Below are 56357 nucleotides of genomic sequence, written 5' to 3'. Positions count from 1 at the left end.
AGGTCGCACAGCTGGTTGGCGATCCACAGACCGCGTCCGTGCTGCTCCCCCCACGGCGGCAGGCGTCGTCCGATCATCGGGTCGGCGATGTGGCCAGGGCCGCGCACCTCGCAGACCAGGGCCTCGTCCTCCTCCCAGATGCGCAGCTCGCTCGCACCATGGCCGTACAAGGCACTGTTGAGGGCGACTTCGTGCACAGCGAGGGCAAGGTCGTCGATGCGCTCGTCGGTCAGGCCCACCGAGGAGGCACACGCCCGGACGTCGGCGCGGACCGCAGCGAGGTCATCGCTACCGAAGACTCGGTGGGAAACCGCGACCTCGACGGCTCGGAGGTCGGTCTCGAACATCGTCACGACGTGGTGGGCTCCGCCGTAGGTGGTGCTCCCACGATGCGTCTCGATGTCGACGACGACCGGGTGGGAGCGGTGAGCCTCTGCCAGCACCTCATCCGGAAGCGTGCCCATGTCATAGGGGCACATCAGCCACAACGGGGTGTCCGTGTCGACGGCCATGTTGAGCAGCGCCTCGTGCATCTGACACTCGGCGAGCTCGGCGAGCCGGCGGCCGTGCCAGATCGGCTCACCGATGCCCCGCACCGGTTGCCCCGGGTGCGCGTCGGTGAAGCGCTGCCACGCCGGAATGATGCGCGCCGGGTTCGCCCCGAGCTGAACCATGTCGTAGAACTCGACCTGGTCCGCCTGGACACCGAGGGCGTCGCGCAGAAGCTCGATGTGAGAGCGGACGACCGCGACCATGACCGGCTGGCACGCGTCGATGCCCTGCGTGACGAAGGGGACCGTCCCAGCCAGGAACTGGTCGTCACCCGACCAGAAGAACGCCTCGTGCCGGTACCCGTTGTGGGTCCGACGCAAGCCATCCGCGCTGCGTTCAGCACCCGCACCCTCGACCGGGGTGTCGACTTGGTCTGTTCCCTGCGGCGACGTAGCCGCTCCCTTCGAAAGGGCCCGCCGCTGATCGCAGCAGACAAGCGTATGCAACGTCTCACCTGAGGTTACGCCCGAATCACCTGCTGGGACCCAGCCCGAGCAGCCCATTCGTCGTCGGGTGCGCTGCAGCGCTGGTTCCGGCCACAAGCGGGCCATGGCGACACCCCGGTAGTCACCGCATGATGAGGGTCCAATGGGGTCATTGACGGTCGGCCGGCCCGGGAGGACCCTCAGAGCTGAGGGCCGATCGGGGGCACCGTCATGATCAAGGTGTTGCGTCTGTCAAGGGTCGGGGGCGTGTGCGCCCTCGCGCTGGTGGCCTGCTTCCTCGTGGGCGGCGTCTCCATGGCCTCCAGCGGGGTCGAGGTCCTGATTCCCGAGACCGGAGAGCCTGGCCTCCAGTGGATCGCGGACGTCGACGCGGCCGGCGGACTCTTCTACGTCGGAGCCTGGCTCATCATCCTCATGGGCTTCCTCGGCATCGTTGCCTGGGTGGGGTTCTACGACGTCCTGCGGGACGCCGGCAGGGTCATGCTGCTCGGACCCGTCCTCGGAGCCGTTGGGCTGACGTTGGTCACCGTGTCGCACCTTCTGCCCATCTCGATGGCGTACGAGCTGGTTCCGGCCTACTCCGACGCCGACGCGGCGTCGCAGGCAACGCTGGCAGCCACTTTCGACACCTTCGCGGCGACCGCCCTCGTCACCAACAGCGCAGGAAACTTCCTGGGCTGGGGAGTGGTGGTGCCACTGTTCTCCGCGGCGATCCTGACGACGCGCGCCCTGCCCCGATGGATCGGATGGCTGGGCATCCTGGTCGGGGTGCTCGCCGGATGGCTGGGGCTCCTCGCGCCCGTGTCGAGCGTCTTCGAAGGCATCTCCAGCATCGGATTCATCGCATTCTTCGTGTTCATGGCCAGCATGGGCGTCGCCATCCTGCGTCAGCGCACCACCATCACGTCGACCGCCTCCAGCTGAGCGCAGCGACAGGACAGACTCGTGGCCCCCTGGCTCGGGGGCCACGACGACACCTGTCAGCTCAGCACACCACCGACGGCCATCACCCCGGCTGGGTCGTAGGACCGGATCGCCCTTCGCAGCCGCGCGATCGTCACCTCGTCGTAGGCGTCGGCGTACTCCTCAGGGGTGAAGGTGAAGTTCGGCAGCCGGTAGCCGCCGGTCCACGGACGCATCGCCGCCAGGATCGCCGCCGCGTGGTCCTGCACTCCGGGGATCTCAGCGATCCCGACGATCAGGAGCGAGTAGGCAACCTCACGCGACGCGAAGGCACTGGGGTGCTCGCCACCCCGGGCGATCGCACCGCCCATCTGGCGCACCTCGACGAGCACCTGCGGCGACGCCGCACCAGGTCCCGTCAGTTCAAGCAGAGCATCGACGGCATCCTGAGGGAAGTCCGTGAGGACGGCCGCCGCCTCGTACGCCGGTGTGGGGTCCAGTGGGTCCGTGTGCACGGAGTCGATTGCGGTGTATGGCTTGTGGGCCACATCGTCGAGGATCACCGGAGCCGCATCACGCATCGCAGCGAAGCGGCGCTCTCCCTCCTCGGCATCGCCGGTCCACACGTAGCGCACCGACAACGAGAGGCGGTCGGCGAGCTGCGGGGGGACGCCCGGCATGTCCGGCAGCTGGAACAACGCGAAGGAGGTGGTGCCCAGCTCAGGGAGGCCGTCAGACCAGTCCCGCCACCGCTCGATCACTGACGGAGCATCCCCGCCGTCGAACCACAGCGAGCCGCCGTAGAACATCGGCTGGTGCACGAGGTCGAACTCGATCGCCGTGACGATGCCTAGCATCCCCTTGCCGCCTCGAAGGGCAAAGAACAGCTCAGGGTGGTCCGTGGGCGTGACCCGACGCAGGACGCCGTCGCCAGTCACGACCTCGATGGCGCGAACCTTGTCGATCGCCAGCCCGTAGGTCCGCGCCATCGGCCCGAGGCCACCGCCCGTGGTGTAGCCGACGATCCCCACGTCGGTGATGGATCCGGACAGCGGCGCAAGTCCATGGGGCGCGGCGGCTTCGACGACGCGGAGCCACTTCACGCCGGCGCCGACCCGCGCCCAGCCCTCGGGGTGGACGACGACCTCGTCCAGTCGCTTGGTCGTGACGAGCAGCTCGGTGACGAGCTCGGCCATCGGGCCGTGTCCGGTGGCCTGTGGTGTCACGCGCAGGCCGTTGCGTGCCGCGAAGCGGACCGCCTCGACGACGTCCTGGTCGGTCTCCGCGGCCAGGACGGCTGCTGGCCTGACAGGGACCGCCACGTTCCACGGCGAGACGAGCGCGTCGTACTCCTCGTCTCCGGGAACGGCGACGGTTCCCTGCGTCCGTGCGCTCAGCTCTGCGAAGGGCACAGGGCGTTCGAGCGCGGCGGGCGATTCGGCGATGGTCATGATTCCTCCGGGTCTTTCGGTGTGGTGGTGGAGCACCACCGTGAACCCGGTGCCTTGAGACGAACTTGGCGTCCGCTTGAGGCGGCGTCCCTCAGCCGGGCTGGGATCCTGGGCGAGGCGAGACGAACAGCCCCTCGGGGTCCGCCGCCCCCCTGATGTCGACGAGTCGCTGCCACGAGTTGGCCGGCCAGCCGCGCTGTTCGTCGACGTCCGCGTCAGCCATCAGCAGGTATGCCGAGCCCGTCGCCCACGGCTGAAGGGCCTCCGTCACGCGGCTCGCGTCCTCGCGCACCGCCGCCCACCCCGCTCCCTGGTCGAGGCCGACACAAAGGACCAGGACCGAGCCGTCCATGCGGTCCAGCGCCCCCGCACGCGACGCCGTCCGACCCACCGCTCCCCCGAGCTGGCGCAGCTCCACGAAGAGCAGGTCCGACCCCGACCCCTGGCCCGCCGTCGCAACCAGCGCCTCGACGGCTCGCTCGGGCAGCGCGTCGAGAAGGACGCTGTTGGCGTAGATGGCAGTCGGCGCAAGCGGATCGAGCTGGAGCTGTGCCACCGAGGCTGCTGGACACTCGCTGAAGGTGTCGATCTCCGCGCCGAGGGCGCGCAGCGGCGCGAGCACCTGCGTGGCCGCTTCGCGCCCCTCAAGGACGACGGCGTCGATCATCACGAGCGTGCGTCCGCGGACGTCGGCGGGAAGCCACGGCAGATCGGGCGCCTGGAACAGCCGCGCGACACTGGTCACCGTGTCCGGCGCCTCCGCGGCCCACGAGCCCCACGCCGTGAGCACTCGCTGGGCGTGGGTCCAGTCCCAGGCGAGCAGGCCGGCATACACCGTGCTCACGGGCAGCAGGTCGAACTCGAGCGCGGTGACGACACCGAAGCCGCCACCTCCCCCGCGTGCCGCCCACAGGAGGTCACTGTCGACCTCGTCCGTCGCTCGCACGAACGTGCCGTCTGCCGTCACCAGCTCGACAGCTGTGATCGCGCTGCACTGGAGCCCGTGCTGGCGGGCGTACCAGCTCAGGCCACCCCCGAGCGACGACCCGACGACACCGACGCCGGGGCTCGACGTGTGCAGTGCGGCGAGGTCTACGCGGCCGGCTCGCTCCACGACGTCGCCCCAGAGCACGCCGGCACCGACCCGCGCGGTGCGTCGGCCGGCGTCGACGCGGAGCTCGGTCATGGCGGTGGTTCGCAAGAGGACGGCGTCACCGAGGTGGCCGGCGAGCGGAGGTGCGCCATGGCCGGTGCCCTGGGGTGCGACCTTGAGGCCTGCCGACGCGGCCGCGCGCAGCACTGTTGCCACCTCTTGGGGAAACGCCGGATAGGCCACGGCAGCAGGGTGGGAGTCAGCCTGGAGGTTCCACGGCATACGTGCCTCGTCGTATGCCGCGTCCCCGGGCAGGTGCACCGCGCCACCGCACAGACCTCGCAGGAGCTCCGCTCCGGACGGAGAGCGGGACGGTGCGGGGGACGCGGACTCGGGCACCACGGGATTCCTCACGATCGGGGCGTACCAGCATGACAAGGACGACTTGAGGGCAACTTGAGCCGGGACCCTGAGGCTCTTCGACGGATCATCGCCGGGCTCCCTGCACTGACTCGAGCACGGCTCGCACCGTCCCGGGTGTCAGGAACAGCCGCTGGGCGACCTCGTTGACGTCGAGCCCCGACGCGACCAGGTCCGTGACACGCCGCTGGCGGCTCGTGATCCCCACGGGGACGTCATCCACCTCGGCGGCGCTCTCTCCCCTCTCGACGAGAGCCGAGACAGCGTCATGGACAACCCGTGCGGCCCCACAGGCGCGGGCAGTTGCGAGTGCGGCCTTCAGGAGGGGCACCGCCTCCTCGTGGGCGACCGCCTGACATCGTCCGAGAGCGAGCTGTGCGCGAGCCTCTTCCAAGACCGAGGAGGTCCCCGACAGCACCTCAACTGCCTCTCGGAGGTGCTCGGCGCCGTCAGCCCCTCGCAGCTCACCCAGGAGCCGCAGGGACGGGCCGAGGGCTGTCGGCGCACCCCAGCGGCGCAGGAGGTCGACCTCCTCCTGAGCCAGGACCATCGCCTCGTCGCTGCGCCCGAGGGCATGGAGGGCCCGTGCCGCGAGCCCACGCCACGGACCCCAGGCCGGGTTGGCGACCGGAGGGCTGTCGGCCGAGGTGGCCAGCTCGCCGAGGGCATCGGATGGTCGGCCCTGCTCGAGGAGCAGTCGAGCCGCGGCTTCTCGCATCAGCCTTCCGCCCTCACCTACCCAGGGGAGTCGGCGTGCGTCTTCCAGGCTCGACGCGGCCGCGTCCAGGTCGCCGAGGTCGGTCAGGACCCCCAGGGTGAAGGCCGCGGCATACGTCGACGTGGCCTCGGAGATCCCCCAGACGCGCTGCTGCTCGACGGCATCGGTCAGCGACTGCACCGCGTCGTCGAGCTGGCCGCGACGCCACTGGGCGAAGCCTCGCCACAGGTTCACCGAGAGTGCGGCGAACAGTCCGCCCGTCGCGTGAGCTCGGGCGAGGGCACGGTCCCAGAAGTCCCCCAGCTCGTCGTCCGCCAGCATCAGGACGTTGGCGGCCACGATCCAGAGCAGTCCGTTGTCCACCGCCAGGAGGCGGTCCTCCTCGAGGGCGAAGCGGGCCAGCCGGACCGCACCCGCCCTGTCCTCGCCCTCACGCAGCAGCTCGTACGACAGGGTCGCGGCAAGCATCCGGGCACCGTCGCCCTCCCCTGACACCTCAGGGACGGGACCTGCTCGGTAGGCGTCAGCGGGGAGCCCGTGCATGAAGCCGGTGATGCGCTGCAGCGCGAGCAGTCCCTGCCGCTCGTCGTCGAGCCGGTCAGGAAGGGCTGCGCTCGCTGCGCGCGCGAACGAGGTGGCGACCCCGGGTGGGGAGACGAACACGTGGGTACGGGCGATGTCCATTGCCAGGAGGGCGCGCTCGTGCGGCTCGTCCAGGGCGGCGTACGCATCGCACAGGTGCGACACACCGGCGGGACCGTCGACCTGGGTTTCGACGCGTCCGAGCTCGACGAGCACGGCGGCACGATCGGGTCCGGACACCGGCTCCTCCAGCGCCCGCCTGAGCAGCCCGACAGCTGCATCGGCGGCACCCCGCGAGATCGCCGTGCCGGCCGCGCTCCGCAACAGCTGCACGGTGGCGACGCTGCCTCGATGCGGTGCCCGCAGCAGGTGGACCGCCACCTGCTCGGGTGTCGCGCCCAGCGTCCGGAGGACTTGCGCGGCACGGTCGTGGTGCAACGCACGCTCGCCGGCTGGGAGGTCGTCGTAGATCGCGTCACGCACCAACGGATGGACGAAGGTCAGGTGCCCGTCATCGGTGAGGATCTCGCTCCGGCTCAGGGTGTCCAGGGCAGCCGCTACCTCGTCCTCGGGCAGCTGGGCCAACGCGGCCACGGTCGGCAGGCCAGCGGCCTCGCCCAGCACGGCAACGGCACGCGCAGAGGCCGTCACCGTGGGAGGCATCCTGCGCAGCCGCAAGGTCACCAGAGCGGAGACCGCACGAGAGCCGACTGCCCGGACCGTGTCGACGTGGGAGACATCGGGCCGGACCCCCTCGTCCGCCAGGGCGCGCAGCAGCTGGCGCAGCAGCAGTGGGTTGCCCGAGGTCATGCGGTGGCATGCCTCGACGAAGGGGTCGGCGCCTTCGCCCAGCCGCGCCTGGACGAGGGTGGCAGCCGCTTCCGGCGAAAGCGGTGCGGGCCGGAGCACGGTGACCGACGAGTCCAGGGCGAGGTCCGCCAAGAGCGCGTCGTCAGGATGCTGTTCGCCCGTGCGCATGGCCAGGACGACGAGGACAGGGAGCCCTTCGAGCCGCTTGACGAGGTACGCGAGGTAGCGGAGCGAAGCGCTGTCGCACCACTGGATGTCATCGACGCAGATCACCACCGGCCCTTCGTTGGCAAGGTTCACGGTGAGCCAGTAGAGGCCGTGGAGTACGGCGAAGCTGCCGTTGTTCGCGGTCTCGTCTCCTGCCACCTCGTCGAAGACCGGCTTCGCAACCGAGGCGGCGCCGGCGAGCAGCCGGTCGCGTGCCCCGGGGTCGCCGGTGCAGGGATCGAACAGCTGGCGCACCGCACCGAAGCCAAAGGATCGCTCGAGCTGGCTGCCCCGGGCCGAGAGCACGCGGAGGCCCGCCGACGTCGCGAGACGCACTGCCTCGACGAGGAGCCGTGACTTGCCGATGCCGGCCGGGCCCTCGACGAGCACGCAACCGGGTCTGGCGTCGGCCACCTCGTCCACCATCCGCCGCAAGGACGCGAGCTCCCGTGCTCTGTCGACGAGGTCGGACGTTGAACCCGTGTCAGGGGACGTCTCCCGCACGCCCAGCTCCCCCGCGGGCTGCTCTCTGACACTCCGGTCCCCCGGGCGCTGCTCCTCTGGGGGCTGCTCCCTCCCATCGAGCTCGACCCCGATCCTCGGCACCGGTCCGTCAAGGGCCGGAGACTGGGCGAGCACCTCGGCCTCGAGCGCTCGAAGCGCGGGCCCCGGGTCCACGCCCAGCTCCTCGGCCAGGGTCTGGCGTGCCCTGCGCAACGCCGCCAAGGCCCCCGCCTGCCGCTGGGCGCGGTAGAGCGCAAGCGCCAGGAGTCGCCAGCGCTCCTCCCTGAGCGGGTCCTCGGCGACCAGTGCCTCGAGCTCACCAATGACGACGGCGGCGTCTCCCAGCTGCAGTCTGGTCTCGAGCCGCCGCTCGCGCGCCACGGCATACAACTCGGTGAGGCGCAGGGCTTCGGCTTCGACCCAGGGCTCGCCCAGGTACTCGGCATACGCCGGACCGCGCCACAGCCGGAGGGCGTCGTCCAGCGAGCGCATCGCCTCGGCCGGCGCGAGCCCTGCCGCGGAGTCCAGGGCTCGTTCGAAGCACCACGCGTCGACGGAGCCGGGCGCGAGCCGCAGGACGTAGCCGGCCGCTTCACTGGCGATGACGCCGTCGCGCTGCCGGGCCACGGCCTCGGGCTGGAGGCAGCGCCGGAGGTGACTGACGTAGGACTGGAGTGCTCCAGCCGGGTTCGAAGGTGGGTTGTCCCCCCAGACGCAACGCGTGAGTCGCTCGGCTGAGACGACCTGGTCTCGCCAGATCACCAGCGCGGCGAGGACGGCGCGCTGGCGCCGCCCACCGAGGTCCACGACCACGCCGTCGCGCGTGGCCGCGAGCTCGCCGAGCACTCGGAGTCGCACCGTCGTCCCGCGCTCCACCCCGCTCCCCAGTCTGCTCCGTCACGCAGGCGGCGACCGCCCGAAAGGGCGAGGTCCAGCGCACCCTTCAAGCCACCTCAGGACCGGCTCAAGGGTCCCGCGGGAGGATGGTCTCGGCAACCCCCATCTGCCCAGACCCCGACCAGACCCCGACACCAAGCCCCAACACCAGGCCCCGGCAACAAGCCCCGACGACGCACTGGGCGGCACGGTGGAGCTCCAGGTCCACGGAGACGAGGGCGAGAAGGTGACCATCCTGGACGTTGGCCGAGCCACCCTGGAGATCTCCAACCCCCGGCAGGTGGACATGATCGACCTGCAGGTCACCGTGTTCGAGGAACGGGGCGGTCAGTCGGTCAATTCGAGCCAGGCGTCGTTCGGTGCGTAGTCCCACTCCGTGACCAGCCTGTTCTCGGTCACGGACGCGTACGCGTAGAAACCCGTTGCGTTGGGAAAGACACAGGCTTTGTCTGCACCTGTCAAGAAGAAGATGCTCACGTCTCGCCGGGACTCGTTCGCCGGCTCGCTGGGATGGAAGAAGTCGAACGGAAAGCCGTAGGGCCCGCCGACCCGCTCGTCGGTGACGCCGGTCGTCAGGTTCTTGACCCACACTCGCAGCTGCCCGGGTTTCGGGGCGTCGGTATTGATACCGATCTGGCAGTCAGCGGCTCCATCACGATCGGTGTCGAAGACGAAGCCGTGTTCGATCACGCGGCTCGCGGGGTCAAGGGTTGACGCCAAGGGCGGTGTCTCCCGGAGCTTGATCCCCCAGGACAATGAATGCGAAGGGTCTCCCGAGTTGACCTCGCGGATGTCAATCCCACCATAGGTGGAATCTGCTTCATCGATCTGGGACTGCCTCGCAGTGACCCGCCTCGAGGTGTCCGGGCGAAGCGGGGTCCAGTGCTTCGCCAGCGCATCCCCGGTGGGCCGGGGGATCGGGTCCTTGGCCGGCTGCGGAGCGGTGCGATCGAGCCCGCCCACGAAAGACGTTCCGAGCATGGCCAGGACGAGGAGCGCGCAGGCAGCGGCAGCGGAGATCACGGTGCGGGTCCGGTGTCGCTGGGCCCCGCGCTGCTCGATGGCCGAGAAGTCGGGCGGCTGTGCAGCCTGGGCCGCAGCGCGGGACATGTCAGAGCGCAGGAGCCGGTCGAGGTCAGGCATGGGGCGCCTCCTCCTGACGGGGGTCGGGAAGGTCGGCGAGCAGCAGGGCGAGTGCAGCGCGTCCCCGGCGCAGCCGGGTCTTCACGGTGCTGACGGGGACGCCGGTGGCCTCGGCGACCGCCTGGACAGGGAGGTCGGCCAGGTAGTGCAGCGCGATGGCCTCCCTCTGGATGGCGGGCAGCGTCCGGAGGGCAGCCATGAGCGCCAACCGGTCGTCCTCCATCACTGGGTGTCGCGCGACCTGCGCTCGCTCGCGGTCGCCGAGCAGCCTGCGTCGGTGCGCACGGGTGCGGCTGACGTTGACGGCGACCGTGCGCAGCCACGCCTCCGGGTTGTCCAGACGGGCGAAGGTGCGTCGGTGCTGCACCGCGCGTGCAAAGGCCTCGGCGACGACTTCCTCCGCCTCGGTGAGGTCGCGGCACACGCCATACAGCTGACCCACCAGGCGCCGGTACGACGCCTCGAACACCACGCGCACGCGGTCGGACTCACTGTGGACCTCGTGGGCCACGAGTGGTTCTCCAGTCCCCGCACTCATGGTGGATCTACCCCTCGATGCGGATCGAGTCGAGGGCGGCCTTCAGGTCGGCCTGGTCTGTGTCGGACATACCTGGGCCCGTTTCGACCAGGAACACCTGCCGGCTGCCGTGCACCTCGACGACGTGCACGCTCACGCGTTGGCCGGGAAGGAGCACGAAGTACTTGTCCGCACGCCTGCTCTTCCAGACCTGAAGACCCATGACGTCGTCCTGGGCCAAGCGACACTTCGCCAGGTCAAGGCTCTGTGGGATCTCGAGCTCGATCCGCGTGGCGGGGTAGCCCGCCAAGGTGCCGGTCACAGGGCCCTCCTTGGTCGGGCCGGGCTGCTCCATCAGCGCCGTGACGAGGTCCCCGACACCGGAGCCGACGGCCATGGGGACACCTTCGCCCTGACACGGGTCGGTGAAGATCTCGTCGACCACGACGGCATAGAACCCGAACTCGTTGTCCTGGTCGGCGTGCTTGCTGAAGATGTGGCCGTACTGCACCGCCCAGCCGTCCCGGAACGTCACCGTGTAGTCCGCAACCGACCACGGCGAGGCCGGAATTCGGTAGGTGCCTGGCTCGATGGCCAGGTGCGCAACGGAGGACCGGCCGCTCGTCGTGGTGTCGCTGGCCCACGTCGGAATCACGGGCTGCGGGGCCCCGTCAGTGGCATCCCCCGCGCACCCTGCCAAAGCCCCCACCACCATCAGCCCAGCCGCCACGACCCGGTGAGGTGCCGGGACATTCACCCCCCGCTGGATCATGCCTCTCATGACCAAACGACCCACGAGCGGCCGGAAAGGTTTCACACCAGCGACGATCCCACCCCGCTCGCGGACAAAGGAAGTGCTGTCGGGGACATGCGCGGGGTCCCCCTCGCGCGTAGCGTTAGCGGGGCGTGGCGATGCTGAACCCGGGCCGGGTGCCAACCCCGTCTCGTCCGCCGCCGGACAAGATCCATCGGCGATGGAATGGCTCCTGCACTCGCACCTGCCGGCCCGGAGGGGAAAAGGTGACATGACCGGTACGCCGCCGAGAACCTCCACACGTCACGTCCGACGTGCAGCTCTCCTCCTTGCACTGGCGATCTTTCCGTATGTCTTGGCAACAGCCATAGAGCGTGGCTTGGTCCCCGAGTCGCCTATGACCCGCCGGATGTTTGACAGCGACTTCATGCTGCTCGGGATCTGGGTCACACTTGGACTGGCCATCGCCGCCTGGCGCTCTTCGCTCGCCGCCATGAATGCTCGCCCGACCGGAAGCGTCGCTTCTCCGATGTCGTCCCTCGCGTTTCTCCTGTCGGTCCTTGTCACCATCGCCACGGCGCTCCTGGCCGTCGGGTTTCTGGTCATACTGAACTAACGTCATGGCGGCGGCGATGGCCCGGATGCCGACGTCGTCATCCAGTCCACAGCCGTGGCCCAGCGCACGATGACCACGGGCCCTGAGGCTGACGACACCTGCTGAGGGATGGCGAGATGGTGAGAGGCCAACACCATTGCAAGACCCTGAAGCCCAGCGGGAGATGCCATGAAGCAGTTGCCCCGTCTCCATCGGCGTTCGGCGGCAGGCGCATTCGCCACAGCGCTGACGCTCAGTGCCGCAATGGGCGTCGGCGCCACGCCAGCAGATGCCGCGACCAGCGTCCGGGTCCGATCGGTCGTCCGCACACAGGTCGCCGTGTCGCAGGCGTCCGGGGCCATCGTCAGCATCGTCCATGTGTGCCCTCTCGGATCTGACCTCGACCGTCCGATGACGAAGTCGCTGATTGCCAGAACACCTCCTGGCTACCGCCTGTTGAGCCGCGAGCTGTGGCCTCGCGGCATGGTCACGCGGTGGCGCCAGACCGGGCCGATGTCTCAGGTCGACAACCCGCCACTGCCACAGCAGACCGTCGCCTGCGTGCGGAGCGTGCAGGCCGGGGCTGCACGGAGTACTGCCAACATCAGTGTCACCATGCGGCTCTGGGGCCCTGCACCAGCGAAGGCCGAGGTGTCTTCCTGGCACGATCCGTCCGGCACCTGGGGCGGTCGAGCAGCCAAGAGCACCATCACAGTTCGCGATTTCACCTCACGGCGCCTGGTGTACGCCGACGCCGGGAGTGACTTTCCCGACGAGGCGTTCGGTTACGGCTTCATCAACGGCCCCTATCCCGCTGGCAAGTTCGCGGAGCTGAAGCTCTACCTATCGGTTACCACCCGGCGGCCCTGAAGAAGGATCCATCATGTCCTACTCACAGCGGGAGAACCCGCCCGCAGACCAGCGACCACCCGCACCCACCGGGATAGTCGGAGGGTGGTTCAGCTCATGACCAGAAGTGGATTCTCGCTCAGCCCGAGTGTCGCTCGATCGGCGGCGGCAATAGCCGCGATCGCCACGGTTGCCACCATTGCGTTCTGGTCCGTCGCCATCATGGACGTTCACACCGCATTCTCGGAGTGGCTGTTCACCAACCACCTGGGACTGGCGATCGCCCTCACGGTGGGCATGGCGGCAGTGGCCTCCGGCTTGGCACTGATTGCCCTGCAGGTGTCTGATCTCGCGCCGACCTCGAAGGCGCAAGCGAAGTTCGCGCTCCGCTGCGTCGGCCTCGCTGTCCTGATCTCCGCCGGCCTGTTCCTGATCACCCGTGGGCAGGGGGGATGACGTCACAAGCCTCAACCCCGCTCCCAGAGATGGACCACGACCCGGGCGTCGTGCATCCCCTGCGTCCGGGCCGTGGTGTCGCCGACGCCTCGTGGGGCCCCCTGCTGGACCCAGCGCCTCGACCACGGGTACCTACCCAAGCGGTAAAGGGCAGAAACGTGACCGGGTCCCCCATCGCCGCCGGTCAGGGTTGGTCCTGGCCTGGTTGACGGGCTGTCTTACGGGTGTTTGACAGCGAATCCCCCGCCCCAGCTCCACACAGCCACACCCGGCCGTACTGGCGATTCATGCTCAACCATGGGCCCCAACCTTCCCCCTAGGACTTCGCTACTGCTCAATCAACGAGCCGACAGACCGTCGGTTACGTCACGGTCGCGAGAAGGCGCTGCAGGCACGGCGCATGACCGCCCAGGTCGACGCGGCTCGGAAAGGGGCTCAACTCACCGGTGTTCCAGTTGCGGACACCCTTCCCCGGCGGTCTGATGGGAAGGATCTACCCGTCAGGATCCCTCCCTGAGGAGCACCAATGCCCAACTCCGTATCCAGGCGTACCTTCCTCGGCGGTTCCGCCGCGACGCTCGGCTTCGCATTTGCCGGCGCTGGCAGCCTCGACCCCTTCCTCAGCTCGGCCGCGGCAGCCACCCGCACCAGCGCCGGCTACGGCCCCCTGTACCCGGCAGGCCCCCTGCTCTCCCTCCCCAAGGGCTTCTCCTACAAGGTGATCGGGCAGTCTGGTGTCGCCGGCGCCAGCGGGTTCGTCCACCCCGGAGATCCTGACGCCATGGGCTGTTTCGCCCGCCCGGATGGCGGCTCGGTAGTCGTGTCGAACCACGAACTGGCCGGCTCGGACCGGCACGCGGTCCCACACGTCGACGGCCTCGTCTACGACGACGGTGGCATCGGTGGAACCTCCACGATCGTGCTCGACGCCGACAACAACGTGATCGAGCAGTACACATCCGTGTCCGGCACCTGGAACAACTGTGCTGGCGGCGTCACACCGTGGGGCACCTGGCTCACCTGCGAGGAGACGGAAGCCAGGACCGGCGGCACCCTCACCAAGGACCACGGCTACGTCTTCGAAGTCGACCCGACCAGCCAAGCCGCCAACATCCACAGGTCCCCGCTCCCCCTGAAGTTCCTCGGCAGGTTCGCCCACGAGGCAGCAGCGGTCGACCCAGCGACAAGCAGCATCTACCTCACGGAGGATGCCGGCGGACCGAACGGACTGTACTTCCGCTGGACCCCACCCACCAGCTTCACGCCAGGGAAGGGCGCCCTTCACGCCCTCGCCGCAGACGGCGCCGTCGAGGTCGGCACGCTCGAGGCAATGAAGTGCTTCGACGAGGACGGCAACCACGTGCCCGACCTGTCGATCGCCACCACGGTCAACACGGTCTACACCGTCACATGGGTGACTGTGCCGGATCGCGACGCCCGGAGCACCTCGGTCCGCAAGCAGTTCACCAACAACCAGATCACCCGGTCGCGCAAGCTCGAGGGCCAGTGGTGGGGCGACGGCGGCGCCTACTTCGTCGCCAGCTTCGCCCGTCACTCGGACGGCTCGACCAACGAGCACGACGGCCAGGTCTGGTTCTACGACCCCGCGAAGTCGCGGATCGTGCTCAAGACGATCTTCGGGGTCAACACGGACCCGGCCACCGGCGACTCCAGCTTTGACGGGCCCGACAACATCACCGTCTCACCACACGGCGGCCTGATCCTCGCCGAGGACGGCGAGGGCCGCTCGCACCTCGTCGGCGTGACGGAACAGGGCAAGGCCTACCCGCTCGCCCTGAACCTCGCGAACGAGAGCGAGTTCGCTGGCCCGGTGTTCAACGCATCTGGCAGCACGCTGTTCGCGAACATCCAGGCGCCGGGCTACACGCTGGCAATCACCGGACCATGGGGCCGGCCTTCAAACGCCAGTTAGGCCCCTCGGGAGGGCCCAACGGGTCAAGGACTTTCGCTCCGTCCGCGCACGTCCCTGAGCGTCATCCTTAGCACGAGCCACTCCCCACCGTCCACGATGTCAGCCTTGGTTCGGCGCCCGCTCAGCGGGCAGAACGGAGCACAGACGCGGGGTTCCTGATCAAGACCGCCGCCCCGGCGATAGGCCTTCCCGCGCATGGTCCGAATTCCTGCTGGCGGGGGAGCATCGCTGGGGATCGGGAAGAGCGCGCCGGACGACGCGCGCTGCCACCAAGAGGTGCGGTGGCGAGGACTACGTTCACCGCACCCCTAGGTCAGCGCGTCGTGAGCGTGCGCATCCCTGAGAGCGTCGTCGATCTCCATTGCTTGTCCCGCGTTATACGCGTTATTCCACTGCTGGTCTGTCAACGCAGCGCGAGCCCTTTCCCACGCACCAGCAATCTCGGCCTGTTGTCGTGGGTCGCGCATTTGCCCGAACCGTTCGTACGTCGCTTCTGCGGCGCCGAAAAGGTGCGCGGCCAGGTGGTGCTGCCCGAGTTCGGCGAGGACGCAGGCGTAGTCCTCGGCCAGGATCATCAGGTTGCTGGCCCAGTTGACATTCAGCGCGTCCGGGACGAGTCGGTACATCTGCTCGTGCGCCTCGCCTACGCGTCCAATTAGGCGCAGGCTGCATGCCATGTTCTGGCGATCGTTGACTGCCGCGTCGGGGGCTTCGAGCTGATGGGCGATGGCTAGTGTCTCGGTCTGCAGATCCAGAGCGGACTGCAGGTCGCCGTCTGACGCTTCGAGCATGGCGAGGACTTGCAGAGCGTCGTGGAGTTCGTTCGTGTTCTGGGATTCTCGGGCGAGCCGAACCGCCTCTTGCAGCAAGGGACGTCCCGCCGTGAACCGTCGCCGTGCGATTTCCACGCCGCCGAGATCGATGAGGCCCTTGAGGATTGCGGTGACGTCTCCGAGTCGCTTGGCCATCTCGACGCTTGCCTGCGCGGCTACGAGCGCAGCTTCTTGCTGACCCGACCGACCAAGGAGCACTGCCCGCGCCCGAAGGCAGGCGGCTATCTCAGAGCTGTCGCCGTCGCCAGCACGCTCAAGAGCTCTCTCAAGGTGTTTTCCTCCATCGGCTGGGCGATATGCCACCAGCCATTCGTTGAGCGCCTTACACAGGCGGAGACCCGAGCGGAGTCGCTCTTGATCAGCTGGGGACGGTTCGGCCTCAGGCAGCGCCCAGCTGAACACCTCGCCGAGGTTGGCGTCCTCGGCTTCGAACCAGGCTCGGGCCGCCCAGTATCCCGAGCCAACGAACTGCGTACTCATTTCCTCGGCAACGTCGACGTAGTGGCGCGCGTGCCGTTCCCTTGCCACGTCGACCTCGCCACTCTCGGTCAGCTTGGCGTGGGCGTAGTCGCGGACGATCTCAAGTAGGCGCACTCGGGGTTCCCCGTCGAGCGCCTCCGTGATGTCTACCAGGCTGGCTTCGACAAGGCCCGCAATCGCGTCAAGCGGGTCCTCGATGCCGGGTTCGCCGGCGGGTGCCACGACGGCTGCGATCGCACGCAGGTCGGCGCCTCCGCGGAACACACTCAACCGGCGGAGGACACCCTGCTGCCGTCGGGTCAACAGGTCATACGACCACGCGATCGTGTCCCGGAGCGTTCGTTGCCGACTCGGGACGCGCCGGCCGGTGGTCTCGAGGTCGAGTGCTGAGTCCAGCCGCCCCAAAACGGCAGCCGGGCTGAGTAGCCTCACTCGAGCCGCGGCCAGTTCCAGCGCTAGCGGCAAACCATCCAGTCGCCTGCAGACCGCCGCAATGTCGGCAGCGTTGTGCTCGGTAAGGACGAAGGTTGGCCGAACCTGACGGGCGCACTGGACGAACAGCTGGACCGCACCGGAACCCGCGGCCTCGTCGATGCTGTCGCCGATTGGCAGCTCCAACGGCGGAACCAGGTACTCGTGCTCCCCCGGCAGATGCAAAGGACGCCTGGACGTGGCGATGAGCCTCACCGCTGGCACACCCGCCAGGAGCGCGGCGACCACAGTGTCTGCTTCACGCAGCTGTTCGAGGTTGTCCAGCACGAGCAGAGCCGACGCACCGACCTGTGCATTGATTGCTGAGGGGGTGCGCGCCTCTGGTGGCGCGTCGAGCGCCTCGGCGATGGAGTTCCACATACCGTTGGCCGTCGTCACCGACGCCAGAGGAACGAAGAACACGCCGTCGGGAAAGTCGTCGACGACGCGACGAGCAAGCTCTGTGGCCAACCGGGTCTTACCAGACCCTCCCGCACCGGTCAGTGTCAGGAGCCGGACGCGCGGCGTCGTCAGGGTGTCGGCCAGCCGATCCAGCTCTCCCGAGCGCCCGACGGTTGGTGTTGGTGGCTCAGGCAGGCGCGATGGCGCACCCAGCGACCGCAGTGGGGGGAACTTTGCCTGCAACCCCACACCCGTCACCTGAAACAGACGTTCGCGTCGACCCAGATCCTTCAGCTGGTGCTCGCCCAGATCGCGCAACAACAGACCCTCGGGCAACTCCTCAGCCACCAGGGCCGCGGTCGCCGCCGACAGCACGAGCTGACCCCCATGCGCGGCAGCGGCTATTCGTGCCGCGCGATGTACGTCCATCCCGACGTACGCGCCATTGTGGACCGTCGGAGCGCCCGTGTGCGCACCCATCCGCACCCTGACCGGCTCCCCGCCTGGCCACGCGGAAACGCCAAGCCGACGCTGGGCCTGAACCAAGGCGCCAACAGCTTGCCGCGCCGTCTCGAAGACCACGAAGAAGCTGTCCCCCTCCGTGCCAAGCTCAACCCCACCGAAGTCGGCCCAAGCGGCGCGCAGGATCCGGCGCATCTCATCCAACGATGCCGCGTAGCCCGAACCCAGACGCGATAGCAGGGCAGTCGAACCCTCGACGTCTGTGAACACCAAGGACACCGTCCCAGACGGCAACGCGTGCATCACCACATCATCCCGCACGCTGATCCGTGGCACGTTGCATCACCGCGGCGGCGGCGCAGCGTGGTCCGGAGGGTGTTTGGTGCTTGGCCGCAGCTCGCAATGGGTCGTGGCCCGGGCTCAGACGGTATAGGCGTCGCGAAGGGCCAACAGCAGCCGGCGTCGCCGCTCCATGGGGCTGTCAGCCCCCGTGTCTCTAGCTTCTGGCTGCGATGCCAGGACCTCCCCGTCGGAGGTAAGGAAGACATAGATCCACCCAAGAACGGCGTCCGGGTCGTTGGCGTCGACGAGCGGCTTGTACGAGATGCCGAGGAGGTCTGCCCACGCGACCAGAGTGCGAGAGTACGTGTTGCTCACCAGAATTCCACGGCGGTCGACTCGGAGTCCCAAGAATGGGAGCCGGATTGCGAGCCAACCCAACAGGCCGGCGATCGCGACGCTGAGGACCAGGAATGAGGTGCCGAGCCAGCCCGCCGTATAGGGGTCCTCGAATGCCCCAAGTCCGACGAGCGGGCTGACGAGAGCACCCGCCACACAGAGGGGAACCTGAAAGACTGGCAGCTTTCCGCGAAGGTGGAAGCGGGGAAGTTCCAGTCGGGTAGTGCCGTCCGGTCCGGTGAGGAAGCCCCGCCGGCGCATCTCTGCTGAGAGAGCGGCGTAGCGTTCTTCGTTGTGGGGCCGCACGCCCGCTGGCGTGTCCTGCGGGCCATTTTCGTCGGTCGTCATCTGCGCGCGCTCGGCCCACTCGCTGGCCAGTTCGACCAGCGGCAGATGGATGACGTCCTGCACCGTGTCAGCGTAGCCAGCCTATTGAGGCTGGACCCGAGCGAATTTCCGCCGCTCCGACCGATTCTCCCCGACACCCACGGGACTCACCTCCCCCGATCTCCCTCGGGGCCGCCACGGATCGACACCCGTCACAGCCCTCCGAGTGGTTTGTACCCGGACGTGATGGGTAGGTTCGAGGTGACCTGCGCACGTCCCACCAGGGGCTGCTCACGCACCGGCAGAACGAGGCTCAGGATGTCCAAGCACGACGAGGGTGACTACTCCGAGGCCGACCTGGTGGTCAAGGGCCAGGAGGACCACGCAGCCGGCCCCACCGCGGTCGCGGTGTCGATGAAGCGGTCCCTCGACCACATGGGTGTGAGGCGTACCGCGCAGACCCTCCTCAAGCTCAACCAGGCCGAGGGCTTCGACTGCATGAGCTGTGCGTGGCCGGACCCCGACCCGGGCCACCGGCACACGGCAGAGTTCTGCGAGAACGGCGCCAAGGCCGTCGCGGAGGAGGCGACCCGCGACCGTGCCACGCCGGAGTTCTTCGCCCAGCACAGCATCGCCGCGCTCGACGCCCACACGGAGCACTGGCTGGGCCAGCAGGGCCGCATCACCCACCCCATGGTCAAGCGGCCCGGGGGCACGCACTACGAGCCGATCGAGTGGGACGAGGCATTCGACCTCATCGGTGCCGAGCTGCGCTCGCTGGGCAGCCCCGACGAGGCGACCTTCTACACCTCCGGGCGGGCCTCCAACGAGTCGGCGTTCGCCTACCAGCTGTTCGTCCGCGCGTTCGGCACCAACAACCTGCCGGACTGCTCGAACATGTGCCACGAGTCCACGAGCATCGCCCTGCAGGAGTCCATTGGCATCGGCAAGGCCAGCGTCACGCTCGATGACGTCCACACCGCCTCCGTCATCGTCATCGCCGGCCAGAACCCCGGGACCAACCACCCGCGCATGCTCTCGGCCCTCGAGCTCGCCAAGCAGAACGGCGCGAAGATCATCTCGATCAACCCCCTGCGTGAGGCCGGGCTGGTCAGGTTCAAGAACCCGCAGAAGCCCAAGGGCGTCATCGGGCACGGCACAGCCATGGCCGACCTGCACCTCCCCGTGAAGGTCAACGGCGACCTCGCCCTCTTCCAGGCGATCGGCTCGCTCCTCGTCGAGTGGGACGCACTCGACCACGACTTCATCGCCACCCACTCCACGGGCTTCGAGCAGTGGCGCGACCACGTCCGCGCCGTCGACTGGGACCAGGTCGTCGAGGTGACCGGGCTGTCCCGCGAGCTGATCACGCAGGCCGCCGAGATGCTTCGCGGCTCCACGCGCACCGTCTACTGCTGGGCGATGGGCCTGACGCAGCACCGCAACGGGGTCGCGACCATCAAGGAGGTCGTCAACCTCGCCCTGGCGCAGGGCAACATCGGCCGCGAGGGCGCCGGCCTGCTGCCGGTGCGCGGTCACTCCAACGTCCAGGGCGACCGCACCATGGGCATCTGGGAGCGACCGCCCGCCGCCTTCCTCGATGCCCTCCAGAAGGAGTTCGGCTTCGACCCGCCGCGTGAGCACGGCCTGGACGTCGTCGACTCCCTGCGCGCCATGCGTGACGGGAAGGTTCAATTCTTCATGGGGCTCGGTGGCAACTTCGTGCAGGCCGTGTCCGACACCGACATCGCGATCCCGGCCATGCGCAAGGTCCGCATGACGGTGCAGGTGTCCACCAAGATCAACCGCTCGCACCTCGTCTGCGGGGAGACCGCTCTGATCCTGCCGACCAAGGGCCGCACCGAGAAGGACATCCAGGCCAGTGGTGCCCAGTGGATCTCCGTCGAGGACTCCACGTGCTCCGTGCACGCCTCCCGCGGCCCGCTGGAGCCGGCCAGCCCCCAGCTCAGGTCGGAGGTCGACATCGTCACCAGCATCGCCGAGGCGACGCTGGGAGACCGGTACGGCCTGCAGTGGAAGGCGATGCGGGACGACTACCGCGTCATCCGTCACCACATCGCCAAGGTCGTCCCCGGGTGCGAGGACTACGAGGTCAACGTCCGCAAGCCTGGCGGCATGATCATGCCGCACCCGCCGCGCGACACCCGGACCTTCGACACCAAGTCCGGCAAGGCTGAGTTCGTCGCCTCGCCCATCGAGGTCGTCCACGTCCCCGAGGGTCACGTGCTGCTCCAGACCTTGCGCAGCCACGACCAGTACAACACCACGATCTACGGCCTCAGCGACCGCTACCGCGGCATCGAAGGAGGCCGCAAGGTGGTCTTCGTGCACCCAGACGACATCACGGCGTTCGGGCTCGAGGACGGCGACCTCGTCGACATCACAACCCGATGGACCGGCGACGACCTCGTCCGCCGCGTTCATGGGTTCCGTGTAGTCAGCTATGACACTCCCCGCGGATCGGCCGCCGCCTACTACCCCGAGACCAACCCGCTGGTGCCGCTGGACTCGACCGCCATCGGGAGCAACACCCCGACCTCCAAGTCCGTGGTGGTGTCGCTGACGGCCGCCGGCCCCGGCGCGGCGAACGGCACCACGCCGGGGCAGACCGGAGGCACCGCCCAGAACCCCACGGGTTCGGACTGGGACCACAAGAAGACCCCGGAGCCCGAACACCTGTCCTGACCCGACGAGCCATCGGCGGCACGACGTCCACCGGTCGGAAGTCCAGTCGCCCGACCTCGGTGAGACGCTCGTCAGTCTCCCAACGGAGCCGAGATCAGACGCCAGAGAGGTGGCAACTCAGCTCGCCTGCCAAAGGCGTAGGACGGCTCAACACGCGTTCTAATCAAGCGCAGGCCGCGTCGTCGATTCGAGAATTCTGCGGGCTCGACGACCTAGGTCGTGCAGATCAACTCGGCCTGCCTCGTCTGCGGCCGCCAGACGAGCCGCCAGATCCAACGCCTCTTCGATCTCAGGTCCGGCAGCGGCGACCTCTTGGCCCATGTCTCGAAGGATGGTGCCCTCGGCCCTGGACGCGATCAAAGGATCGGCGACTCCGTCGATCCAGACCCGGGTTCGGCGGCCATCTCCGCGCTCCCCGCCAGTGATTCGCTCAAGCGCGTATATGCGGTCTGCACGCGCGAACTTGCCGAAGCCCAGGGCGACCATCCGACTATCCGAAGCCACCCTGACATCTTGACACCCGCCACTGACAAAGGTCTCGCGAGCTGGGCTGGCCGCGTCGGGAAGGCGCGTCTTACGGCTCCTCTCCGCAACACCCCAAGCCAGCCTCAGCCGAAGCTGCCCCCAGGGCTAGGTGCGAGGACTTCACTCTGCATCCCGGGTCTTGGCTCCGGCGTGCCCATCACGAATCGCCTGGTGGCTCCTGACTGAGCGCAGGCGACTTGGTCACTCAGATAGTCACTCAGCAGCAGGGAAGAGGTCAGAATCAGCCCCTTTCCGATCGAACGAGAGCAGCCCCTGACTGGCGTTTCCGCCTGTCAGGGGCTGTTCCGAACTGGTGGGCGATACTGGGTTTGAATTAGTACACCCATCCCCTTAGCCTTGCCTGTGTGACCCAGCCAAAAGCGCTCCTGACCTGCGCAAATGCCACCTGTTAGCATGTAAGGGCAGGGAAGGTCAGGGAGGCGTTCCCCGGCCAAATTGAGGCACAAACTAGGCATGGAGGCGATACTGAGTGAGCAAGGCGAGATATGGAAGCGGCACCGTCCGCAGGTTGCCAAGCGGGAAGTACCAAGCGCGCGTCTACGGGCTCGACGGGAAGCAGAGGGCCGTTGGCTCCTACATGACCCGCAAGGACGCGGAGCGCGCACTGGCGGACGCGAGGGTCGCGGCTGGCCGGAGCAAGTGGGGCAAGACCGATGGCCCCACACAGACCCTCACCCAGTACGCCGAGGTCTGGCTGGCTGAACGTCGGGTCAAGCCCCGGACCAGCGACCACTACCGCGCGCTGCTGGACCACCACGTGCTCCCCGGCCTCGGCAGCTACCGGCTTCGCGACATCTCCCCCGCCCTCGTCCGGCAGTGGCACAGCGAACTGACCACCGGCCCGACCATGCAGGTCCACGCATACGGGCTGCTGCGAACGATCCTCGGCACCGCCGTTACCGATGACATCATCGCGGCCAACCCCTGCCACATCCGTGGGGCGGGCACTGCGAAGCGCACCAGCAAGACCGAAATCGCCACCGTGGAGGAACTGGCCACCATCACCGAGGCCGTCCCCGACCGCTACCGCGCCATGATCCTGCTGGCCGCGTGGTGCTCGTTGCGACAGGGCGAACTGTTCGAACTACGCCGAGCCGACCTCGACCTCCCGCGTGCCGTGGTGCATGTGCGCCGAGGCGTGGTGCGGGCCGGTGGTCAGGTCATCGTTGGCGACCCCAAGAGCGTCGAGAGCAAGCGCAATGTGCCCATCCCACCCCACATCCTGCCCGCGCTAGAGCACCACCTGACCAAACACACCGGCCCCAAGAAGGACGCCCTGCTGTTCCCCGCTCGCCACGGCGGGCACATGGCCCCCGCGACCCTCTACAAGGTGTTCTACCCCGCCCGCAACAAGGCCGGACGCCCCGACCTTCGATTCCACGACCTGCGGCACACCGGGGCCACCCTGAGCGCACAGGTAGGCGCGACCGTCGCCGAACTCATGGCCCGACTGGGGCATTCCACCGCCTCGGCAGCCATGCGCTACCAACATGCCGCAGAGGGGCGCGGACAGATCATCGCCACCGCCCTGTCAGACATCGCGACCGGCGGGACCGTGGTGCCCCTGCGCAAGCCCGCCAGCAAGGCCAGCAAGCCCGCCTAGGCCCCCGCTCGGGGGCCGTCGCCTGCCCCCGCTCCCCATTCCCCTGCCACAGGCCCGCTGCCTGTCCGCTGAGAGCCCGCCGCAGGCCCACAGGCTGCCCTAGCCTCGGCCCATGCCGGGTAAGTACACACACCACCGCTGCCCCATCTGCAGGGAGCCCCAGAACTTCAAACACCTGCCCGTAGAGACCGATCTCCAAGGCAGGGCGCTCATGGTGTGCACCCGCTGCAATCACAAGATCGCCGCACCCAAGGGGAGGTGACCCAGAGTGACCGACATACCCCTACAGCCGACCCCTGCGCCAAGGTGGTCAGACGGACTTGAGCGAGAACGCTGACCGATAGGTTGCCACGATGCGAGAAGTGGTAATCCCTGCCCTTGTGGCGGCGATAGTAACCTTGGGCATCGAGTTCTTCGCCAAACCGAGCCTTGAGGCGCGCAAGGAACGCATCACGGAACGTTTCCGGGGACAGCGCGAGGCTCGGCGTCACTTCCGGGCGCTCGCGTTTGAACTCGGCCGGGTTCTGGTCTATCTGGACTCGGAAAGCGCAGACGTGCCACCCGATTTCCGCGGGGCGCGACTGCGGGTGATGCGCGGCAGCATGCGGAGCCACTTGGACTCGATGGTGACCGAGTTGGCTCCCGGTCTGGAGAGCAGGGACTCATTCGTCGAGGATGCCCTGCTGGAGTTTGCAGCCCTCTGCGAGGTCTACCTGATGTCAGCGTCCGAAGATGAAGCAGCATCCTTGGACATTGCTGGCGAGTTACTGAACCCACTGGCCGACCTCGTCTCGGAGGCCATCCGCGCCCCAGCATGGCGACAGCGCAAGCGCAGGCGGATCCAAGCTGCGATCGATGCTCTGCCCGGCAGCGGTGCGGCGAAGACATCGCCCTGACGCTCGGACACGGGCAGGGGTGGGGGCACCGCCACAATCAGGCGGCTGCCCTAGACCCCCGGTCAAGCCTTTTCCCGCGCGCGCAGGTTATGGCACACGCAACCCTCACGTAATGGTTGAAGGTTGGCCGTGACCTTCCGCCGAGGCGCTACGGTCACCGGCGTGCCGTCAATGAGCGCGGCCCGTGCCAGGCCACCCTTGGTCTGTGTTCGCATGCGCCGTCATCGGCCTGACCCTCAACCTGCTGGGCACCGCCATCGCCGGGTGGGCCATTTACTCGGAGAACCGAGAACACGGGGGCAACGCAATCCTCCCGGTGGGGGCGGCGCACGAATGGGTCCGTGTGAAGGTGTTCCGGCGCGCCCCTCGCCTCTCACGTGTCACGTCGAGCAGGGCATCCGCGTGGGCGGTGGCCACCTTGAAGGCATCCGCTGTGGTCTGGCCAGCGCCCGACGCTCCGGTTGCCACTCAGGTGGAGTACCTGCAACGCGAAGTGCTCGCCCTGCATACCCTCCTCGCGAGTGAGCGTCGTGAGATTGACGAGAAGGCCCAAGCCCTCGCCCAGCAGTTGTCGAGTCGCATCGCCGCGACCGAGGAGAGGGTACAGAAGGTAGACGAGAAGGTTCGCGGCCTTGCTACGCAATCAGTGCGTTGGGAAGTGTTGGGGCTGTTTCTCGTGGGGGCAGGATCGGTCATTTCCGTCCTGCCCGCCGCCCTCGGGTGGAATTGACGTGTCGCGAGCACCTGAAGAATGCCGCTGGCGGCGGTTCGCACGTTTTTGCGCACGTCAGAGCGATGACAGATGGACCAGCCATGGACCGGAGCGCCGTGCCCGGTATTCGACTCAATTGTCCATTCTGCGCACATGAGATCCCTGCTGCTGGCAGGCTGCACCAGTGGACTGGTTGACGTTTATCTCTGACATGGTGGCGGCCTTGGCTTGGCCCGCAGCAGCAGTCGTCATTGTCGTGATCTTTCGTACTCAGATGGCCGCGCTTATCAGCCGGGTTACGAAGGTGACGACACCCATCGGGAGCATTGACGCAGAGGCCCGCGAAGCCAAAAGGGACGCACAGAATCTCCCCGAGGCGGAAGCGGAGGTACCGGAGGTGAAGGCCGATACCGATGATTCGTCTGGGAGCCCGCCTCCGGCTTCACCGCCTGCGACAGACTCCGAAGCTGCTGCCGGGGAGCCGCCTGCAGAAAATCCCTTGACGGCCTTCCCCGATGACGCCCTAGAACGCGCTCGACGGCTAGCGGTCGTGTCCCCCGCGGAGTCGGTGGAGATGACGTGGCGGACGTTCAAGGAGTCGGCGGCGCGGGTCGTCGAGGCGACTAAGACCTCCACCAGTGAAGGCTGGAACGACTTCCGTTCACCCGCCGCCAACTTGGCAATGTGGGGGCTCGGTGAAGAGGGGCTGGATGTGGTGAAGTCCTTGCATGAAGTTGCCACTGCCGTAGACGCATCCACATGGAACGGCACGGAAGTCAGCAAGCAGGCAGCACTCGATTTCAATGAGGCGACACAACGTGTACTGCGAACGATCTTCAGCATGGGCCGCCATCCTTCGCGTACGTCGAATTTGCGCGACTTCGGGTGGGCGTCCTGACTCGTGAGCACGAGCCGCCCGGCCCCAAGACCACCCTCACCAAGCGCTCTCGGGGCCGGGAACCATCCCATCGACTGCCACGGCCGGGGCCCATGAACGAAACCTCAGTCGTGGCTCCTCGCGCCAAACCGATGCCGTGGAGTAGGCGCGAAGTCTGTGTAGTTCGTTGCTACGCGGAGATTTCGGCGATGGCGTCGGGCTCGGGGAACCCGTAGGCGATCCGTGTCACGACCCTGATCTGGGTCTGGTAGTTCGCGAACCGGGCCTCGCCGGAGACTGCAATCTCGCCGTCTGTTCGAACTGCTGCCACGATTTCGGTGCCGTCAGCTACGTAGGCCGTTCCAGCAGGCACGTGGCTGGTTGTGACAACCTGCACTCCGAGCAGACCGCGCTGGACCGCGCTGGTGGGGTTGACCGCCGCGTGCCCGGTCAGGGACTCCGAGAGGGCCGCCCAGTCGGCGGGGTTGACCCACGCCACGGAGGCGGTGCCACCGGCGTCCTCGATGCTGGCGATGGCGTCGGCGAACCCGCCGAGGTCGAGGACGCTGCCCGCGCTGGGGATGCCGGTGACGGTCACCAGCCCAGCCGGCTGGCCGCCAGTGCCGGTGCCGGTGAAGAAGGCCGCGTCGGTGGCGTTGCGGACGGACTTGACGAGGATGTTGCCGACGACCTCGCGGGCGCTGGGTGAGGAGTCGAGGAGCAGTTCGTTGGAAACCGTGGCGAGGGCAGCAGCCTTAACGGGGGTGATGACCAGTTCGTCCACGAGATCCGAGGACTCCGGGATCGGGTCGTGCTCGGGCACCCATGAAACCGTGGCCGACTTGCCGAGAGGGACATGGAGGTTGCCGGTGGTCATCTGGATGACGCGGACGTACGGCAGGACCTTGGAGGTGGCCAGCAGTGGGCCGAGGATCAGGTCGGCGTACTCGTGGCCGCCGAGAGAGGTATTCGCAGTGCCGAGAGGCATGAGGGACTCCGTTGCAACACGTAGGTGTTGCGCGGTCTGTCAGCCTCACCGGCTGCGACTCGGCGCTCGCGGTGGGAGTGTTCACCACCTGCTCGCCCCTCGCGCTGAAGGATGCGGGCCGCGTCGCAAACCCTGCGTTGCGGCCCGCCCCCAGCATCGACTACCTGCGCCGGATCACGCCATCCCATGAGGCCGTACGTCGCTGTGGCAGAGACGCTCGCGGGCCGATGTCGCCGTGATGAACCTGCGGCTGAAGGTAGGGCCGAGCCTCGGCCACCCTGCCCGCCAGTTCGGCCACGGCCTCGCCGTCCACGTCGCCGTCATCGTCCAGCAGGTCCGCGAGGTCCGCACCCGACAGCATCAGGGCGGCCTCGGGGTCGGTCACCTGCTCCCCCAGCAGCCGCAGCACCTCACGGCGGGCCAGCCGTTCGGCACGCTCCTCGGCAGCCCGCGCCCGGTCCCGCCACCGTTCGTCCCGGCGCGCCTGACGCGACTGTCGGTCGGTCAGACCCTCGCCCAGTTCGCCATCGGCGTCCCGCTGGTCCGGCTCGCCTTCTCCCGCTCCCGCGTCCTCCTCTCGCGCCGCTTCCTGATGGCCTGCCTGCTCCTGTTCCGTCTGGGCACCCTCGGTCGTCTCCTCACTCATCACGGTCCTCCTGAAGTCGGTTCTCGATGTGGTCCTGCTCGTCGGGGTCGAAGGCGGCCAGCAGGATGGCGTCGGCCACCGACTCCCACGACTCCCCCCTTGCTCGGGCGGCTTGGTCGACGGCCAGCACCGCCACCGCCAGCAACGCCTCCCCGCTCTGGCCCTTGGTGATCGACTGCATCGCGGTGAGCACCCCGGCGCGGTCGCTGCGCTGGTACGCCATCACGGCCAGCATCGCGCTGGACAGGTCTGCCATCCGTTGGGCGACAACCTCACTCACTTGCCCTCACCCCTCGGTGCCAGTCGCAGCGCCGTCGTGCCGGAGCGTTCCGCGAGGAACCCGGCCTCCACGGCCCGCAGCACGGCCTTGTGGAGCATCTTCCGGTCGCTCACTCCGACCAGCCGTCCGAGCTCGCCGGGATCGAGGAACAGCACATCGTCATCGTTGGCGTTGTTGTAGGCGACGACCACCACCCGCAGCCACAGCGGAATCCTCCGATCACTGGTCAGCCACGCCACCCACGGGCTGGGTGTTACCTGTGTTCCCTCGCTCATGTCTGTCTCCTTTCGTTGTGCCAGTGGTGCCGTCTGGACCACTTGTTCCGGTTTGCCAGCCACGGTGCTCACGGTCTCGGGGAAACCGGAACATCCGGTTCTGCTGGCACCTCCGGCACAGGAATCCCCAGCCGTCGCCACGCCGGGGCGAGCGAGGCCAACGTGTAGCCGCGAGCCAGATCACCGTCGGTGCGCAGCCGCACGGCCCGCACCCGATATCCGCGACTGAGCATTCGGCCCATCCGCTGCGCCGACAGAGGCCGCCCGTAGGGCGAGCCCGGCCCCCACGCCTCGGGGTAGTGCGAACGCAGGTGCAGCAGGATGTGCTCGGTCCCCCAGAACGTTGCCGAGTACGGCCACCCCTCGGCGAGGTGCTTCAGCAGCAGGACGGCAGGCCGATCGGTCATAAGCCCCTCCAGACGGTCATGTTCGGCTTCCTCCACATCACGGGCCACAAGGCGAGCGACCGCCTCCGGCCACCGGCCACCCACCACGTCGGCCACCCGTGCCAGTGGCCGCCACACCTCGCGGCGGCGACCGCGAACTCCGAGGACTTCAGGGTTGGCAGCGGCCACCGCCTTGCGGATGTCGTCGTCGGCCCAGTCCCGCACCATGGCGGCCAACTGGTCGGCCTCCATGTCCAGCCGCTCCCAGTCGGAGTCCTCCAGCGTCCCCGCGTCGTCGGGCAGCAACACGAGGGTGATGCTGCGCGACACCGTGTCGTCGGGCAGGTTCGGACTCAACCCAGCCATGGCACAGGCGGCATAGGTGGGCATCTCCACGGCCTCGAACTGACCCCCGGCGCGCTTCTCCAGAACGGGTCGGGTGGCCCCCACCTTGTAGCCGGTGTTCAGCACCGCCAGCAGGTCACCCGCCACCTCACGCTTCGGGTCGAGGTTCCGGTCCACCTCATCGATGAGCAGCGTCCGCTGCCTGCCGTCGAGGATGCGCACCAGCAACGCCGAACTGGTCACCTGACCCATCTGCACGGCGTCCGCGGAGAGGTGCTTCAGGTGCTCCAGCACCGTGGTCTTGCCCGCCCCCGGCACCGGCGAGTCCAGCACCAACCGGGGCGTCGTGTAAGTCTCCTTCGCCACGTGGGTGTGCAGCGTCCACAACGCCAGCAGGTCGAGGTCGCTGGGGTCGAGGACCGAGATGAACCTCTCGTACCAGTCGCGCAGCAGGTCCAGCACCGACTCGCCATCGGGAACGGCCCCCATCAGGGCCACCGTCCGTCGCTGGCACCGGAGTCCATCGGGTCGCGCCGACCGCTGGCCAGTGGCGGCAGCCGCAGGGCAGCCTCGCGACGGCGACGCAGTTGCTTCCCCACCTGCTCCACAAACTCGGGGTCGAGGCGCGGCGGATAGGTGCCGGTGAGGGCACGGGCCAGCACGTCGTCTAGTCCGTCGTGGTCGGCCTCGCTACCGTGTTCAGGGATCGCTTCGTCTGCCGAGGGCCGCTCCGTTTCCGCCGGGGCGGCCTTCCTCGTGGTCACGCCACACCCTTGGGCGCACGCGGCACCACGCCACCGCGCCGAGGCCGGGGACCATGGCGCGGCACCAACAGCGCCTCCATGTCCTCCCGCGCCACGCGGTACTCGGTGCCCCTCAGCACCATCGCCGGAAGGTCACCCTTGGCGATCCACTCCAGCACGGTCTTCGGGTGCACCTCCAGTTCCTCGGCCACCGTGGCCACCCGCAGCCACTGCCGCTTGACCCGACTCCCTGACATCGCCCATACCTCCCATTTCCACTGAATTGGGAGCAGGCTAGGTGGCGATTTTCGGGACGAAATCCGTTGCCAGACAACGGTGTCCTCGTTTGTCTCCAATCGGCGGCCACTGGCGGCACGGTGCCGCCACTGACCGCCACGCCGTGTGTCCTAGGTCACATCCGCACCTATTGACAGCCCCTTGGCAGGACAGCCCGCCGCAAGGCGACCACCACCCCCATAGGGAGCCCTGAAAGACCTTGGGGGCGGGCGTGCCTCAATAGGTCGCCAGCAGGTCGCCCTGTCGCAGGACTGCCGCACAGATAAGGCACCGATAAGGCACACGAAAGGCCCCCGCTCTGCGTTTCCGCAGGTCAGGGGCCGTTTCTTACTGGTGGGCGATACTGGGTTTGAACCAGTGACCTCTTCCGTGTCAACGACTTTCGCACCGTCCGCGACTGCCCGTCGACGGCCGTCTGAGCACGAACCACTCCCCCAAAGCCCGCCAATGTCCATCCACATCGGCGGTCGTTGTCACTCACTTAGTCACTCACCGGCTGGGCGAGGAGGACGCGTTTTGGATCCACCAACGAACCTGAAATATGGCCGCTGACGACACGGCGGACTGCACCGACCAAAGGGGTTCAACCCCGGCCTGAATCCATCGATCCTCGACCTGGCGACGATACCGCTCGGCAGCCCGCCCAAACGAGGTGGCCATAACGCCTCCACCGGCCTCCGCGGTCACCTGCTCGGGCTGATACGTCCCCCCTCAAGGTGATGGAAGTTGTCGCCCGTAGCCCGTAGCCCCTGATGGGAATGCACGAATCACCCCCAAGCCACGATCCGGGAAGGTAGGTCTTCCGCCGCGACGTGACCAGCGCCGGGACGTCCGGCTCAGAACCGCGTTGCTGCGGCGGCATGACGGTGGGTGTCAGTCGTGGGTGGCTGGCCTGACCGCGCGGCCGCTGATCTTGCGCGGCTTGATCTCAATGAAGAGGTTGCGAGCTCCGTCCGCCCATGGCACCGGGCCGGTCTCCCAGGCCGATGTGAGCAGGTGGTCGTGTGTCATCGCCTCAGCGAATCCGAGTACGAGAACGCTCCAGCCGGATTTGTTCTGCTCATCAATTGCGTCGATCTCGAAGGCGACACTGGTTCGCCGGACGAGGCCGGCCATAGGGCCATAGGGGGACGTACGGAAGATCACTCTGCCGGTGAGGTATTGATAGGTCACCGGCAAGATCTGCGGACCCTCGCCAGCCGTGAAACCGACCCGGCCGGCGGTGTGTTGCGCCAGGAGCTCCTTGCACTCCGTCTCCGACAGCTCAGCGAAATTGCCGGCGTGGGGTTTCTCGTCCTGTGGTGAGGTCATGACCAGACTCCGTTCATTGCATCGGGGCGGTGAACGTGGCCTGTGGTGGCCGGCTTCACCGCCCCGCCGATTCGGGGTCGCGCGCCGCGTTGGTCGCATGACTGGAGTCCTGCAGAGTCCGGAAGGTGGCCTAGTCCGTCCGGCGTTCGGCCCTGGGAGATTTCGACTCTACGCCCAGCCTGCCGGACCTGCCTTCGCCTGCCCTTTCCCTGCCCGAAGGCCTACAGCAGCCGGTTGGTTAACCCCGAATTGGTGAAGCGACGCGTGTTGTCTGCGCGCCGCCATAGCGTCCCCACCTGACGGGTCACGAACCCGGGAAGCTCATCGTGGTGGCATGGCGCCCTCGGAACGCTGAGTTACCGTCTCCCACCAGTTCACCCTCGCGAGCCCTCGACCCTGGCCAAATTCGCGGACGAACGTCTCATCGTTGGCGCAGCACTGCTCGCTGTCGGGCCAGAGTCTCCGCGTCGATCTCCCCGCGTGCGTACCGCAGCTCAAGCTCTTCTTCCGCTGCCGTGCGACGTGCCGCATCTTGCGCGGGAGGTGTGCGATCGCCTTGACCCCCAGGGGTATACAGAGCGTTGATCCCCACCACGAGACCGACCACGAGCAGAATGGTCAGAACCGCCATGATGACGATCATCATCAGGCCCGTTTCCCCGTCCGCCCAGTCCATCATCAGGCTCACCTCGTCAGTTGTTGTTCCAGGATGTCAGCGTTGCATGCGGTAGTTCCCGTGGGCTGTGCCAAAGGTCCCGACACATCCACCGGCTGTCAGCCGCGCACGATCATGACTGGACAGGACGCCTCGTGGATGACTGTGTGGCTGACCGAGCCCAGCAGCAGGCCAGCGAACCCGCCATGTCCGCGGGTGCCGACGACGATGAGCCCCGCGTGCGCACCAAGCGGGCTCAGAACGTGCCCCGCGCTGCCGTAAAGGACTTCCGTCTCGATGGGCAGGTTTGCGAAGGTCGCTTGAGCTCGGCGAGCAGCACGCCGAACCATGTCCTCCGCGTGCGCGCGCACTGCCTTCGTGCGCTCGGTTCCGGCCTGTTCGCTCTCGACGTAGGCCTGAGCATCCGGGGAGAAGGAGCCGTGGGCCACGTGCACGATGCGCAGTGCAGCGTCAGAGATCGCTGCCATCTCGGCGGCGAGGTCCAGGGCATTCTCCGACGCCTGCGACTCGTCAACGCCCACGACGACGGGATGGTCGCGACCCGGCTGGACTGGACGTTCCGTGCGCACCACCACGGCTGGACACGATGCGTGGGCGGTGACGGCGTAAGCTACCGAGCCCAGCAGCCCGGCCGCGAGTGGGCCCCGTCCACGACTGCCGGTCACGACGATGTCGGCATCCTTGGATGCGTGGACGAGCTCAGCGGCTGGAGAGCCGACCGCGGACAGACCAGCGACGTGCGAGGGTTCCGTCATCAGCTGCCGAGCACGAGCGACCCCATTGGCCAGTAGCTCTCGGCCGGCCTCGCCCAGGCTGTCCGGGAGTCGAGCCAGGTCGTATGCCGGCTCGACGGGTGCCGCTGCAAGGTCGACGCTGTGCATCACGGTGAGGGTCGCGCCCCACCGGTTTGCTGTGGCGGCAGCCCATTCCAGGGCTGCTATGGAGCCGGGAGAGTCGTCGTACCCGACGACAATTCCCTTGGCCAGGCGGTGCTTTGACTGGTCGACCATGACGTTCCTCCTGGGCTGACGGGCTGGCTGGCTCGCGGGACTACCGACCTGCCATGCCCTTGGTGAGAGCATCCGGCTGCTCGTCGGCCTGGGCGAGGGCCGAAAGTCCCTGCTCAACCGACGTCCCGAGAGTCGGCGTATCGGACTGCTACGACTGGCGCCCTTTGCGATGCGCACGCACTCGTCAGATGTGATCAGCTCGAAACGCGGACTGTGCCGTACATCGGCAACAAAAGCAGTGACCTTCGCCCCTCTCCCCCGTCGACGAACCATCAAGAATCAAGGCATGGGCGATGAATCTCTCCGGTCATACGTAGATCTGTTCTGGCTTCCGCTCGGCGCGGGAGGGCACTTCGTGCGCTGGAATGGCCGCGTCTACGAGTGGTGGTCAGCGTGGCGCGAAAACCGCGCCTCAGCGGACCTGTACCACTGTGGGCTGATGGTCTGCTTGGACGGCACCAGGTACGCGGTCGAGATGGGTCCAGTATGGAACGTCAGTGACCCTGAGCGTGGTGTCATCGTCGAAGGGCCAGTTGGGTCGAGGTCGCTCGGTCGCTTCCGCGCATTTCGCTACGAGTTGCGGTGCTGGCCGGGAGGTTACATCCCGGACATCGCCGAAGCAGTCGATAGTCCAGTGCGCACGACCCAAGACCCGATACGAGTCGCAGCCGTGCTCGAGGTGCTCGGCGATGTGCCGGCTTTGACCTGGGGCAGAGATGAACTGGGCGCAGGTGAAATGTGGAACTCCAACTCGGCGGTGGCCTGGTCGCTGGCGAGGACGGGCCATGACATGGAAGGCATCAGGCCGCCTCCAGGCGGCCGGGCGCCGGGTTGGAACGCAGGTCTCGTGGTCGCGGCTCGACAGGCGTAATCCGTGATGTTGGAACGGTGATTGGCCCTGACATGGCCTTGGCTGATCTGTGGGCGACCGCCGCCTGGGTGGAACCGGACGAAGCCACCCGGCATACCGCCTGGTGCGGCACAGGTGACCAGGACCGGCGCCCTTGCCCGTTACCGGGCCAGGTAGCCGCCGTCGATCGGGTAGTAGGTCCCGGTCGCGAATGAGGCTCCGTCACTCGCAAGCCACGCCACCAGCTCAGCGACCTCCTCCGGCTCCCCCAACCGCTGGAGGGCGTGTTGACCGGCCAGCCCGGCCAGGGCCTCCTCGGTGAGGTGGGTCGTCACGAGCGGCGTGCGAATGAAGCCGGGACCGACCGCATTGACGCGGATCCCGTCGGCGGCGTGCTCCCACGCAGCGACCTGGGTCATCCCCACGACACCGTGCTTGGCGGCGGTGTACGCGACGGCGGTCGGGAACCCCACCACACCCAGGATCGACGCCATGTTGATGATGGACCCACCACGCCCGGAGGACTTCATGGCCCGAATCGCCGCCCGCTGGGTGTAGAAGACCCCGTCGAGGTTGACCCGGATGACCTCGTGCCACGCCTCATCGGTGTAGTCCCCACTGGCCAATGCTTCACCACCGATCCCCGCGTTGCACACCGCGACGCTGACGTGGCCCAGCGTGTCCAGGACCTCATCCATCGCCGCGTCGACAGCGCCGGAGTCACCGACGTCGACCACCGCACCATGAGACCGGTAGTCATAGTCCTCCAGCTCCTTGAGTACCGTGTCGATCGCACCCTGATCGCGGTCCCAGATGCAGACGTCGGCACCAGAACGCGCTATCACGTGCGCGCAAGCACGCCCGATCCCGGACGCGCCGCCGGTGATGACGGCAACCTTGCCGCCCAAGCCGTAGTTGTTCATGCTCAATCACCCTTCCGTCGATGACTCAAGCCTGGGCGCCTCCCGGCCGCTGTCAAAGGGTCCTTGGTCCTGTCCGCGAGACACGCACCTTCGACGGGCGCGCATTCCGTTCCGACACGTACGGCCTTGCCCCACCGCCCGGGTCTTCGCGCTCGTCCGTGGCGCTTGCACGGACTGGCGTCGGCTCGGGAGCTAGCCCCCGGCTCCTCACGGTGCGACGCGCCAAGAGCGCGGCGGAAGACGGGTCAAAGGTCCCTTATCTGGCAGCCGAGGGGCCCGCAACATGGGTCGCATGAGCGCTCCACTTCTCCTGCCATTCGCCCTTGGCGACGCATCCATGGTCGACCTGTTGGGTGGCAAGGGTGCCAACCTCGCAGAGATGACCCGGCTGGGACTGCCCGTACCTCCGGGTTTCACGATCACGACGCAGGCATGTCGTGAGTTCCTGAAGAACGGCGCTGTCCCCGATGAGCTCCCCGGACTCGTGACCGCGGCAGTCAGGCGGCTCGAGGCGCAGTCCGGGAGGTCCTTCGGCTCCGTGTCCGACCCCCTCCTCGTGTCGGTCCGGTCAGGTGGCAAGTTCTCCATGCCGGGAATGATGGAGACCGTCCTCAATGTCGGAATCACCGACCTGACGCTCCCCGGCCTGGCCGCCCGCGGCGGCTGGCACTTCGGGTGGGACTGCTACCGGCGGCTCGTCCAGATGTACGGCCACACGGTTCTCGGGGTCGACGCCGGGACCTTTGACGGGCTGCTCGCCGCCGCCAGGTCGCGTTACGACGTCATGGACGATGCACATCTGCCGGCCGAGGCCCTCGAGATCCTGGTCTCGGACTTTCGGGATGTGCTGGTGAGCGAGACGGGCCGCGACCTCCCCCAGGACCCGCACGAGCAGCTCGACGGCGCCATCACGGCGGTCTTCCGGTCGTGGAACGGCGACCGTGCGAAGACCTACCGCGCTCACGAGGGCATTCCGGACTCGCTCGGCACGGCGGTCAACGTTGTCGCGATGGTGTTCGGCAACACCGGCAACCACTCGGGCAGTGGCGTCTGCTTCACCCGAAACCCAGCGACCGGAGCTGCCGTCGCGTACGGGGACTACCTGCCGGACGCACAGGGCGAAGACGTGGTCAGCGGCAGCCGCACGACCATGCCGCTGACTGAGCTTGCTGCCCGAGAGCCGGGCCTGCACGGTGAGCTCCTCAAGCACCTGTCCACCCTCGAGCACCACTATCGCGACCTGTGCGACGTCGAGTTCACCGTCGAGGCCGGCAAGCTGTGGTTGCTCCAGACCCGAGTGGGAAAGCGCAGTCCCGCAGCGGCCTTCCAAATCGCCGCCGACCTGGCAGCCGAAGGGCTCATCACGCTCGACGAGGCCCTGTGGCGAGTTGACGGGCACCAGCTCGAGTCCCTGCTCCACCCACGTTTCGACACTGTCGCGGGCGGCGAGGTACTCGCTACGGGGCTCCCGGCCAGCCCAGGCGCCGGCGTGGGTCCCGTGGTGTTCGACTCCGCCGAGGCGGTGGCCTCCCACTCCCGCGGAGAAACCCCGGTCCTCGTCCGTGTGGAGACGTCTCCGGACGACCTGGCGGGGATCATCGCCGCCGAGGCGGTCGTGACCGCGCGAGGTGGGCTCACGTCCCATGCTGCGGTTGTGGCGCGAGGCCTGGGCAGGACCTGCGTGACCTCCGTCGCAGGGCTTCTGGTCGATCCGGTTGCACGACGCGCAACCACCTCGGAGGGTGTCGTGCTCCGCGAGGGGGACGTCGTCTCGGTCGACGGGACCAGCGGACTGATCTACCGCGGGGCACTCGAGGTGCGCCCCAGCCCGGTTGCGCGCGCGCTCGAAGCCGGAACCACCGACGAGCCCGACGCCCTCGTCCAGGCGGTGACGACCATTCTCGGCCACGCCGACGCGCGGCGGACGCTCCACGTCCGCGCCAATGCTGAGACCGAAGCCGACGCGCTCCTCGCACGACGGCTCGGAGCAGAGGGGATTGGGCTGTGTCGCACCGAGCACATGCTGCTCGGGCCGCGGCGTGAGCTGGTCGAACGCGTCATCGGCGGAGACAGCCGCGACGAGGCCCTGATCGAGATCGAGGAGCTGGCGGTTCGCGAGTTCACCGGCCTTCTGCGTGCCATGGACGGCTTCCCCGTGGTGGTGCGGCTTCTCGACCCACCGCTGCATGAGTTCCTGCCTGATGTCGTCGAGCTCACGACCGAGGCCGCTCTTCGCCAGGAGCGGCACGAGACCGACCAGCGCCAGGACGCTCGGTTGGCAACCGCGCGAAGGTGGCACGAGACCAACCCGATGCTCGGGCTGCGCGGCGTCCGCCTGCTTACCGTTGTCCCCGAGCTCGTCGTGGCTCACGTACGGGCGGTGGCCGAAGCGACCCGCCAGCTCCGCGCCGAAGGCCTGGACCCTCACCCCGAGGTCATGGTGCCGCTCGTTGCCGTAGAGACCGAGCTAGCACTCGCCATGAGCCACATCGAGGAGGCCCTGCGGGACGCCGGGTCAACATGGCCCGTTCCGGTGGGGACGATGATCGAGTTACCCAGGGCCGCCCTCATCGCCGACACGCTTGCACAGCGGGCGGAGTTCTTCTCCTTCGGCACAAACGACCTGACGCAGACCACCTGGGGCATCTCCCGCGACGACGCCGAGGCCAGCTTCCTGGCGGCATACCGGGACCAGGGGCTGCTCGCCACCGACCCCTTCACGACCTTCGACCAAGCCGGAGTCGGACAGCTCGTCCAGACCGCGGTGCGGCTTGGTCGGGAAACCAGACCCGACCTCGGGCTGGGGGTCTGCGGGGAGCACGCAGGTGACCCGGCGTCCATCCACTTCTTCGCAGCCATCGGTCTCGACTACGTGTCGTGCTCACCGCCACGCGTGCCGGTCGCCCGTCTGGAGGCGGGACGCGCGGCACTCCGTCGCCAGGCGCCGGACGACGTAGGCACCCGATGAGTCGCACACGAGTCAGGAGAACACCATGACCTCCACCCTCTCGTTCCTCGGCGCGGCCGGAACCGTTACCGGCAGCAAGTTCCTAGTTGAAGAACAAGGCTCACGCCTGATGGTGGACTGTGGTCTCTACCAAGGGGAGCGACGCTGGCGCAGGCTCAACTGGGACGACCTACCGGTGCCCGCCGACACCCTTGACGATGTGCTGGTGACGCACGCACACCTCGACCACTGCGGCTATCTCCCGGCGCTGGTACGGCAGGGCTACTCCGGGCCCGCGTGGGCCACGGCCGGGACCGCCCGACTCGCTGACATCGTGCTTCGTGACAGTGCTCGTCTGCAGGAAGAGGACGCTCTCCACGCAGCGGGTGGCGGCTGGTCCCGGCATGACCCGCCACTCCCCCTCTACAGCGTCGCTGATGCCGAGCGGGCCATCGCGCGATTCGAGATCCGGCCCTACGACGAGCCCTTCGCTCTCTCGGCTGGCGGCTCGGTGACCTTCGGTCGTGCGGGCCACATCCTGGGCTCCTCCACGGCACTCGTCGAGCTCGGCGAGAGCAGCATCCTGTTCTCCGGCGACCTCGGGCGCCCATCGCACCCGCTGCTTCGTCCGCGCGCCGCTCCACCCGCAGCGCGGACGGTCGTCATCGAGTCCACCTACGGCAACCGGACCCACCCACGTGGCGACGGGTCGCACCCTGTGCTCGCCGCCGCCATCCGTCGCACCATCGGCCGAGGAGGCTCTGTCGTCATCCCGGCATTTGCAGTCGACCGGACCGAGCTCGTCCTGCTCGCGCTGGCCAGGCTGGTCACCGCCGGGTCCATTCCCGATGTGCCCGTGTACGTCGACAGTCCGATGGCCCTGCGCGCACTCGACGTCTACAGCCAGCCCGAGTCTGCCGGCGAACTCGCGGGCGCCGGACTCGGCGAGCTCTCGGTACTGCATGGACTGCGCGCGGCGCGGAGCGCCGACGAGTCCAAGGCGCTCAACAATCCGGGGAGACCTTGCATCATCGTGTCCGCCTCGGGAATGGCCACCGGAGGCCGCGTGGTCCACCACCTGCGCAACCTCCTCCCCCACCCCCGAAACTCAGTGATCCTGACGGGGTACCAGGCCGTCGGCACGCGGGGCCGTGACCTGCTGGAGGGTGCGGGCCAGGTCAAGATCATGGGGCAGTACGTGCGAGTGCGCGCCGAGGTCGTCGCGGACGACGAGTTCTCCGTCCACGCCGACGCCGACGAGCTCCTCGGGTGGTTGCAGCAGATGCCGACACCTCCGCAGACCGTGTACCTGGTCCACGGAGAACCGGACGCCAGTGCGGCGCTCGCCACCCGGGTGCGGGAGGCACTCGACTGTGCCGTGGTCACGCCCCGCCTGGGTGAACGTGTCCTCGCCGACTAGCGAGACGGGCGCTCACGCTGGGGGACGCACTGCCAAGCCGCCACGGGATGTTCGGCGACGAGGAGGCGATCAACGAGGAAGCGCGGTATGCCGGCCGGTCACCGACCGGCATACCGCGCTTGGGCGTGGTGCCTGCCGAGGCTGGCCGGAGGAGGGTGGGCCCGAGTCGCGGAGTCCCTCATGCGGAGGGACGAAGGCACGTCCTGGCCACGGCGTCCAGCGCGTCGTTGACGGTGCCGAACACCGGTACGGAGCCGTGGTGCCGAGACCCGCGCCGGCCGACCGCCACGATGGCGGGGGTGGGCTCACCCGTCGACGACACGCCCGGCAGCCCACCAAGGAGCCGCAACAGAGCGCGCTGACGCCGTGCCGGACTGGAACTGTGGTCGACCACCACGGCGTCAACGCCGGGGTCGTCCAGCAGGGTCTCCAGGACCTCCCGAACACGGTCCGGGGTCGTGTCCACGGGCAGCGAGACCACTGGGCCGCGGGTGGTGGCCCACGGACTGAGGAAGTGGATCCGCATTTCGGTGTGCTGTCAACGATGCTCCAGCACTGCGTCAGGCCGACATCGGGGTGGCGATGGGCATCCGAGGCTCCGAGGTCGCTCGCCAGGCGGCAGACCTCGTCCTGACTGACGACGAGCTCGGCACCGTGGTCGCCGCGGTGGAGGAAGGGCGAAGGGTCTATGCCAACATCCAGCGCTTCCTCACCTATGGTCTGGCGGGCGGCGGGTCGGAGGTCCTCCTCATGTTGCTGGGACCCCTGCTCGGCACCCCCTTACCGCTCCTTCCGGCACAGATCCTGTGGCTGAACCTGCTCACGCACACCTTCGCCGGCGCCGGTCTAGCCGCCCAGCCTGCCGACCCGGCGGCGCTTGGCCGAGGCCCACGACACCCTGGGAGCAGCCTGTTGTCCGGAGGCCTGGGGTGGCGGACGGTCCTCATCGCGGCGCTCCTCACGGCGGCGAGTCTGGTTGCCCTTGCCGTGAGTCCGTCGGGCTCCGGTCAGACAGCCGCCCTGCTGACCCTCGGGGGCGGCCAGCTGGGTGTCGCGTGGGGGCTCAGAACCAGGCGGGCAGATGCCGCCGGGGCCGGATGGTGGTCGGATCCCCTCCTGCCGCTGCTACTGCTGGCCGGCGCAATGCTGGTCTCCGCCACCCTCTTGCCTCCTGTTCGCCTCCTGCTCGACACGGTCGCGGTCGGCACTCAGACGTGGGTCCTTGTGGGCATCTCGGGCGTCTTGGCCTGCGTCGTCACCCGTCTGCTCCGGGCGCAGGCACCGTGAAGCCGCCCTCCGGCGCGCGGGACCAAATGCCCTGTGCCCCGTGCGGGGACGGCGCGACGGTGGGTACACGTCCTCACACCAGGGAGAGATCATGACCACCCAAGCCCACATCCACCGACCGGTCGTGGTCGGTGTCGACGGCTCGCCACACGCATCGCTGGCACTCGACTGGGCCGCAGCGGAAGCAGCGCTGCGCGGCGCCCCGTTGGAGGTGCTTCGGGCCTTCTCGCCCGACTACCCCGCGGCGCGGTCCGCCGGACCCGGGGAACCTGTGCCCCCTCAACCTTCGAGCGCCCTCCAGGCGGCCGCCGAGGACGGCTGCGCCGAAGCAGTCGCCAGGGTCCGTGTCGCTCATCCGACCCTGGCGGTCACCGGCCGGACCCTGCCTGGCGACCCCGGAGCGGCCATAGTCGACGCATCGAGCACGGCGGGCCTCGTCGTCATGGGCGCGAGAGGATTGGGCAGGGTCCGCGGGATGCTCATGGGTTCGGTCTCCTCCTATGTCACGCCTCGTGCACACTGTCCGGTCGTTGTGGTGCGCGAAGCACCCAGTCGGTCGCTGTCCGACCTGCGGGTGGTGGTCGGCGTGGACGGTACGACCGACTCGACGACGGCCCTTCGGTTCGCCTTCGAGGCCGCGGCCCGTCGTGGGACCGGGCTCACCGTCGTCCACACGTGGGACCTTGACGTCGATACCACCGCGGCCGCCCTGGCGTGGTCGGTGGACTCGCAACAGGCCGACGAGCAGGAGCGATCCCTGGTGGCCGAGGCCGTGGCTGGGTTTGCCGCGGAGTACCCGACCGTCGATGTGCGCCGACACGTCGTGCGCGGCCATCCCGTGGCCGAGCTCGTGCGACAGAGCGAGAATGCGGCACTGCTGGTAGTCGGGACCCGAGGGCGTGGCAGCGTCAGAGGAATGGTCCTGGGTTCGGTGTCGCAGAACGTCCTGCACGACGCACGCTGTCCCGTGGCCGTCATCACCTCGTCGGACGACGCCCCGTCCACCGCACCCACTTCGAGGAAGCACGAGTTCCACCTCCCCGTTCCGCCGGTGCGCGAACGACTCTGACACCCCTGCAGCAGCATGACTTACGCCCTGACACCACCGCGCACGGGAAGCCACGTTGGCGGTATACCCAAGAGGAGGAGCCATGACCAGTGAGAGAACCCAGCCGATTGACGCCATCGTCGTGGGTGTCGACGGGAGTCCTGCGGACGAGCGGCCACTCGAGGTCGGCATCGCTCAGGGACGCCTGCACCGGCGGCCCGTGCACATCATCCACGCCACGGGCGTCGGAATCGTCCCGTGGACACCGGAGCGCCTCGCGAAGCAGGCCGCCCTCACGGCGGCATGCGTCGAACAGGCGTACGTCCTCACCGACGCGGTAGACATCAGCTCTGCGACTGTGGTCGATGACCAGTCGGCCGCCCTGGTCAACGCCAGCGGCACAGCGTCCCTGATCGTCATGGGAGCCGGTCGACTTGGGACCGTGGGCAGCGTTGTCCTCGGGGCGACTACTGGCAAGGTCGCCAGCCACGCGCGATGCCCGGTAATGGTGGTGCCCGACGCGTGGAGCACTCACGATGACCTTCCCGTGGTGGTGGGTGTCGACGAAGACGTCCATTCGAGTCGCGCCGTGGGCATCGCCTTCGCGGAGGCTTCAGCTCGGCAGGCACCTCTGGTGGCGTTGCATGCCTGGTGGTGGGACGAGGCGAGTCCACTTTCGTCGGAGATCGCCTGGGACCAAGATGTCGACTTGAACGACGAGTGGACGGCAGTAGCCGCCTCCCAACGCGTGATGATGAGCGAGATGTTGGCCGGCTGGCAGGAGAAGTACCCCGATGTCGACGTCCGCACCCAGTTCGTCCGTGGTGATGCCACCGCAGTCCTGGAGGAGGCCTCAGGAGATGCCCAGCTGTTGGTGGTGGGCAGCCGTGGCAGGGGCGGATTCACCGGTCTGCTCCTGGGCTCGGTCAGCAGCCGAGCCTTGCACCACTCCCTTTGTCCGGTCCTCGTCGTCCCGTCCCTGCCGAGAGGTCCCGAAGCCGACTGATCGACACGATCACTCCGGACGCTCGACCCGTTCGCCGAGACTCGTCGCAATCATTCAGGCGGTTCGCCCGCTGGTCACAGCAGCGTTGACAGCGACGTCTGGTTGACAGCGACGTCTGGGATGACAGCGACGTCTGGGACGTCTGGAACGACGACCACCGGGCAGGCGGCCCGAGCCAGGACCGCCTGCGCCCCCTTTCCCAACCCCCGCGTCGACGCCGTTGCCTCCGTGAACAGTCCGGTTCCGGTTTCGCATCCGAAGCCGACCACCACCAGGCCACCTCGACGCGAACCACGCACGAGAGCGTCCTCCGGCTCCATATGTTGGACCCGCGTCTGCGTCGCCACGGTCGGATACTGGTGCCGGACATGGTCCTCACTCCTGCTCGCAGCGGCCGTCGCGCGCGTACACAGGTCGCGCGCCCACTGGCCGGCCGTGTCAAAGCCATGAGGTGGACGGGACCATTCCCGAGCCGGTGGCAGCGACCAAGCAGCCACGATCGTCAGAGGAACACCGCGCACCTGGGCCGTGTGGGCCGCGAAGTCGAGGGCCGCCTGCGAGCTGGCCTCCCCCGTTGCGCTCACCACCACAGGGAGTACCGCGCGCTCGGGACCCGTTGCTCCTCGCACGATGACGACCGGACAGCGCGCATGGTCCGCCAGGACCATCGAGGTGGAACCGACGGCGCTGGAGACCGGGTCGTCCTGTGACCGCTGACCGACCACGACCAGCGAGGCCCCGGCCGCCGCTTCCGAGAGCACTCCGGCCGGGTGCCCGGTGATGCGCGCTCCACTGACCTGTCCATCCGTCACCAGAGTGCTCGCAATCCGGATCCCTTCGTCTAGTAGGAGATCCCGCACAGATCCGGAGTGCTCCCCACCGGCCCCAGGCAGGGAAGCCAGCGTGCCGGCATACGGAACGACCTGGATGACTCGCAGGGGCAGACCACGACAGGCTGCCTCCCGAGCCGCCCACTTCAGAGCCGCAAGAGCACGCCCCGATCCGTCGTAGCCGATGACGACTGAGGTGCTGCGCTGCATCAGGTTCCTTCCGTCGTCGGGCATCTCACGCCCGTGACTCCACGATGCTCTGACGAGGCTCAGCCCGCCCGGGGCCTTGGTCCCGAATCACGGGCGAGCATGTCCTGCCCAGCGGCGCACCGACACGAACGTCGGGCCATTGGTCCCTGCCCGACGCCCCCGGCAAGCAGGAAAGTGGAGTTGCCAGCAAGGTTCACTGGCACTGACCAAGGAGGCATTCCATGAGCACGAACGTTCGCAACCGCCACCATGGCGACACGCGGACCACCCACGAGGTGGTCCCAGAGACCGCTGGCAACAAGGCTTTTCGCTACGTGGCCGCAGCCACCCGCCTGTCCCTCGGCTGGGTGTTCCTGTGGGCGTTCCTGGACAAGCTGCTGGCACTGGGGTTCTCGACCGGACGCGACGCGAAGACCGATGTGGTCGACACCTTCGGCCCGGCAGCCTGGATCCACGAGGGGTCTCCAACGCTGGGCTTCCTCAAGTTCGGCACCAAGGGTCCGCTGGCAGACTTCTACCAAGGATTCGCCGGTGACTCCTGGGCGAACTGGCTGTTCATGGTGGGCCTCGCCGGCATCGGGCTCGCACTCGTCCTCGGGATCGGCATGCGCATTGCCGCAGCGTCCGGCACAGCGATGCTCGTCATGATGTGGAGCGCCGCCCTGCCGCCGGAGAACAACCCCTTCATGGACGACCACCTTGTCTACGCCTTGGTCCTGGTAATGCTCGCCCTCGCAGGGGCTGGCCGCACCCTCGGCCTCGGCCGCTGGTGGGAGCGTCTGGCGATCGTCCGTCGCCACTCGGTCCTCAAGTAGAGGTCGATGTGATCGCCCGAAGCAGGTCGGACGGGCCCGTCGCGATGCGTCGGGCCCGCACCGGTGACCTGATCCGGTGGAGCGAAAGTTCTGACACAAATATTTGAGCGGATGACCGGCACGAAGGAGCTGGAGCAGATGTCGCTAGGCGACGATCCACGGACCGATAGGAGACCGCCGGCCCTCGTGGTCTACGAGTCCATGTTCGGGAACACCCAGGCCGTGGCCGAGGTCGTGGCCCTCGGGCTGTCCCGTGACTTCGAGGTCGACCTCATCGAGGTCGGGGAGGCGCCCTCTCCCATCCCTGATGATGTTGCCTTGCTGGTGGTGGGTGCGCCGACCCACGCCTTCAGCCTCAGCCGTGCGAACACCCGTGACAGTGCACGGCAACAGGCTTCCGCAACGGCCCGTCCGTCGGAGTCGGGGCTCCGCGACTGGCTGAGCCGCCTGCAACAGAGCGGCCGCCAGGCCCTGCCGGCGGGCCTGGTCGCTGCGGCCTTCGACACGAAGGTCGCCCGCCCGCGAATGCCTGGCTCCGCCGCGGGTGCAGCCGCAAAGAAGTTGCGCCACCTCGGTGTCCGTGTCGTCGTGGCCCCCCAGACCTTCTACGTCGTAGGGATGCAAGGGCCGCTAGTCGACGGTCAGAGCGACGCGTCGCTCGCGTGGGCCCGTTCCCTGGCCGCCGCATACGTGACTTCCGGGAGCGCCACAGCCAGGTGACCACCAATTCGCTGCGGAGCGGATCCAGTCACAGCAGGTGTTGCCAAGCAGCCTCGATGGCACTCAGCGCCTGCCGCGCGCTCTCCGGTTGGCTCGTGGACGTACTGACCAGCACCGCCGAGGGCCACGACTCGCGTTGCGACGCGAGCTTGCTTCCGATGACGAGGTCCGCGTCGCTGTAGCGACTGGGCTCGTGGTCGCGATCTCGCAATCGGGCTGCGAGGACCCGAGCCGGGGCCGTGCACTCAAGTTCAACGAGGGGTGTGTGCAGGTCAATCGCGATGCGGTGGAACAGTTCTCGCTGCTCGGCCGTTGAGAACGACGCGTCCACGACCACAGTCTCGCCGTAGGCAATGATGAACCTCGCCTTGACGGCGAGCGCCTCGTAGACTGCCACGGTGTGGGCAAGCGAGTACATGCCCTGCCCGAAGGCTTCGGGGTAGTGCTCGACGGGGTTGAGGCCGGCCAACTCCTTGCGGATGCGGTCCGCGCTCAGGACCGCTGCGGGCAGACGCGCGCCGAGCTGATCGGCGACCGTTGACTTACCTGATGATGCGGGTGCCCCTCCCAGAAGAACTAGCCGAGGGAGGCCGGCGCGCAGATGGCGCAGTCCCAAGTCGGCCAACAACTCGGCCTCGAGCGCGGCCTCATCCCTGACCCGGCCAGACGTCGTGCTTTCGCGGATCGCCGACACCTTGGCTCGCATCACCGCTCGGTACGCGATGTAGTGGTGCGACAGCGACTTCGGCTCCACCGCGCCTGAGAACTCGTGGTAGTCGTGCACCAGCTGCTCGGCGACATCGGCGGCCCCGAGATGCTCGATGTCCATTACCAGGCTCGCGAGGTCGTCCACCACGTCCATCCAGCGCAGTGCGTCGTCGAAGTCGAGGCAGTCCAACACCTGCGCTCCCTCCGTCAGGAGGAAGATGTCGTCGGCGAGAAGGTCGCCGTGACCGTCGCGCACCCACCCGTCGCGCGCCCGGTCCTCGAGAAGAGAGCTGCGCCCGGCGACATATGCCGTGGACAGGGTCTCGATCTCGTCGACAACGAGGGGACAGGCGGCTGGGAGCCAGTGCCCGCAACCCGGCGACGTTGGACCGCCACCGTTCTCCGAGCGCCGCCGGGCTTCCGGCTGCACTGATCTCGGCGTTGGTTCTCGCCGTCGAATGAAAGACGGCGATCTGCTTCGCGAGCTGGCGTATCGCCCATGTGACGTCAATACCCTGCCTGACGAGGGTCGCGAGGCGGCGATCTGCCGGCATCCGCTTCATCACCAGGACGCTGTCGCGATTCTGGCCACGCCCATCCACGAGGTCGAGCACCTCGAGGTAGACGTCAGGGGCCATCCGGCGGTTGAGTGCGAACTCCCGGCGACAGGCCACATTGCGCCGAGCCGGGGTGCTGAAGTCGAGGAAACCGAGGTTGACAGGCTTCTTGATCTTGTAGGCGTGGTCACCGCACAGCAGCACCACGGCGGAGTGGGTCTCTCGCACTTCCGCGCCCGCGATCGTGCGCTCGTCGGCACCCGGCGAGGTCCGCGCCTGCGACTGCAGATCGCGGTCTACTGTCGGTAGCTCTGCCATCAGTTCAGTCTCGCTGCGCCCCCGCGAAGCCGACAGGGACCTTGGACCCTGTGGACTCCCATCGGTTCGACCGACGATGTAGGACATGGACACCAAACGCACGAACCCGACTGAACAACCCGATCAGGACGACGTCCACGTCACCACTGCGGCAGAGTCATGGGACCTGTTGCGCGAGGGTGTCGTGGGGCGTCTGGCGGTCATCTACGAGGGCGCACCTGAGATCTTTCCCGTGAACTACGCGGTTGACCACGGGACCGTGGTCATTCGCACGGCGGGTGGCACCAAGCACCAAGCCGCCCGCAAGCGTCGGGTGGCTTTCGAGGTCGACGGGTACGATCTCCATGCCGGTGCGGCCTGGAGTGTGGTCCTCAAGGGCCGGGCCGTCGAGGTCTTCGACGTGGACGAGGCGATCGAGGTTCTGAGCCTCCCGCTGATCCCCTGGGCGAAGGGTTCCAAACCACATCTCCTTCGGATCGTCCCCGACTCCATCACGGGCCGGCGGTTCGCCGTCGCCGGAGGCGTGACGCGGGCGTGATCACGTCGACGCGGAGCGCCATCGTCACCGTTCTCCGCGGACTGGCGACGCAACACGACCGGCCGCTACGGGTGGTGGCCAGTGGCAACGCGTCCGCACCGTGGACCCTTCTGCAGCTGCTCGACGACTCGGTGCCACGGTTCGAGTTGTTCATGCTCAACGCGCCATACGGCATACCCACTCGACCGGGAGTTGCCCACGTGACCCCCTTCGTCGGCTCCGGGATGCGGGGCACGGCTGGACTCTCCTACCTTCCCGCGCGCCTGTCCCACGTACCGACGCTCCTTGCCACGAGGTTCGTGCCGGATCTCGTCCTCGTGACGGTGTCGGCACCGATCGCGGGCAGCTGGTCGTTGGGAGCCGAGGTCAACATCCTGCCCGCTGCGATGGAGGTATGCCGTGCGGCCGGCGGCGTAGTTCTTGCCGAGTCACGTGACGACATGCCCTTCACGTTTGGCGACGGCACGCTGCGTGTCGACAACCTCGATGGTGTCCTGACCACCACCAGTGCACAGCGGTCCCACCCGAGGGTTCCGTCCGTTGGTTCCGACATCGTGAGTATCGGCACCCAGGTCGCAGCCCGAGTGCGGTCTGGTTCGACCCTTCAGCTGGGGATCGGCGCCATCCCCGATGCGGTCGTCCCCCGCTTGACAGCTCGTCACCAGCTCGGAGTGTGGAGCGAGATGGTCTCGGACGGGATCCTCGACCTCGATCGGGCCGGGGCCCTCGACCGAGAGCGCGACGTTGTTGCCTCCTTCGCCGCAGGGGGCGCGCGGCTGATGGCTTGGCTGCACGAGAACCCGCGAATCCAGATGTTGCGCACCGAGACCGTGAACGACCCGGGACGAATTGCCGCCAACCCGCAAATGACGAGCATCAACACCGCGCTGGCCGTCGACCTGTTCGACCAGGCGAACGGGAGCCACATCGGATCGCGCCTGTACTCGGGGTTCGGAGGCCAGTGCGACTTCGTTGTCGGAGCGATGGACTCCGTCGGCGGTCAGGCGTTGATGGCACTGCGGTCGTGGCATCCGCGGGCCGACGCGTCAGCCATCGTCGGCCTTCTCGAGGGACCGGTGACCTCGTTCCAGCACACGGCCGTCATCACCGAGCAGGGGACTGCCGAGGTCATGGGTTGGGACGCCCAGTCACAGGCCAGGCACCTCATCGATCAGGCGGCTCATCCATCGGTTCGCGCCGAACTCTGGGAGGACGCGAGGGAACTCGGCCTCGCCGATTCAGCTCCGGAAGTGGCCGGTGATGCTCCTCGGACCAGGACGGCGTCTGGGACACGGCAACCGGTGCTGAACGCGACCCTGGACAGGCCGGCCCCTGCCTCTTCAGCCCGAGACTTGGGGGACGACCACGACCGGACACGAAATGTCGTGGAGCACTCGTCGGACCGTCGGTGAGCCGACGAGGTCGGGGCGCGGCCTGGGGTGACGAGAGCCCAGTAGGACGAGGTCTGCGTCATCCGCCGCTGCCAGGATGGCCGCCGCTGGTTGCTTGCGTATCGACACCCGGCTGAGCTGCACGTCGGGGTACTTCTCGGCCCATCCGGCCAGCGACTCTGCCATGGCCGCCTCTTCGTTGCCGATCTTGGTCTGCCAGCGTTCCGACGGTGTGACCGCGGCACTGAGCCCGATCCGGTCCGAGCCGTGCCAGGCGTGCACCGCGGTGAGACGCAGGTGGCGGGCGTCGGCTTGTGAGAAAGCGAATCCGATTGCGTCGTGGCAACCGGCGGACTCATCGACGCCCACCACGACTCGCCGGGGAACGTCCCGATCCATGTCCCGGGGGCGGATCACTGCCACCGGGCAGAGTGCGGACGCCGCCACGGCCAGCGCTGTGGACCCGAGCATGGCGGGAACCAAGCCACCCCGCCCGTGGGCTCCGACACACACGATGGCGGCCTGCCTAGATGACGCGATCAGCGCGGACTCGCCCGATCCGTCGACCACGGTGTCGCTCACGCGCAGTCCCGGAGCCACGACTGCAGCGCGCTCCCTCGCCGTAGAGATGACCTTCGCGGCCTCGCCATCCGCACCCCGGCGTCGTCCGTGCGCGTGGACGAGGTGCAGAGCCCGGCGCTCAAGCTGGGCAGTCTCGATGGCCCAGTCGAGCGCGACCAACGACTGCTGCGAACCGTCCAGCCCGACGACGACCGCGCCCTGTGCCACCACTGTGCTCATCTCGAGACCCTCCAGTCATCCATTCCTGCCCCCGTCTCCTTCCTTGGGACCAAGCCTGTCGCTCGTGACGGTTGTGGCACAGGGCACTTGGTCCCGTCCGGGACCAAGTGCCCTGTGCACGATGGGCCAGATGGCGAACGCTGGAGGTCAACGACATGGAAGGGACGGTGGGTGATGTTGGTCGCCGATGTCATGACCTCGCCTGCGGTGAGCATCCGCCGAGGCGCGACGCTCGAGGACGCGATACAGCTACTCGGAGCCGCCGGGATCAGTGCCCTCCCTGTGGTGGATGCCAAGTTGCGAGTGGTGGGAATCATCTCGGAGGCAGACGTCCTCCGGGAGCCTCTCCCCCCTGACCCCCGAGCTCACCTGCGGCCTCAAGAGGCCATTTCGCGCCGGGACCGCACCGTGGACGAAGTCATGACGGTTGATGCGGTGTGCGTCACAACGCACACCGACTGCTCGGACGTGGCTCTGGCCCTGGCGGACACGGGCTGGAAGAGCATGCCCGTCGTGGAGGAGGGCCGCCTCGTCGGAATGGTGAGCCGCAGCGACATCCTGCGTTCGCTGGCGGTACCCGACACAGTGATCACCCAAGCGGTACTCGGCGCCTTTGCAGCAGCCGGACACCCGGAGTGGGTCGCCGTTGTGCGCTCAGGACATGTGACGATCGATCCCCCCGACACCAACCTCGTTGAGGCTGCACTGGCGACCGCTGCGACCGTGCGCGGTGTTCGGAGCGTGCAGCTCGGGTCAGCGGAAGAGGCCCCCGACCACGAGGTGGGGCGAGAGGCATGAAGGACTCCTGCGTCGTGGCCTGGCTCCGGGCCGACCTGTCCATCCGCGTGATGGCACGGGCCACGGCCGAGTCCGCTGTGCGCGGGGCTGATTTGCGCCTGCTGTCAACTGGACCACCCCCACCGCAGTGGTCGTCGTGGCGGTCCGCTGCGGCGAGTCTCGGAGTAACGGCGAGCTGGCATGTTGTCGCCGAAGTCTCGCACGCTGGTATGCCGGACGCCTTGCTCGCGGAGGTGGCGCGGGCAACCCTGGTCGTCACCGACACGACCAGCCTTGGGACAGCCGCCCGTTCGCAGCTCGCGCAGGTCGTCGATGTGTACGTCGTGGCGGACCCACGCGTCCAGGCGCTGGCTCGGTTGCGCGAGCCGGCTGTCGTGGTCGGTGTTCCCGACAGCCCGGAGTCAGCACACCTCGTCTCAGCAGCAGGGCGGGAGGCCGACCTGCGTCAGCGGCACCTCATCGTCCTGCATGCCGAGTCGCGAGTAGTCGATGTGCCGGGCCATGGGATGGAACGTCGCTGGTTGATGGCCCTGCCCTCCGACAACACCGGCGCGCCGCACCCCCCGTCGCGAGTGGTCGTCACCCATCGACCCGTGACGGACGCACTGCGCGACCACGTGGAAGGCGACGACGTTCTCGTCGTGGGCGTGCACTCGCCCACCGAGGTGCATGCAGACAGCCTCGACGCGTCACTGTTGGAGGCACCTCCTTGCGACCTCCTGCTCACCCGAGCAGCGCGCCGTCCCGCAAGCGAGACAATTCAGGCATCGCACGGACTGAACCTGGACCGTCTAGTGCGGCAGCAGTTCGCGCCCTGTGATCTCGTCGGACCTGATCCGGATCCACACGGAGTCTCCAACGTCCGCCTCACTGATCGGCCAGGGCCGACGGTCGAGACCGTTGAGCTCTGCTGCGGTCTCATCGTCGTCCACGACGGAGGCTGTGCCCGACAGGGCGACGCTCCAGCCAGTAGCTGCTGACGCGTCGTACACGTCCACCTCGAAGCCCATCGGGTCGTGGTCGGCCGCAGCCTCGATCTTGGATCCCCCGCTCGTCCGGAAGTAGACGTCCATGCATCTTACTACATGGTGAACCGGCAGCACGACGATCTTTCCGTCGCGGGTGAAGGCCACCCTGCCGACGGCTGTCGAGCGAATCCGCTCGAGGCACTCATCGGTGCCCATGACGCGCAGACCGCTGTGGTCGGTGGGGACGTCGGTAGTCATCGCAGGCACCTATTCCTGGGTGTGGATGACAGCCAAGGGGCAGGGCCGCTCGTGGTGCAGCAGCCCTTGGCTCACCGAGCCGAGTAGAAGACCGGTGAACCCTCCGTGGCCGCGGCTGCCGACAACGATGAGCTGTGCCCCTTCAGCCTCCGCGATGATCGCCTCGACCGGCAGCTGGCGGACCAGGACCCTGCGAACGTCCACCTCAGGGTACTTCGCCGACCACGCAGCCACGGCCCCCTGTAGCAGCCGCTCGTGAGCGTCGCCGATGTCCGTGACCTTGTCCTCGCTGAGCCATGAGACGCCGATCCGATCCGGGACGTCGAGCCACCACGCGTGCAGCGCCACCACGGGGGCGGACAGCGTTGAGGCCCGCTCGAAGGCGAAGGCGAGCGCGGCGTCGTTCGCCGGCGAACCGTCCACCGCCACGACGATGGGGGCCGTGGGTGGGCAGTCGAACTCGCGATCGACAACGACGACCGGGCAGGCTGCGTGGGCCACTACCTGGGTCGATGTCGATCCGGCGATGGCTTCGCCGACTGCCGTGTGGTGCCGGCGACCAACAACGATGAGGTCAGCCTTGTGTGAGGCCTCCACCAGAGAGGAGGCAGGCGATCCGAGCGCGGAGTCGATGGTCACTGATGCGCCGGGTGCGCGCGAGGCCGCATAGCTGCGAGCCTCGTTGACGAGTTCACCGGTGAGATCACTCGGCCAGGGTGTTGCTGCTCCGAAGCCCGGCGCGGCGTTGTACAGAACACCACGCGCGACGAACATGTGAAGCGGGGCTTCTCGCCGCGCCGCCTCTTGAACTGCCCAGTCAAACGCGGCGTCGCTCGCTCCGAACACGTCATAGCCCACGACCACCGGGCGGCGTCCTACCTTGGTATCCATTGCTCCTCCAGGGTCCTGGTAATGGGATTGATACGACGATCGTGGCAGCGCCCGCCGAGCGGCCACAGGGTCATTGGTCCCGAACGGATCCCGTCACGGAGTGCGGCGTTCTAGGCGCCTCGGCGACTACTCAGTCCCTAGACCTGCTCCAGGGAATGCCGCTGACGGAGCTGCGATCGCGTCCTCGCTCGCTGGTTCTGGCACCAGTACGACGTCGCAAATTGCCGTCTCCAGGAGCTTCTGGGTGAGTGAGCCGGGAACCGGGCCCCGCAGCCTGCCCTTGCCCCGGTTCCCGAGAACCAATAGGTCCCCCGCTGAGCACGCGGCCAGCAGTGCGTCCGCGACCGGCGCGACCGAGACCGACACCGTGATCGAGGCCGCCGCACCATCCGTCTCAACGTCTTCGACAGCGTCAGCGCATTCCCGCTCGGCCCGGCCGACAGCGGCGGCCAGGTGCGGCTGGCCCGGAAGGACCGCCTGCACCACGACGAGGGCGATGTGCCGAGCGGCCGCCTGTGCCGCGGCGTAGGAGAGCGCGTGATGTGACCACGACTGAGGAGTGAGGCCGACCACCACTGTTGGCTGTTGACCGGTCGAGACCTCAGGGCCGTCCGGCGCGGCAAGCATCAGCGGCGCTGTGGCGCTGTGTGCGAGCCGGAGGCTCGTCGACCCCAGCGAGAAGGCGCGTTGACCGCCTCGACCGTGCCCACCGAGGACCAGCAGGTCGGTCTCGGCCAGAAGGGCCGTCAGCTCCGGTGCCTCGAGAGGCACGACGAGGGGACAAACGCTCACGGCTGGGTCGATCTCGCGAGCCCACGCCAAGCCCGTTCGTGCCATGCCTGTCGCCGTGGACAGAGCGTCGTGCTCGCCACGAGCGACGTCTGCAAGTCGGTCAGTTCGTGCATCGCGAAGGTCGGGGATCGACAAGATGACGAGGTCTGCGTCCCTGCGTACCGCTTCGAGAGTTGCAGCGGTGACGGCGCGGTGGCTGTGCCACGACCCGTCGCATCCCACAACCACGGTCCTGGGTGTCTTCACTGGCATGGTCTCCACCGTCCTCACGCCCGACCACGTAGTCGTGACCGGTTGCATGCCAGCATCACTCGCCGGACGAGTCGTCACCGGGGCCTTTGGTCCCGGGACTGTCACCGGTAACCAGGTGACGACCAGCTGGAGGTACGGGGGGCCAGGACCCCGCCACGTCGTCGGTTTCAGGATGACCCGGTCTCGCCGCGCGTCGCGGGCCGAGGGGTGTGCCCCGTCGTGGTGGCGAGGTAAACCGCCGCCTGGGTCCGGTTCTCCATGCCCGTCTTGCCCAGCCCGACGTCACGTAGTTCTTCACAGTCTTCTCGGGCAATGACAGGGTCTCACCGATCTGACGGTTGGTCAGGCCTTCAGCGATGTGTTCCAGGATGCGGCGCTCCTGCGGGAAGAGCTCGGCGAGCCGTGGGTCCTGCACGTGGCGACCACCGAGACTCCGTCGCGCGGCCGTGTCACGCGATGCAGGAGGTCCAGAACAGGACAAGAGTTCAGGACAGTCAAGACCTGGCCGCCCAGCGAACTGGCTGGATATCACCGCGTCACGACGGGTCGAAAGTCCCTGTCACCCCACCGAGGAGGGAGAGACGGTGGAGGTGACCAGCAAAGGAGAAATCCCATGTCGACCACGATGGCCGCGCCCCCGACCCCGCGACAGTCTCCCAACTACCCCGTGCGAGTGCAGGCCGCTTCCCAACCGCACGCGTCGCGGTGGCTGTGGCTCGTGAAATGGCTGCTCGTCATCCCGCACGTCGTCGTGCTGGCGTTCCTCTGGATCGCCTTTGTGGTGCTGAGCCTGGCGGCGTTTGTAGCGATTCTCGTCACGGGCCGCTACCCCCGGGCACTGTTCGACTTCAACGTGGGAGTGATGCGCTGGAGCTGGCGTGTTTCCTACTATGGGTACAGCGCTCTCGCCACCGACCGGTACCCGCCGTTCACGCTCTCTGACGTTCCCGACTACCCGGCGCACCTCGAGGTCGACTACCCCGAGCACCTGTCCCGGGGGCTGGTGCTCGTCAAGTGGTGGCTGCTTGCATTGCCGCACTACCTGGTGGTCGGCATTCTCGCCGGTGGTGGCACGTGGTGGATCGCGAACGATGACTCGCCAGCGCGCTTTGCCTGGGGTGGCGGACTGGTCGGACTCCTCGTGCTGGTCGGGGCGGTTGTGCTTGCCCTCACCGGTCGGTACCCGCGTTCTGTGTACGACTTGGTGATGGGGCTGAACCGGTGGGTTCTGCGGGTGTGCGCCTATGCCGCTCTGATGACTGACGATTACCCCCCCTTCCGCCTCGACCTGGGTCCCGACGAGCCCGGCGGGACGGATGTCTCCACGGGCCCGGGGCAACGGGGTCCGGCCGCACCGACCGCGCCGGCCGTGGCGTCTGCCGCGCCCCCCTCGCCCGCCGTGGCAACGACCAGCAGACGGGGTTCGGAGGCTCGGGCCGGCTGGACCGCAGGCAGGATCGTCAGTGTGGTCGTCGGTTCCGTCCTGGGACTGACCGCCTTGGCCATGCTGACCGGGGGTCTGTCGCTGCTGGTCGCCGACACCGCCCTGCGTGACGGTTCGGGTTACGTCAGTTCTGCCGAAGGGCACGTGAGCAGCTCCGGCTATGCCGTGGCGATGCCTTCCCTGCGCATCGACACCGCACCCGGCGCCACGATGCTCCCGCGACGGATGCTGGGGGACGTGCGACTCCAGGCCACGGCTCCCGAAGGCGAGGCCGTGTTCCTCGGCATCGCGCCCTCGAGCGAAGTCCAGCAGTACCTGGGCAACGTGGCCCGGTTCGTCCCAGACTCAGCTTGGGCGGGAGGCCGCGAAATCACCGGCATTGCACCGACAACGCCGCCGACCGCGCAGTCCATCTGGGATGTGTCAGCGGTCGGCACCGGTTCGCAGGAGCTGAACTGGACTCCACGCAGTGGTGACTGGGCATTGGTGCTCATGAACGCCGACGGTTCCCCCGATGTGAGCGCGCAGGTCAGGGTTGGTGCCCGGCTGCCCTGGCTGGGTCGGGCCGGGATCGCCGTGCTGATCGGAGGCCTCATCCTTCTTGTCAGTGGCGTCTCCTTGGTCGCCACGGCAGCTCGACGCGCGAGCCGTCGACTCTCCGGACTCGGCACCGACGAGAGTCGCAGCACCTCGACGGCGCAGCCATTCGAGTACCAGATCGAGTCCTTCACCCTGCACGAACAGCCCGCGCTGGTGGTTCGTGGCACGATCGGTCAAGGCCAGTTCGGCTCCTTCCTCAGAGCTGCGTTCACGCGCGTGAGCGAGGTCGCCCCGGCTGACGGGATGCACGTCTCCGGACCCCCTTTCGCCCGGGTGCACCCCGAGCCTGACGGAACGTTTTCAGTGGAGGCAGGCTTCCCCGTGAGTGGCATGCTGCTCGGGCAGGGAGACGTCAAGGCGACTCACCTACCCGGGGGGTCTGCACTGCGGACGACCCATCGGGGCGGCTATGCGGAGACTCGGAACGCGCACCAGGCGTTGCACGCCTACGCATCCGCGCATGGCATGAGTCCGAGCGGTGATGCTTGGGAGGTCTACCTCGATGCTCCGGATGTCGCTCTGCCCAGGACACTGGTGGTACTACCGACTCGACCTTCGAGCGAGGCTTCCACGAGTGCGACGGGTTGACCCGACGGGGTTGACCACCGGGCGTGCTACGGACGCTGAAAGCCCGGGGGCGGGCCGCCGAGGTTCGCTATCGACCACTCGACGTACGCCTGTACGGCGGTGGGTAGGGTCATGAAGATTCGCTCCTCCCCCACTCTCGCAAGGAATCCGGTGCGCTGGAGATCGTCTCGCAGGTCCTGCTTCACCCGGGCCATCGCGAAGACCACCCCTCGTCGGCCGACCTCCTGGCGAAGTGACTCCAAGATGTCAGCCGCTGTGAGGTCGACGGTGACGTTGGCCTCGGCGTTGAGCAGGAACCATCTGGCTGGCGCGGGTGCCGCGTCGAGGGCTGCCAACGCCCGCCTCGTGAAGTCCTGAGCGTTCGCGAAGAACAGGGGTGAGTCATAGCGGTAGACCACCAGTCCGGGTACGGGTGTGGCCTTCGGATAGTCGTCGATGTCGTGCATCCCGGGAAGGCCGGGCACGTAGCCAAGGATGCCATCGTGAGGGCGGGTGACGCGGTGGACCAGGTCCAGCACGGAAAGGGCGACGGCCACGAGGACCCCCTGGAGCGCTCCGAGAACCAGTACAGCGGCAGTGGTGCCGACGGCGAGCGCGAGCTCCACACGGCGAAAGGC

At 67.8% G+C, this 56357-nt stretch carries 53 protein-coding genes and 1 pseudogene (2 of these 54 cut by a window edge); 23 read left to right on the top strand and 31 right to left on the bottom strand.

Features of this window, described 5'->3' with window-relative positions:
* On the bottom strand, positions 1–872 hold the 5' portion of the coding sequence (locus AC1DWR_RS03990) for an anti-sigma factor RsbA family regulatory protein (RefSeq protein ID WP_477613101.1). The gene continues 58 nt to the left of window position 1, outside the view; the window shows 872 of its 930 coding nt (coding positions 1–872); its start codon is at positions 870–872; its stop codon lies beyond the left edge, outside the window.
* A 372-nt stretch (positions 873–1244) separates the two neighbouring features.
* Between AC1DWR_RS03990 and AC1DWR_RS03985 the strand changes: the two genes are divergently transcribed.
* The gene (locus tag AC1DWR_RS03985; protein ID WP_477613102.1) at positions 1245–1922 is read left to right on the top strand and encodes a DUF4386 family protein; all 678 of its coding nucleotides are present in this window, start codon (positions 1245–1247) and stop codon (positions 1920–1922) included.
* A gap of 56 nt (positions 1923–1978) precedes the next feature.
* On the opposite strand, the gene AC1DWR_RS03980 is transcribed toward AC1DWR_RS03985, so the two are convergent.
* From AC1DWR_RS03980 to AC1DWR_RS03970, 3 genes are all read right to left on the bottom strand, one after another.
* Positions 1979–3352: an FAD-binding oxidoreductase gene (locus AC1DWR_RS03980; protein WP_477623725.1), complete on the bottom strand. Its 1374-nt coding sequence runs from the start codon at positions 3350–3352 to the stop codon at positions 1979–1981.
* A gap of 91 nt (positions 3353–3443) precedes the next feature.
* Positions 3444–4859: an FAD-binding oxidoreductase gene (locus AC1DWR_RS03975; protein WP_477623724.1), complete on the bottom strand. Its 1416-nt coding sequence runs from the start codon at positions 4857–4859 to the stop codon at positions 3444–3446.
* Between the two features lie 73 nt (positions 4860–4932).
* Positions 4933–8562: a BTAD domain-containing putative transcriptional regulator gene (locus AC1DWR_RS03970; protein WP_477623723.1), complete on the bottom strand. Its 3630-nt coding sequence runs from the start codon at positions 8560–8562 to the stop codon at positions 4933–4935.
* 211 nt (positions 8563–8773) lie between these two features.
* Here AC1DWR_RS03970 and AC1DWR_RS03965 point away from each other — a divergent pair, with 211 nt between their 5' ends.
* On the top strand, positions 8774–8950 hold the full coding sequence (locus tag AC1DWR_RS03965; protein ID WP_477623722.1) for a hypothetical protein: 177 nt from the start codon (positions 8774–8776) through the stop codon (positions 8948–8950).
* Here the strand turns inward: AC1DWR_RS03965 and AC1DWR_RS03960 are convergent.
* The 3 genes from AC1DWR_RS03960 to AC1DWR_RS03950 are packed head-to-tail and all read right to left on the bottom strand — an operon-like array spanning position 8911 to position 10898.
* A complete protein-coding gene (locus tag AC1DWR_RS03960) occupies positions 8911–9726 on the bottom strand; it encodes a hypothetical protein (RefSeq protein WP_477623721.1) in 816 nt (271 codons plus the stop codon). The two genes, AC1DWR_RS03965 and AC1DWR_RS03960, sit on opposite strands and share 40 nt — an antisense overlap.
* The gene (locus tag AC1DWR_RS03955; protein ID WP_477613108.1) at positions 9719–10264 is read right to left on the bottom strand and encodes an RNA polymerase sigma factor; all 546 of its coding nucleotides are present in this window, start codon (positions 10262–10264) and stop codon (positions 9719–9721) included. The genes AC1DWR_RS03960 and AC1DWR_RS03955 overlap by 8 nt, the downstream gene beginning before the upstream one ends.
* 7 nt (positions 10265–10271) lie before the next feature.
* Complete coding sequence (locus AC1DWR_RS03950) at positions 10272–10898, bottom strand: hypothetical protein (RefSeq protein WP_477613109.1); 627 nt, start codon at positions 10896–10898, stop codon at positions 10272–10274.
* Between the two features lie 508 nt (positions 10899–11406).
* Here AC1DWR_RS03950 and AC1DWR_RS03945 point away from each other — a divergent pair.
* From AC1DWR_RS03945 to AC1DWR_RS03930, 4 genes are all read left to right on the top strand, one after another.
* On the top strand, positions 11407–11613 hold the full coding sequence (locus AC1DWR_RS03945) for a hypothetical protein (protein WP_477623720.1): 207 nt from the start codon (positions 11407–11409) through the stop codon (positions 11611–11613).
* A gap of 168 nt (positions 11614–11781) precedes the next feature.
* Positions 11782–12462, top strand: coding sequence for a hypothetical protein (locus tag AC1DWR_RS03940; protein WP_477623719.1), 681 nt, complete (start codon positions 11782–11784; stop codon positions 12460–12462).
* 96 nt (positions 12463–12558) lie between these two features.
* The gene (locus AC1DWR_RS03935) at positions 12559–12897 is read left to right on the top strand and encodes a hypothetical protein (RefSeq protein ID WP_477613112.1); all 339 of its coding nucleotides are present in this window, start codon (positions 12559–12561) and stop codon (positions 12895–12897) included.
* Positions 12898–13423: 526 nt separating this feature from the next.
* Positions 13424–14830 carry an alkaline phosphatase PhoX gene (locus AC1DWR_RS03930; protein ID WP_477623718.1) on the top strand — a complete coding sequence of 469 codons (1407 nt, stop codon included), beginning with the start codon at positions 13424–13426 and terminating at the stop codon, positions 14828–14830.
* Between the two features lie 308 nt (positions 14831–15138).
* On the opposite strand, the gene AC1DWR_RS03925 is transcribed toward AC1DWR_RS03930, so the two are convergent.
* A complete protein-coding gene (locus AC1DWR_RS03925; RefSeq protein ID WP_477623819.1) occupies positions 15139–17781 on the bottom strand; it encodes an ATP-binding protein in 2643 nt (880 codons plus the stop codon).
* A gap of 117 nt (positions 17782–17898) precedes the next feature.
* Positions 17899–18567, bottom strand: coding sequence for a hypothetical protein (locus AC1DWR_RS03920; protein WP_477623717.1), 669 nt, complete (start codon positions 18565–18567; stop codon positions 17899–17901).
* A 234-nt stretch (positions 18568–18801) separates the two neighbouring features.
* Here AC1DWR_RS03920 and AC1DWR_RS03915 point away from each other — a divergent pair, with 234 nt between their 5' ends.
* Positions 18802–21189, top strand: a complete 2388-nt coding sequence (locus AC1DWR_RS03915) for an FdhF/YdeP family oxidoreductase (RefSeq protein ID WP_477623716.1) — start codon at positions 18802–18804, stop codon at positions 21187–21189.
* Between the two features lie 159 nt (positions 21190–21348).
* Here the strand turns inward: AC1DWR_RS03915 and AC1DWR_RS03910 are convergent, their stop codons facing one another.
* Positions 21349–21675 (bottom strand): hypothetical protein, encoded by a 327-nt coding sequence (locus tag AC1DWR_RS03910; RefSeq protein WP_477623715.1) that lies wholly within the window; start codon positions 21673–21675, stop codon positions 21349–21351.
* A gap of 529 nt (positions 21676–22204) precedes the next feature.
* Here AC1DWR_RS03910 and AC1DWR_RS03905 point away from each other — a divergent pair.
* The 4 genes from AC1DWR_RS03905 (at position 22205) to AC1DWR_RS03890 (ending at position 25844) form a co-directional block, all read left to right on the top strand.
* On the top strand, positions 22205–23338 hold the full coding sequence (locus AC1DWR_RS03905) for a tyrosine-type recombinase/integrase (RefSeq protein ID WP_477623714.1): 1134 nt from the start codon (positions 22205–22207) through the stop codon (positions 23336–23338).
* Positions 23339–23691: 353 nt separating this feature from the next.
* Positions 23692–24234, top strand: a complete 543-nt coding sequence (locus AC1DWR_RS03900) for a hypothetical protein (RefSeq protein WP_477623713.1) — start codon at positions 23692–23694, stop codon at positions 24232–24234.
* Between the two features lie 205 nt (positions 24235–24439).
* On the top strand, positions 24440–24964 hold the full coding sequence (locus tag AC1DWR_RS03895; protein WP_477623712.1) for a hypothetical protein: 525 nt from the start codon (positions 24440–24442) through the stop codon (positions 24962–24964).
* A gap of 166 nt (positions 24965–25130) precedes the next feature.
* Positions 25131–25844, top strand: coding sequence for a hypothetical protein (locus AC1DWR_RS03890; protein ID WP_477623711.1), 714 nt, complete (start codon positions 25131–25133; stop codon positions 25842–25844).
* A gap of 169 nt (positions 25845–26013) precedes the next feature.
* On the opposite strand, the gene AC1DWR_RS03885 is transcribed toward AC1DWR_RS03890, so the two are convergent.
* The 11 genes from AC1DWR_RS03885 to AC1DWR_RS03835 form a co-directional block, all read right to left on the bottom strand.
* Positions 26014–26811 (bottom strand): phage major capsid protein, encoded by a 798-nt coding sequence (locus AC1DWR_RS03885; protein WP_477623710.1) that lies wholly within the window; start codon positions 26809–26811, stop codon positions 26014–26016.
* A 160-nt stretch (positions 26812–26971) separates the two neighbouring features.
* Entirely contained in the window at positions 26972–27457 is a 486-nt protein-coding gene (locus AC1DWR_RS03880) for a hypothetical protein (protein ID WP_477623709.1), read from the bottom strand.
* On the bottom strand, positions 27450–27737 hold the full coding sequence (locus AC1DWR_RS03875) for a hypothetical protein (RefSeq protein WP_477623708.1): 288 nt from the start codon (positions 27735–27737) through the stop codon (positions 27450–27452). Before AC1DWR_RS03875 ends, AC1DWR_RS03880 begins: the two co-directional genes overlap by 8 nt.
* Positions 27734–28012 carry a hypothetical protein gene (locus AC1DWR_RS03870; protein WP_477623707.1) on the bottom strand — a complete coding sequence of 93 codons (279 nt, stop codon included), beginning with the start codon at positions 28010–28012 and terminating at the stop codon, positions 27734–27736. Before AC1DWR_RS03870 ends, AC1DWR_RS03875 begins: the two co-directional genes overlap by 4 nt.
* 68 nt (positions 28013–28080) lie before the next feature.
* Entirely contained in the window at positions 28081–29232 is a 1152-nt protein-coding gene (locus tag AC1DWR_RS03865; RefSeq protein WP_477623706.1) for a DUF3631 domain-containing protein, read from the bottom strand.
* Positions 29232–29507, bottom strand: coding sequence for a hypothetical protein (locus AC1DWR_RS03860; RefSeq protein ID WP_477623705.1), 276 nt, complete (start codon positions 29505–29507; stop codon positions 29232–29234). Before AC1DWR_RS03860 ends, AC1DWR_RS03865 begins: the two co-directional genes overlap by 1 nt.
* Positions 29504–29743, bottom strand: coding sequence for a helix-turn-helix domain-containing protein (locus tag AC1DWR_RS03855; RefSeq protein WP_477623704.1), 240 nt, complete (start codon positions 29741–29743; stop codon positions 29504–29506). The genes AC1DWR_RS03860 and AC1DWR_RS03855 overlap by 4 nt, the downstream gene beginning before the upstream one ends.
* Positions 29744–30656: 913 nt before the next feature.
* Positions 30657–31094 carry a pyridoxamine 5'-phosphate oxidase family protein gene (locus AC1DWR_RS03850; RefSeq protein ID WP_477623703.1) on the bottom strand — a complete coding sequence of 146 codons (438 nt, stop codon included), beginning with the start codon at positions 31092–31094 and terminating at the stop codon, positions 30657–30659.
* 421 nt (positions 31095–31515) lie between these two features.
* The gene (locus AC1DWR_RS03845) at positions 31516–31782 is read right to left on the bottom strand and encodes an SHOCT domain-containing protein (protein ID WP_477623702.1); all 267 of its coding nucleotides are present in this window, start codon (positions 31780–31782) and stop codon (positions 31516–31518) included.
* Positions 31783–31868: 86 nt separating this feature from the next.
* A complete protein-coding gene (locus tag AC1DWR_RS03840) occupies positions 31869–32780 on the bottom strand; it encodes a universal stress protein (protein ID WP_477623701.1) in 912 nt (303 codons plus the stop codon).
* Positions 32781–33791: 1011 nt separating this feature from the next.
* A complete protein-coding gene (locus tag AC1DWR_RS03835; RefSeq protein ID WP_477623700.1) occupies positions 33792–34553 on the bottom strand; it encodes an SDR family NAD(P)-dependent oxidoreductase in 762 nt (253 codons plus the stop codon).
* Positions 34554–34845: 292 nt separating this feature from the next.
* Between AC1DWR_RS03835 and ppdK the strand changes: the two genes are divergently transcribed.
* Positions 34846–37521, top strand: a complete 2676-nt coding sequence (gene ppdK / locus AC1DWR_RS03830) for a pyruvate, phosphate dikinase (protein ID WP_477623699.1) — start codon at positions 34846–34848, stop codon at positions 37519–37521.
* Positions 37522–37546: 25 nt separating this feature from the next.
* Entirely contained in the window at positions 37547–38920 is a 1374-nt protein-coding gene (locus AC1DWR_RS03825) for an MBL fold metallo-hydrolase RNA specificity domain-containing protein (protein WP_477623698.1), read from the top strand.
* 178 nt (positions 38921–39098) lie between these two features.
* Here the strand turns inward: AC1DWR_RS03825 and AC1DWR_RS03820 are convergent, their stop codons facing one another.
* A complete protein-coding gene (locus AC1DWR_RS03820) occupies positions 39099–39446 on the bottom strand; it encodes a hypothetical protein (protein ID WP_477623697.1) in 348 nt (115 codons plus the stop codon).
* A gap of 56 nt (positions 39447–39502) precedes the next feature.
* Here AC1DWR_RS03820 and AC1DWR_RS03815 point away from each other — a divergent pair, with 56 nt between their 5' ends.
* From AC1DWR_RS03815 to AC1DWR_RS03805, 3 genes are all read left to right on the top strand, one after another.
* A complete protein-coding gene (locus AC1DWR_RS03815) occupies positions 39503–40207 on the top strand; it encodes a cation transporting ATPase C-terminal domain-containing protein (protein ID WP_477623696.1) in 705 nt (234 codons plus the stop codon).
* Between the two features lie 91 nt (positions 40208–40298).
* Positions 40299–41276 carry a universal stress protein gene (locus AC1DWR_RS03810; protein ID WP_477623695.1) on the top strand — a complete coding sequence of 326 codons (978 nt, stop codon included), beginning with the start codon at positions 40299–40301 and terminating at the stop codon, positions 41274–41276.
* 82 nt (positions 41277–41358) lie between these two features.
* On the top strand, positions 41359–42261 hold the full coding sequence (locus AC1DWR_RS03805) for a universal stress protein (protein WP_477623694.1): 903 nt from the start codon (positions 41359–41361) through the stop codon (positions 42259–42261).
* A 74-nt stretch (positions 42262–42335) separates the two neighbouring features.
* On the opposite strand, the gene AC1DWR_RS03800 is transcribed toward AC1DWR_RS03805, so the two are convergent.
* Positions 42336–43301, bottom strand: a complete 966-nt coding sequence (locus AC1DWR_RS03800; protein WP_477623693.1) for a universal stress protein — start codon at positions 43299–43301, stop codon at positions 42336–42338.
* A 221-nt stretch (positions 43302–43522) separates the two neighbouring features.
* On the opposite strand from AC1DWR_RS03800, the gene AC1DWR_RS03795 reads away from it, so the two are divergent.
* On the top strand, positions 43523–44116 hold the full coding sequence (locus AC1DWR_RS03795) for a hypothetical protein (RefSeq protein WP_477623692.1): 594 nt from the start codon (positions 43523–43525) through the stop codon (positions 44114–44116).
* 111 nt (positions 44117–44227) lie between these two features.
* Positions 44228–44836, top strand: a complete 609-nt coding sequence (locus tag AC1DWR_RS03790; protein WP_477623691.1) for a flavodoxin family protein — start codon at positions 44228–44230, stop codon at positions 44834–44836.
* 28 nt (positions 44837–44864) lie between these two features.
* Here the strand turns inward: AC1DWR_RS03790 and AC1DWR_RS03785 are convergent, their stop codons facing one another.
* Positions 44865–45800, bottom strand: a complete 936-nt coding sequence (locus AC1DWR_RS03785) for a P-loop nucleotide/nucleoside kinase family protein (RefSeq protein WP_477623690.1) — start codon at positions 45798–45800, stop codon at positions 44865–44867.
* Between the two features lie 202 nt (positions 45801–46002).
* On the opposite strand from AC1DWR_RS03785, the gene AC1DWR_RS03780 reads away from it, so the two are divergent.
* The 3 genes from AC1DWR_RS03780 to AC1DWR_RS03770 all read left to right on the top strand — a co-directional run bounded on the left by AC1DWR_RS03780 (position 46003) and on the right by AC1DWR_RS03770 (position 48369).
* Positions 46003–46410: a hypothetical protein gene (locus AC1DWR_RS03780; protein ID WP_477623689.1), complete on the top strand. Its 408-nt coding sequence runs from the start codon at positions 46003–46005 to the stop codon at positions 46408–46410.
* 94 nt (positions 46411–46504) lie between these two features.
* Positions 46505–46957: a pyridoxamine 5'-phosphate oxidase family protein gene (locus AC1DWR_RS03775; RefSeq protein WP_477623688.1), complete on the top strand. Its 453-nt coding sequence runs from the start codon at positions 46505–46507 to the stop codon at positions 46955–46957.
* Entirely contained in the window at positions 46954–48369 is a 1416-nt protein-coding gene (locus AC1DWR_RS03770) for an acetyl-CoA hydrolase/transferase C-terminal domain-containing protein (RefSeq protein ID WP_477623687.1), read from the top strand. The genes AC1DWR_RS03775 and AC1DWR_RS03770 overlap by 4 nt, the downstream gene beginning before the upstream one ends.
* Here AC1DWR_RS03770 and AC1DWR_RS03765 read toward each other — a convergent pair.
* On the bottom strand, positions 48298–49149 hold the full coding sequence (locus AC1DWR_RS03765) for a universal stress protein (protein WP_477623686.1): 852 nt from the start codon (positions 49147–49149) through the stop codon (positions 48298–48300). The two genes, AC1DWR_RS03770 and AC1DWR_RS03765, sit on opposite strands and share 72 nt — an antisense overlap.
* A 174-nt stretch (positions 49150–49323) precedes the next feature.
* Here AC1DWR_RS03765 and AC1DWR_RS03760 point away from each other — a divergent pair, with 174 nt between their 5' ends.
* Positions 49324–49947 carry a CBS domain-containing protein gene (locus tag AC1DWR_RS03760; protein ID WP_477623818.1) on the top strand — a complete coding sequence of 208 codons (624 nt, stop codon included), beginning with the start codon at positions 49324–49326 and terminating at the stop codon, positions 49945–49947.
* Between the two features lie 416 nt (positions 49948–50363).
* Here the strand turns inward: AC1DWR_RS03760 and AC1DWR_RS03755 are convergent, their stop codons facing one another.
* From AC1DWR_RS03755 to AC1DWR_RS03735, 5 genes and pseudogenes are all read right to left on the bottom strand, one after another.
* The gene (locus tag AC1DWR_RS03755; RefSeq protein WP_477623685.1) at positions 50364–50618 is read right to left on the bottom strand and encodes a hypothetical protein; all 255 of its coding nucleotides are present in this window, start codon (positions 50616–50618) and stop codon (positions 50364–50366) included.
* A 120-nt stretch (positions 50619–50738) separates the two neighbouring features.
* Positions 50739–51173, bottom strand: a complete 435-nt coding sequence (locus AC1DWR_RS03750; protein ID WP_477623684.1) for a pyridoxamine 5'-phosphate oxidase family protein — start codon at positions 51171–51173, stop codon at positions 50739–50741.
* Positions 51174–51182: 9 nt separating this feature from the next.
* A complete protein-coding gene (locus AC1DWR_RS03745; protein WP_477623683.1) occupies positions 51183–52130 on the bottom strand; it encodes a universal stress protein in 948 nt (315 codons plus the stop codon).
* Between the two features lie 60 nt (positions 52131–52190).
* A complete protein-coding gene (locus AC1DWR_RS03740; protein ID WP_477623682.1) occupies positions 52191–53108 on the bottom strand; it encodes a universal stress protein in 918 nt (305 codons plus the stop codon).
* A gap of 167 nt (positions 53109–53275) precedes the next feature.
* Positions 53276–53520, bottom strand: a pseudogene (locus AC1DWR_RS03735) (response regulator transcription factor); the annotation flags it as partial.
* Between the two features lie 201 nt (positions 53521–53721).
* Between AC1DWR_RS03735 and AC1DWR_RS03730 the strand changes: the two are divergent.
* Positions 53722–55740, top strand: a complete 2019-nt coding sequence (locus AC1DWR_RS03730) for a DUF4389 domain-containing protein (RefSeq protein ID WP_477623681.1) — start codon at positions 53722–53724, stop codon at positions 55738–55740.
* Positions 55741–55766: 26 nt separating this feature from the next.
* On the opposite strand, the gene AC1DWR_RS03725 is transcribed toward AC1DWR_RS03730, so the two are convergent.
* Positions 55767–56357: the final stretch of a SulP family inorganic anion transporter gene (locus tag AC1DWR_RS03725; protein ID WP_477623680.1), read on the bottom strand. 1152 nt of this gene lie beyond the right edge of the window; only the last 591 of its 1743 coding nucleotides appear in the window; its start codon lies beyond the right edge, outside the window; it ends in the stop codon at positions 55767–55769.

The sequence above is a fragment of the Pedococcus sp. P2_E2 genome (assembly GCF_056403955.1).
The sequence above is the reverse complement of the archived record's forward strand: the minus strand, read 5'-3'. Positions and strand labels throughout refer to the sequence as shown.

Excerpts from the sequence above, each read along its gene's own strand:
- AC1DWR_RS03740 (WP_477623682.1), bottom strand. The coding sequence starts at position 53,108 with ATGCCAGTGAAGACACCCAGGACCGTGGTTGTGGGATGCGACGGGTCG.
- AC1DWR_RS03765 (WP_477623686.1), bottom strand. The coding sequence starts at position 49,149 with ATGAGCACAGTGGTGGCACAGGGCGCGGTCGTCGTCGGGCTGGACGGT.
- AC1DWR_RS03870 (WP_477623707.1), bottom strand. The coding sequence starts at position 28,012 with ATGAGCGAGGGAACACAGGTAACACCCAGCCCGTGGGTGGCGTGGCTG.
- AC1DWR_RS03940 (WP_477623719.1), top strand. The coding sequence starts at position 11,782 with ATGAAGCAGTTGCCCCGTCTCCATCGGCGTTCGGCGGCAGGCGCATTC.
- AC1DWR_RS03910 (WP_477623715.1), bottom strand. The coding sequence starts at position 21,675 with ATGGTCGCCCTGGGCTTCGGCAAGTTCGCGCGTGCAGACCGCATATAC.
- AC1DWR_RS03820 (WP_477623697.1), bottom strand. The coding sequence starts at position 39,446 with ATGCGGATCCACTTCCTCAGTCCGTGGGCCACCACCCGCGGCCCAGTG.
- AC1DWR_RS03885 (WP_477623710.1), bottom strand. The coding sequence starts at position 26,811 with ATGCCTCTCGGCACTGCGAATACCTCTCTCGGCGGCCACGAGTACGCC.
- AC1DWR_RS03780 (WP_477623689.1), top strand. The coding sequence starts at position 46,003 with ATGAAAGACGGCGATCTGCTTCGCGAGCTGGCGTATCGCCCATGTGAC.
- AC1DWR_RS03925 (WP_477623819.1), bottom strand. The coding sequence starts at position 17,781 with ATGCACGCGTTGCCGTCTGGGACGGTGTCCTTGGTGTTCACAGACGTC.
- AC1DWR_RS03980 (WP_477623725.1), bottom strand. The coding sequence starts at position 3,352 with ATGACCATCGCCGAATCGCCCGCCGCGCTCGAACGCCCTGTGCCCTTC.
- AC1DWR_RS03840 (WP_477623701.1), bottom strand. The coding sequence starts at position 32,780 with ATGGTCGACCAGTCAAAGCACCGCCTGGCCAAGGGAATTGTCGTCGGG.
- AC1DWR_RS03900 (WP_477623713.1), top strand. The coding sequence starts at position 23,692 with ATGCGAGAAGTGGTAATCCCTGCCCTTGTGGCGGCGATAGTAACCTTG.
- AC1DWR_RS03935 (WP_477613112.1), top strand. The coding sequence starts at position 12,559 with ATGACCAGAAGTGGATTCTCGCTCAGCCCGAGTGTCGCTCGATCGGCG.
- AC1DWR_RS03805 (WP_477623694.1), top strand. The coding sequence starts at position 41,359 with ATGACCAGTGAGAGAACCCAGCCGATTGACGCCATCGTCGTGGGTGTC.
- AC1DWR_RS03825 (WP_477623698.1), top strand. The coding sequence starts at position 37,547 with ATGACCTCCACCCTCTCGTTCCTCGGCGCGGCCGGAACCGTTACCGGC.
- AC1DWR_RS03790 (WP_477623691.1), top strand. The coding sequence starts at position 44,228 with ATGACCGGCACGAAGGAGCTGGAGCAGATGTCGCTAGGCGACGATCCA.
- AC1DWR_RS03855 (WP_477623704.1), bottom strand. The coding sequence starts at position 29,743 with ATGTCAGGGAGTCGGGTCAAGCGGCAGTGGCTGCGGGTGGCCACGGTG.
- AC1DWR_RS03865 (WP_477623706.1), bottom strand. The coding sequence starts at position 29,232 with ATGGGGGCCGTTCCCGATGGCGAGTCGGTGCTGGACCTGCTGCGCGAC.
- ppdK (WP_477623699.1), top strand. The coding sequence starts at position 34,846 with ATGAGCGCTCCACTTCTCCTGCCATTCGCCCTTGGCGACGCATCCATG.
- AC1DWR_RS03880 (WP_477623709.1), bottom strand. The coding sequence starts at position 27,457 with ATGAGTGAGGAGACGACCGAGGGTGCCCAGACGGAACAGGAGCAGGCA.
- AC1DWR_RS03955 (WP_477613108.1), bottom strand. The coding sequence starts at position 10,264 with ATGAGTGCGGGGACTGGAGAACCACTCGTGGCCCACGAGGTCCACAGT.
- AC1DWR_RS03945 (WP_477623720.1), top strand. The coding sequence starts at position 11,407 with ATGTTTGACAGCGACTTCATGCTGCTCGGGATCTGGGTCACACTTGGA.
- AC1DWR_RS03760 (WP_477623818.1), top strand. The coding sequence starts at position 49,324 with ATGTTGGTCGCCGATGTCATGACCTCGCCTGCGGTGAGCATCCGCCGA.
- AC1DWR_RS03850 (WP_477623703.1), bottom strand. The coding sequence starts at position 31,094 with ATGACCTCACCACAGGACGAGAAACCCCACGCCGGCAATTTCGCTGAG.
- AC1DWR_RS03960 (WP_477623721.1), bottom strand. The coding sequence starts at position 9,726 with ATGCCTGACCTCGACCGGCTCCTGCGCTCTGACATGTCCCGCGCTGCG.
- AC1DWR_RS03775 (WP_477623688.1), top strand. The coding sequence starts at position 46,505 with ATGGACACCAAACGCACGAACCCGACTGAACAACCCGATCAGGACGAC.
- AC1DWR_RS03815 (WP_477623696.1), top strand. The coding sequence starts at position 39,503 with ATGGGCATCCGAGGCTCCGAGGTCGCTCGCCAGGCGGCAGACCTCGTC.
- AC1DWR_RS03795 (WP_477623692.1), top strand. The coding sequence starts at position 43,523 with ATGAGCACGAACGTTCGCAACCGCCACCATGGCGACACGCGGACCACC.
- AC1DWR_RS03930 (WP_477623718.1), top strand. The coding sequence starts at position 13,424 with ATGCCCAACTCCGTATCCAGGCGTACCTTCCTCGGCGGTTCCGCCGCG.
- AC1DWR_RS03800 (WP_477623693.1), bottom strand. The coding sequence starts at position 43,301 with ATGCAGCGCAGCACCTCAGTCGTCATCGGCTACGACGGATCGGGGCGT.
- AC1DWR_RS03810 (WP_477623695.1), top strand. The coding sequence starts at position 40,299 with ATGACCACCCAAGCCCACATCCACCGACCGGTCGTGGTCGGTGTCGAC.
- AC1DWR_RS03755 (WP_477623685.1), bottom strand. The coding sequence starts at position 50,618 with ATGCACCTCGGTGGGCGAGTGCACGCCCACGACGAGAACGTCGTCGCC.
- AC1DWR_RS03750 (WP_477623684.1), bottom strand. The coding sequence starts at position 51,173 with ATGACTACCGACGTCCCCACCGACCACAGCGGTCTGCGCGTCATGGGC.
- AC1DWR_RS03835 (WP_477623700.1), bottom strand. The coding sequence starts at position 34,553 with ATGAACAACTACGGCTTGGGCGGCAAGGTTGCCGTCATCACCGGCGGC.
- AC1DWR_RS03730 (WP_477623681.1), top strand. The coding sequence starts at position 53,722 with ATGTCGACCACGATGGCCGCGCCCCCGACCCCGCGACAGTCTCCCAAC.
- AC1DWR_RS03915 (WP_477623716.1), top strand. The coding sequence starts at position 18,802 with ATGTCCAAGCACGACGAGGGTGACTACTCCGAGGCCGACCTGGTGGTC.